Annotated in this window: 56 protein-coding genes and 1 pseudogene; 26 read left to right on the plus strand and 31 right to left on the minus strand. The window is 68.2% G+C overall.

Going from position 1 to position 56,528, the window contains the following annotated elements; all coding sequences use genetic code 11:
- Positions 1-76: 76 nt before the first annotated feature.
- The 4 genes and pseudogenes from ACFWPH_RS04050 to rimP form a co-directional block, all read right to left on the minus strand.
- A pseudogene (locus ACFWPH_RS04050) lies at positions 77-424 on the minus strand (translation initiation factor IF-2 N-terminal domain-containing protein); the annotation flags it as partial.
- Between the two features lie 108 nt (positions 425-532).
- A complete protein-coding gene (locus tag ACFWPH_RS04055) occupies positions 533-754 on the minus strand; it encodes a YlxR family protein (protein ID WP_378747978.1) in 222 nt (73 codons plus the stop codon).
- Between the two features lie 266 nt (positions 755-1,020).
- Positions 1,021-2,049, minus strand: coding sequence for a transcription termination factor NusA (nusA, locus tag ACFWPH_RS04060; protein WP_280413712.1), 1,029 nt, complete (start codon positions 2,047-2,049; stop codon positions 1,021-1,023).
- Positions 2,046-2,669, minus strand: a complete 624-nt coding sequence (rimP, locus tag ACFWPH_RS04065) for a ribosome maturation factor RimP (RefSeq protein WP_378747980.1) — start codon at positions 2,667-2,669, stop codon at positions 2,046-2,048. Before rimP ends, nusA begins: the two co-directional genes overlap by 4 nt.
- A gap of 453 nt (positions 2,670-3,122) precedes the next feature.
- On the opposite strand from rimP, the gene ACFWPH_RS04070 reads away from it, so the two are divergent.
- Both ACFWPH_RS04070 and ACFWPH_RS04075 read left to right on the plus strand, forming a co-directional pair.
- A complete protein-coding gene (locus tag ACFWPH_RS04070; protein ID WP_378747981.1) occupies positions 3,123-3,689 on the plus strand; it encodes a hypothetical protein in 567 nt (188 codons plus the stop codon).
- Positions 3,686-4,120: a ferritin-like domain-containing protein gene (locus ACFWPH_RS04075; RefSeq protein WP_378747983.1), complete on the plus strand. Its 435-nt coding sequence runs from the start codon at positions 3,686-3,688 to the stop codon at positions 4,118-4,120. Before ACFWPH_RS04070 ends, ACFWPH_RS04075 begins: the two co-directional genes overlap by 4 nt.
- A 40-nt stretch (positions 4,121-4,160) precedes the next feature.
- Here the strand turns inward: ACFWPH_RS04075 and ACFWPH_RS04080 are convergent, their stop codons facing one another.
- The 4 genes from ACFWPH_RS04080 to ACFWPH_RS04095 all read right to left on the minus strand — a co-directional run bounded on the left by ACFWPH_RS04080 (position 4,161) and on the right by ACFWPH_RS04095 (position 8,559).
- Positions 4,161-5,039 carry a hypothetical protein gene (locus ACFWPH_RS04080; RefSeq protein WP_378747984.1) on the minus strand — a complete coding sequence of 293 codons (879 nt, stop codon included), beginning with the start codon at positions 5,037-5,039 and terminating at the stop codon, positions 4,161-4,163.
- A gap of 193 nt (positions 5,040-5,232) precedes the next feature.
- Positions 5,233-7,119 carry a hypothetical protein gene (locus ACFWPH_RS04085; RefSeq protein ID WP_378747985.1) on the minus strand — a complete coding sequence of 629 codons (1,887 nt, stop codon included), beginning with the start codon at positions 7,117-7,119 and terminating at the stop codon, positions 5,233-5,235.
- A 51-nt stretch (positions 7,120-7,170) separates the two neighbouring features.
- Positions 7,171-7,374 (minus strand): hypothetical protein, encoded by a 204-nt coding sequence (locus tag ACFWPH_RS04090; protein ID WP_378747986.1) that lies wholly within the window; start codon positions 7,372-7,374, stop codon positions 7,171-7,173.
- Between the two features lie 108 nt (positions 7,375-7,482).
- Positions 7,483-8,559 (minus strand): diacylglycerol kinase, encoded by a 1,077-nt coding sequence (locus ACFWPH_RS04095; RefSeq protein WP_378747988.1) that lies wholly within the window; start codon positions 8,557-8,559, stop codon positions 7,483-7,485.
- A 123-nt stretch (positions 8,560-8,682) separates the two neighbouring features.
- Between ACFWPH_RS04095 and ACFWPH_RS04100 the strand changes: the two genes are divergently transcribed.
- Complete coding sequence (locus tag ACFWPH_RS04100; protein ID WP_378747989.1) at positions 8,683-9,417, plus strand: glucose 1-dehydrogenase; 735 nt, start codon at positions 8,683-8,685, stop codon at positions 9,415-9,417.
- A gap of 173 nt (positions 9,418-9,590) precedes the next feature.
- Here ACFWPH_RS04100 and ACFWPH_RS04105 read toward each other — a convergent pair whose 3' ends face one another.
- The gene (locus ACFWPH_RS04105) at positions 9,591-10,223 is read right to left on the minus strand and encodes a TetR/AcrR family transcriptional regulator (protein WP_378747991.1); all 633 of its coding nucleotides are present in this window, start codon (positions 10,221-10,223) and stop codon (positions 9,591-9,593) included.
- A 130-nt stretch (positions 10,224-10,353) separates the two neighbouring features.
- Between ACFWPH_RS04105 and ACFWPH_RS04110 the strand changes: the two genes are divergently transcribed.
- Positions 10,354-11,196: an SDR family NAD(P)-dependent oxidoreductase gene (locus ACFWPH_RS04110; protein ID WP_378747992.1), complete on the plus strand. Its 843-nt coding sequence runs from the start codon at positions 10,354-10,356 to the stop codon at positions 11,194-11,196.
- On the opposite strand, the gene ACFWPH_RS04115 is transcribed toward ACFWPH_RS04110, so the two are convergent.
- Entirely contained in the window at positions 11,151-11,378 is a 228-nt protein-coding gene (locus ACFWPH_RS04115; protein WP_378747993.1) for a hypothetical protein, read from the minus strand. The two genes, ACFWPH_RS04110 and ACFWPH_RS04115, sit on opposite strands and share 46 nt — an antisense overlap.
- 83 nt (positions 11,379-11,461) lie before the next feature.
- On the opposite strand from ACFWPH_RS04115, the gene ACFWPH_RS04120 reads away from it, so the two are divergent.
- The gene (locus ACFWPH_RS04120; protein ID WP_378747994.1) at positions 11,462-12,052 is read left to right on the plus strand and encodes a TetR/AcrR family transcriptional regulator; all 591 of its coding nucleotides are present in this window, start codon (positions 11,462-11,464) and stop codon (positions 12,050-12,052) included.
- Positions 12,053-12,247: 195 nt separating this feature from the next.
- Here the strand turns inward: ACFWPH_RS04120 and ACFWPH_RS04125 are convergent, their stop codons facing one another.
- Positions 12,248-14,005, minus strand: a complete 1,758-nt coding sequence (locus ACFWPH_RS04125) for a proline--tRNA ligase (RefSeq protein ID WP_378747995.1) — start codon at positions 14,003-14,005, stop codon at positions 12,248-12,250.
- Between the two features lie 353 nt (positions 14,006-14,358).
- Here ACFWPH_RS04125 and ehuB point away from each other — a divergent pair, with 353 nt between their 5' ends.
- The 7 genes from ehuB to ACFWPH_RS04160 all read left to right on the plus strand — a co-directional run bounded on the left by ehuB (position 14,359) and on the right by ACFWPH_RS04160 (position 21,695).
- Complete coding sequence (gene ehuB / locus ACFWPH_RS04130; RefSeq protein ID WP_378747996.1) at positions 14,359-15,243, plus strand: ectoine/hydroxyectoine ABC transporter substrate-binding protein EhuB; 885 nt, start codon at positions 14,359-14,361, stop codon at positions 15,241-15,243.
- Positions 15,244-15,316: 73 nt separating this feature from the next.
- On the plus strand, positions 15,317-16,069 hold the full coding sequence (gene ehuC / locus ACFWPH_RS04135) for an ectoine/hydroxyectoine ABC transporter permease subunit EhuC (protein ID WP_378747997.1): 753 nt from the start codon (positions 15,317-15,319) through the stop codon (positions 16,067-16,069).
- Positions 16,070-16,133: 64 nt separating this feature from the next.
- Positions 16,134-16,781 carry an ectoine/hydroxyectoine ABC transporter permease subunit EhuD gene (ehuD, locus tag ACFWPH_RS04140; protein WP_280463805.1) on the plus strand — a complete coding sequence of 216 codons (648 nt, stop codon included), beginning with the start codon at positions 16,134-16,136 and terminating at the stop codon, positions 16,779-16,781.
- Positions 16,782-16,815: 34 nt separating this feature from the next.
- On the plus strand, positions 16,816-17,571 hold the full coding sequence (gene ehuA, locus ACFWPH_RS04145) for an ectoine/hydroxyectoine ABC transporter ATP-binding protein EhuA (protein ID WP_378747998.1): 756 nt from the start codon (positions 16,816-16,818) through the stop codon (positions 17,569-17,571).
- Between the two features lie 67 nt (positions 17,572-17,638).
- A complete protein-coding gene (yaaA, locus tag ACFWPH_RS04150; RefSeq protein ID WP_378747999.1) occupies positions 17,639-18,382 on the plus strand; it encodes a peroxide stress protein YaaA in 744 nt (247 codons plus the stop codon).
- 553 nt (positions 18,383-18,935) lie between these two features.
- Positions 18,936-20,207, plus strand: a complete 1,272-nt coding sequence (gene cobA, locus ACFWPH_RS04155; protein WP_378748000.1) for a uroporphyrinogen-III C-methyltransferase — start codon at positions 18,936-18,938, stop codon at positions 20,205-20,207.
- 6 nt (positions 20,208-20,213) lie between these two features.
- Positions 20,214-21,695: an MFS transporter gene (locus ACFWPH_RS04160; RefSeq protein ID WP_378748001.1), complete on the plus strand. Its 1,482-nt coding sequence runs from the start codon at positions 20,214-20,216 to the stop codon at positions 21,693-21,695.
- Positions 21,696-21,797: 102 nt separating this feature from the next.
- Here the strand turns inward: ACFWPH_RS04160 and ACFWPH_RS04165 are convergent, their stop codons facing one another.
- Together ACFWPH_RS04165 and ACFWPH_RS04170 are read right to left on the minus strand one after the other, a co-directional pair.
- Positions 21,798-22,208, minus strand: coding sequence for a PPOX class F420-dependent oxidoreductase (locus ACFWPH_RS04165; protein ID WP_378748002.1), 411 nt, complete (start codon positions 22,206-22,208; stop codon positions 21,798-21,800).
- A 39-nt stretch (positions 22,209-22,247) separates the two neighbouring features.
- Positions 22,248-22,922, minus strand: coding sequence for a DUF305 domain-containing protein (locus ACFWPH_RS04170; protein ID WP_378748003.1), 675 nt, complete (start codon positions 22,920-22,922; stop codon positions 22,248-22,250).
- A 331-nt stretch (positions 22,923-23,253) separates the two neighbouring features.
- Here ACFWPH_RS04170 and ACFWPH_RS04175 point away from each other — a divergent pair, with 331 nt between their 5' ends.
- From ACFWPH_RS04175 to ACFWPH_RS04190, 4 genes are all read left to right on the plus strand, one after another.
- On the plus strand, positions 23,254-24,384 hold the full coding sequence (locus tag ACFWPH_RS04175; RefSeq protein WP_378748004.1) for a phosphotransferase family protein: 1,131 nt from the start codon (positions 23,254-23,256) through the stop codon (positions 24,382-24,384).
- Between the two features lies 1 nt (position 24,385).
- Positions 24,386-25,516 carry a hypothetical protein gene (locus ACFWPH_RS04180; protein ID WP_378748006.1) on the plus strand — a complete coding sequence of 377 codons (1,131 nt, stop codon included), beginning with the start codon at positions 24,386-24,388 and terminating at the stop codon, positions 25,514-25,516.
- A gap of 83 nt (positions 25,517-25,599) precedes the next feature.
- The gene (locus ACFWPH_RS04185; RefSeq protein WP_378748007.1) at positions 25,600-25,842 is read left to right on the plus strand and encodes a CopG family transcriptional regulator; all 243 of its coding nucleotides are present in this window, start codon (positions 25,600-25,602) and stop codon (positions 25,840-25,842) included.
- Positions 25,839-26,267: a TA system VapC family ribonuclease toxin gene (locus tag ACFWPH_RS04190; RefSeq protein ID WP_378748008.1), complete on the plus strand. Its 429-nt coding sequence runs from the start codon at positions 25,839-25,841 to the stop codon at positions 26,265-26,267. Before ACFWPH_RS04185 ends, ACFWPH_RS04190 begins: the two co-directional genes overlap by 4 nt.
- Here ACFWPH_RS04190 and ACFWPH_RS04195 read toward each other — a convergent pair.
- The 6 genes from ACFWPH_RS04195 to mqo all read right to left on the minus strand — a co-directional run bounded on the left by ACFWPH_RS04195 (position 26,248) and on the right by mqo (position 33,387).
- Positions 26,248-26,661 carry a cobalamin biosynthesis protein gene (locus ACFWPH_RS04195; RefSeq protein WP_378748010.1) on the minus strand — a complete coding sequence of 138 codons (414 nt, stop codon included), beginning with the start codon at positions 26,659-26,661 and terminating at the stop codon, positions 26,248-26,250. The genes ACFWPH_RS04190 and ACFWPH_RS04195 overlap by 20 nt on opposite strands.
- Positions 26,658-28,319 (minus strand): cobyrinate a,c-diamide synthase, encoded by a 1,662-nt coding sequence (locus ACFWPH_RS04200; RefSeq protein WP_378748011.1) that lies wholly within the window; start codon positions 28,317-28,319, stop codon positions 26,658-26,660. The genes ACFWPH_RS04195 and ACFWPH_RS04200 overlap by 4 nt, the downstream gene beginning before the upstream one ends.
- Before the next feature lie 46 nt (positions 28,320-28,365).
- Positions 28,366-28,980 (minus strand): cob(I)yrinic acid a,c-diamide adenosyltransferase, encoded by a 615-nt coding sequence (cobO, locus tag ACFWPH_RS04205; RefSeq protein ID WP_378748012.1) that lies wholly within the window; start codon positions 28,978-28,980, stop codon positions 28,366-28,368.
- 49 nt (positions 28,981-29,029) lie between these two features.
- A complete protein-coding gene (locus ACFWPH_RS04210) occupies positions 29,030-31,069 on the minus strand; it encodes a VWA domain-containing protein (RefSeq protein WP_378748241.1) in 2,040 nt (679 codons plus the stop codon).
- A 216-nt stretch (positions 31,070-31,285) separates the two neighbouring features.
- Positions 31,286-31,735 (minus strand): GNAT family N-acetyltransferase, encoded by a 450-nt coding sequence (locus ACFWPH_RS04215; RefSeq protein WP_033241405.1) that lies wholly within the window; start codon positions 31,733-31,735, stop codon positions 31,286-31,288.
- Between the two features lie 134 nt (positions 31,736-31,869).
- A complete protein-coding gene (mqo, locus tag ACFWPH_RS04220; protein WP_378748013.1) occupies positions 31,870-33,387 on the minus strand; it encodes a malate dehydrogenase (quinone) in 1,518 nt (505 codons plus the stop codon).
- A gap of 422 nt (positions 33,388-33,809) precedes the next feature.
- Between mqo and ACFWPH_RS04225 the strand changes: the two genes are divergently transcribed.
- Positions 33,810-34,877 carry an alpha/beta hydrolase gene (locus tag ACFWPH_RS04225; RefSeq protein WP_378748015.1) on the plus strand — a complete coding sequence of 356 codons (1,068 nt, stop codon included), beginning with the start codon at positions 33,810-33,812 and terminating at the stop codon, positions 34,875-34,877.
- A 25-nt stretch (positions 34,878-34,902) separates the two neighbouring features.
- On the opposite strand, the gene ACFWPH_RS04230 is transcribed toward ACFWPH_RS04225, so the two are convergent.
- The 5 genes from ACFWPH_RS04230 to ACFWPH_RS04250 all read right to left on the minus strand — a co-directional run bounded on the left by ACFWPH_RS04230 (position 34,903) and on the right by ACFWPH_RS04250 (position 39,443).
- Entirely contained in the window at positions 34,903-35,466 is a 564-nt protein-coding gene (locus ACFWPH_RS04230; RefSeq protein ID WP_378748016.1) for an alpha/beta hydrolase, read from the minus strand.
- A gap of 110 nt (positions 35,467-35,576) precedes the next feature.
- A complete protein-coding gene (locus tag ACFWPH_RS04235; protein ID WP_378748018.1) occupies positions 35,577-37,211 on the minus strand; it encodes a cobyric acid synthase in 1,635 nt (544 codons plus the stop codon).
- Positions 37,208-38,071 carry a type I methionyl aminopeptidase gene (gene map / locus ACFWPH_RS04240; RefSeq protein WP_378748019.1) on the minus strand — a complete coding sequence of 288 codons (864 nt, stop codon included), beginning with the start codon at positions 38,069-38,071 and terminating at the stop codon, positions 37,208-37,210. Before map ends, ACFWPH_RS04235 begins: the two co-directional genes overlap by 4 nt.
- A gap of 79 nt (positions 38,072-38,150) precedes the next feature.
- Positions 38,151-38,918: a GntR family transcriptional regulator gene (locus ACFWPH_RS04245; RefSeq protein WP_378748020.1), complete on the minus strand. Its 768-nt coding sequence runs from the start codon at positions 38,916-38,918 to the stop codon at positions 38,151-38,153.
- Positions 38,919-39,083: 165 nt separating this feature from the next.
- The gene (locus ACFWPH_RS04250) at positions 39,084-39,443 is read right to left on the minus strand and encodes a DUF4254 domain-containing protein (RefSeq protein WP_280419092.1); all 360 of its coding nucleotides are present in this window, start codon (positions 39,441-39,443) and stop codon (positions 39,084-39,086) included.
- Between the two features lie 801 nt (positions 39,444-40,244).
- Here ACFWPH_RS04250 and ACFWPH_RS04255 point away from each other — a divergent pair.
- The 5 genes from ACFWPH_RS04255 to ACFWPH_RS04275 all read left to right on the plus strand — a co-directional run bounded on the left by ACFWPH_RS04255 (position 40,245) and on the right by ACFWPH_RS04275 (position 44,228).
- Positions 40,245-41,105 (plus strand): helix-turn-helix transcriptional regulator, encoded by an 861-nt coding sequence (locus ACFWPH_RS04255; RefSeq protein WP_280419074.1) that lies wholly within the window; start codon positions 40,245-40,247, stop codon positions 41,103-41,105.
- 117 nt (positions 41,106-41,222) lie between these two features.
- Positions 41,223-42,611, plus strand: a complete 1,389-nt coding sequence (locus tag ACFWPH_RS04260) for an APC family permease (RefSeq protein WP_378748021.1) — start codon at positions 41,223-41,225, stop codon at positions 42,609-42,611.
- Between the two features lie 80 nt (positions 42,612-42,691).
- Complete coding sequence (locus tag ACFWPH_RS04265; RefSeq protein ID WP_280424096.1) at positions 42,692-43,219, plus strand: hypothetical protein; 528 nt, start codon at positions 42,692-42,694, stop codon at positions 43,217-43,219.
- Between the two features lie 84 nt (positions 43,220-43,303).
- Complete coding sequence (locus ACFWPH_RS04270) at positions 43,304-43,801, plus strand: peroxynitrite isomerase (RefSeq protein WP_033241398.1); 498 nt, start codon at positions 43,304-43,306, stop codon at positions 43,799-43,801.
- A gap of 214 nt (positions 43,802-44,015) precedes the next feature.
- Positions 44,016-44,228: a hypothetical protein gene (locus tag ACFWPH_RS04275; protein WP_280419078.1), complete on the plus strand. Its 213-nt coding sequence runs from the start codon at positions 44,016-44,018 to the stop codon at positions 44,226-44,228.
- Between the two features lie 19 nt (positions 44,229-44,247).
- Here ACFWPH_RS04275 and ACFWPH_RS04280 read toward each other — a convergent pair whose 3' ends face one another.
- From ACFWPH_RS04280 to ACFWPH_RS04295, 4 genes are all read right to left on the minus strand, one after another.
- Positions 44,248-46,035, minus strand: a complete 1,788-nt coding sequence (locus ACFWPH_RS04280) for a penicillin-binding transpeptidase domain-containing protein (protein WP_378748022.1) — start codon at positions 46,033-46,035, stop codon at positions 44,248-44,250.
- A gap of 86 nt (positions 46,036-46,121) precedes the next feature.
- Positions 46,122-46,985 (minus strand): GNAT family N-acetyltransferase, encoded by an 864-nt coding sequence (locus tag ACFWPH_RS04285; protein ID WP_378748023.1) that lies wholly within the window; start codon positions 46,983-46,985, stop codon positions 46,122-46,124.
- 124 nt (positions 46,986-47,109) lie between these two features.
- Positions 47,110-48,267, minus strand: coding sequence for a flavodoxin-dependent (E)-4-hydroxy-3-methylbut-2-enyl-diphosphate synthase (ispG, locus tag ACFWPH_RS04290; protein WP_062974525.1), 1,158 nt, complete (start codon positions 48,265-48,267; stop codon positions 47,110-47,112).
- 169 nt (positions 48,268-48,436) lie between these two features.
- Positions 48,437-48,700: a DUF2631 domain-containing protein gene (locus ACFWPH_RS04295; RefSeq protein WP_378748025.1), complete on the minus strand. Its 264-nt coding sequence runs from the start codon at positions 48,698-48,700 to the stop codon at positions 48,437-48,439.
- Positions 48,701-48,795: 95 nt separating this feature from the next.
- Between ACFWPH_RS04295 and dxr the strand changes: the two genes are divergently transcribed.
- The 3 genes from dxr to ACFWPH_RS04310 all read left to right on the plus strand — a co-directional run bounded on the left by dxr (position 48,796) and on the right by ACFWPH_RS04310 (position 52,051).
- Positions 48,796-49,935: a 1-deoxy-D-xylulose-5-phosphate reductoisomerase gene (dxr, locus tag ACFWPH_RS04300; protein ID WP_378748026.1), complete on the plus strand. Its 1,140-nt coding sequence runs from the start codon at positions 48,796-48,798 to the stop codon at positions 49,933-49,935.
- Between the two features lie 125 nt (positions 49,936-50,060).
- Positions 50,061-51,263 carry a M50 family metallopeptidase gene (locus ACFWPH_RS04305; RefSeq protein WP_378748028.1) on the plus strand — a complete coding sequence of 401 codons (1,203 nt, stop codon included), beginning with the start codon at positions 50,061-50,063 and terminating at the stop codon, positions 51,261-51,263.
- A 38-nt stretch (positions 51,264-51,301) separates the two neighbouring features.
- Entirely contained in the window at positions 51,302-52,051 is a 750-nt protein-coding gene (locus ACFWPH_RS04310; protein ID WP_378748029.1) for an AAA family ATPase, read from the plus strand.
- Positions 52,052-52,184: 133 nt separating this feature from the next.
- Here the strand turns inward: ACFWPH_RS04310 and lhgO are convergent, their stop codons facing one another.
- Both lhgO and rlmN read right to left on the minus strand, forming a co-directional pair.
- Entirely contained in the window at positions 52,185-53,399 is a 1,215-nt protein-coding gene (lhgO, locus tag ACFWPH_RS04315; protein ID WP_378748030.1) for an L-2-hydroxyglutarate oxidase, read from the minus strand.
- A gap of 211 nt (positions 53,400-53,610) precedes the next feature.
- A complete protein-coding gene (rlmN, locus tag ACFWPH_RS04320) occupies positions 53,611-54,720 on the minus strand; it encodes a 23S rRNA (adenine(2503)-C(2))-methyltransferase RlmN (RefSeq protein ID WP_378748031.1) in 1,110 nt (369 codons plus the stop codon).
- Between the two features lie 181 nt (positions 54,721-54,901).
- On the opposite strand from rlmN, the gene ACFWPH_RS04325 reads away from it, so the two are divergent.
- Positions 54,902-55,294, plus strand: coding sequence for a lipopolysaccharide assembly LapA domain-containing protein (locus ACFWPH_RS04325; protein ID WP_378748033.1), 393 nt, complete (start codon positions 54,902-54,904; stop codon positions 55,292-55,294).
- Between the two features lie 15 nt (positions 55,295-55,309).
- On the opposite strand, the gene ACFWPH_RS04330 is transcribed toward ACFWPH_RS04325, so the two are convergent.
- The gene (locus ACFWPH_RS04330) at positions 55,310-56,296 is read right to left on the minus strand and encodes a phosphatidate cytidylyltransferase (RefSeq protein ID WP_378748034.1); all 987 of its coding nucleotides are present in this window, start codon (positions 56,294-56,296) and stop codon (positions 55,310-55,312) included.
- Between the last annotated feature and the right edge of the window lie 232 nt (positions 56,297-56,528).

Raw genomic sequence — 56,528 nt, forward strand, 5'->3', positions numbered from 1 at the left:
GACCGGCTGCCGACACCGTACCCTACCTCAACCCCGCGATGGGCCGCTACATCGACAACCGCTGAGGCCCGCCGCCGGCGGCCCGGGTTGGTGCGCGAGCGGCCGCCGGCGCGGATTCGGCGGGACCCGGCTGCCCGGTGGGGGCCGGGGTGCGCGGACCGGGCCGCGGCCCGGGAGCCGCGGGTTTGGCGCCGGTCGCAGGACCGGGACGGGCCGACGACGGTTTGGTCCCGTTCGGCCTATCGGATTTCGCCGGCGCGGATTTCGCCGCGAACGATTCGCGCAGCCGGCGCGCGACGGGTGCCTCCACCGTCGACGATGCCGACTTCACGAACTCGCCTTGCTCCTTGAGCTTCGCGAGTAGTTCTTTACTCGTGACACCGAGTTCTTTTGCCAACTCGTGCACGCGGGCCTTGCCTGCCACTGCTCTCCTCACTGAGAGGTCGAGCAGCGCCGCCCGCCTGCTGGCGGGGCCCCGCACGACCTCGGGTTAACTCCGATGGACGTTCATCGTTGGTACTTCACGGTGTGCTCATGAGTGCTCGTGCCTGTTCTCGAGGTGTTGCTCCAGGGCTGAGATATCCAGATTTCCGGACACTCGTAGTGCTCTGCCGATCGCTCGGCGCCGGACCGCGGTGCACAGACAAGACGAAAAGGGGTGCAGCCAGGCACCCCGTCCGGGAAGTCTGCGCTGCGGGTCGGGAACGATCACGACGGCCTCTGCACCGTTGCCGGTGCCGAGCCCACGCGCCACGATCCGCAGCAGTTCGGCAGCCGGTTCGCGTTTCCGGCATCCGACGCACGTACGTACCGGATATTCCGGGCGCCGGGGCGCCGCAGATTCTCCACGTTCGTGGGCGGGAACCGAAGACTCGGACCGAACCTGACACCACTCTACCGCTGACCGGTCGGCAGTCTCCAACCCCGCCCCCGGCGACGGCGCCGCGGGCAGGTCGGCACGGCTTGCCCGCTGGTCCGGTGAACCGGTGGGTGCGGGGCGCGCCGGGCGCGGGGTACTGGTCAACGGCGCTGTGCCTCCGTCCGCACCGAACCACCGGAATCCGGTGCGGCATCACTGCGGATATCGATACGCCACCCGGTGAGCCGGGCGGCGAGCCGCGCGTTCTGGCCTTCCTTGCCGATGGCCAGTGACAGCTGGAAATCGGGCACGATCACCCGCGCCGCGCGGGCATCGGGGTCGACAACTGTGACCGAAACCACCTTCGACGGTGACAGTGCGTTACCCACGAAGGTCGCCGGATCGTCGGCGTAGTCGATGATGTCGATCTTCTCGCCGGCCAGTTCGCTCATCACATTGCGTACCCGCTGCCCCATCGGGCCGATACAGGCACCCTTGGCGTTCACTCCGGCCACCGTGGACCGGACCGCGATCTTGGACCGGTGCCCGGCCTCGCGGGCGACCGCCACGATCTCCACCGACCCGTCCGCGATCTCGGGCACCTCGAGCGCGAACAGGCGCCGCACCAGATTCGGGTGGGTCCGCGAAAGCGTGATCTGCGGACCGCGGGGGCCCCGGGACACGCCGACCACGTAGCACTTGATCCGGTCGCCGTGGTCGTAGGTCTCCCCCGGCACCTGCTCGGCCGACGGGATCAGCCCCTCGGTGCCGTGCAGTTCGCTGCCGATCCGCACCACCACGGTGCCGCGGGCGTTGGCGCGCGCATCACGCTGCACCACACCGCCGACGATATCGCCCTCGTGGGTGGAGAATTCGCCGAAGGATTTCTCGTTCTCCGCATCGCGTAACCGCTGCAGTACGACCTGCCGGGCGGTGGTGGCGGCGATACGGCCGAAACCCTCGGGGGTGTCGTCCCATTCGGAGATCACCTGCCCCTCGGCGTCGAGTTCGGTGGCCAGCACCCGGACCAGGCCGGTGCGCTGATCGATCTCGACCCGGGCGTTGGGCTGATGACCCTCGGTGTGCTTATAGGCGGTCAGCAACGCGGATTCGATCGCGGAGATCACGGCTTCGATCGAGATCCCCTTATCCGCGACGATGGCGCGCAGGGCTTCGATTTCGATATTCATTCCATGGTCCCTTCGGTCGAATCGGACGCGTCGACGGTGGTGGCGGTGTGCTCCGCGGCGTCCGCTCCCGCGGGTGGGCGACCGGAGGCGACACCTCCGGTCAGTTCCAGTTCACGTGCGTTGGGCGGGGCGAACTCGACCTCCACCACGGCACGTTCGATATCCCCCAGTCCGGCGGTGACCAGCCGCGGTGCGCGTTTACCCCCCAGCACCAGCGCGATGCGGTCCCCCTCGAGGGCACCGGCTCTGGCCTCGAACGTCGTCGGCAGGCCGGGCTCCGGTGGTGTCACACCCGGCCGCAGCCGGACCCGGACCTTGCGGCCCCGCGCCCGGCGCCAGTGCCGGTCGGCGGTGAGCGGGCGGTCCACGCCCGGAGTGGTCACCTCGAGCAGGTACCGGGCAGCACCGAATTCGTCGTCCGCTTCGTCCAGCCGCGCCGAGACCTCGGAGCTGAGTTCGGCAATGCTGTCCAGGTCCGCGGTTTCGTCGCTGTCCACGATCACCCGCACCCGGGTCTGTCCCGCCGCGGTGGAAACCTCGACTCCCTCGAGATCGAATCCTCGACCGGCGACGAGTCCGGCGACGAGCCGGCTCACCCCTTCCTCGGTCGGCATCGGCATATGGGCAGCTCCTGGTTCAGTTGTTACGCGGACGGAAAGTTCTGTGCCGGTGACCTAGCGTAACGCGCCGCGAGAAGGTAAAGGACCAGCGGTCGGCGGTAAGTCCGCCGCCGGACAGCTACCCGCAGCCGCGACACGTGTGCAGCGCAGGCGGGACCACGCCAGGCGAGGAACGCCTTGCCGCAGCCGCACGACCGGCACGAAGGCGAAGATCCGTATGCCCACACGCAGGCACTGATCGACCGGCACGACATCCCGCGCGACCCCGCGCGGCTACCCCGCGGCCGAGTCACGTCGGCGGCCGTCGCCGCCGGGCGGTCGCCACCACGGCGCACAACTCCTCGGTCCCGCACGGCCGGCCTCGCCGGGCAGCCGACGAGCACCTGCGCGCGACCGGAAGGCGGGCGGGTGAGCCCATTCGGAGGCCCGGCCCGAATCTGGCACGATGGTCCGGTGACCGAGCGTGTGACCGACCGGCCCGCGGCCGGGTTTCCTCGCGGACCTGCGAATACCGGGGGCTTCAGCGTATCCCGCCGTTTCAGTCGCCGGGCCGCGCTGCGGGTGGCCGGTGGCGGCACGGCCGGTCTGCTGATCGTGCCCGCGCTCGTTTCGTGCGCCGAGGACCCGATCACCGAGCCGGATGTGCTGGCGGCCCAGGAGTTCTCGGCCCGCACCGATGCGGCCGCCGCGACCGCCGCCATCGCGATCGACCCCGCGCGCTCGGCCGCGCTGACCACCATCGCGAGTGAACGCACCGCCCACGCCGATGCCCTGCGCACCGAGATCGACCGGGTCGTCGGCGTGTACGGCGATGGCAGCACACCGGCCGTGCAGACTCCGGCTCCGGTGACCACGCCGGCACCCACCACACCGCCGAGTATCGAGGCGTTGCGCGACCAGCTCGGCGCCTCCCAGCGCGCGGCCGCCGACCTGGCGGTCACCCAGTCCGGGTACCGCGCGGGACTGCTGGCCTCGATCAGCGCCGCGTGCGCTGTACAGGTGGGGGTTCTGCTGGGATGAGCGGTACCGAACAGCAGGCGCTGGCCGACGCGCTCGGCGCCGAGTACGCCGCGGTCTACGCCTACGGAATGATCGCGACCCACGCGGGCGCCGATCAGCAGCGGACGGTCGCGCAGTACACCGCCGCGCACCGCGCCCGCAGGGACGCAACGGTCGATATCCTGTCGGGCCGGCGGGGCACTGTTCCGCCCCCCGAGGCGGCCTACACGATGCCGCTCGCGGTAACCGATCCGGATTCCGCGGCGCAGCTGGCGATCGTCGTCGAAACCGATACCGCGGTGGCCTGGCGCGCGGTCGTGGAGCAGGCCGAAACCGATACCACCCGCCGGATCGGGATCGAGGCGCTCACCGAGAGCGCCGGCCGGGTCGCGGTCTGGCGATCCGTCCGCGGTGCGGATCCGGTCACCACTGCATTTCCGGGCCGACCCTGAGCGACCGGCGCGCCGGCCCGTACCAGGCGGCCCGGACCCGTCAGTCCACTCGGCCCGGCACGTGCCCCTCCGGCCGGGGCCGCGGGAAGACGGTCCCGCCACCACGTCCCCGGGACCAGGGCGGATTTCCCCGCGGCGGCCTTTCCTGCGGTGTCGGCAGACTCGGCAGACCACCGGGAATGCCTGGCATATGAGGCATCGCGGGGTGAGTCCCGGGGTTCCATGGGGTGGTTCCGGCTGCCTCGTTGCGACCCGTTTCGGGGCTGCTGCCGGAATGGCCGGGTGTCCACGGTGTCTGGCTCGGCGCGGCGGAGGGCGGGCCTTCGCCGCGGTCCGCCGGCGGGACGCCGGGCTGCCGCGCCGGGTCCGCCGCCGCAGCAGCCTCCACGGGTGTCTCAGGTTCCGGGGCGGACTCGGCGCCCACCGTCCCGGCGGCCGTCGTGCCTGCCCGCTCGGAGCCCGGAACAACAGCCGGACCCGGCCCGAGCGTCGCGGCCTCCCTCTCATGTGCACCGGCGTCTCCCGCCGGCGGCCGAGCGTCCGGGGTTCCGACCTGCGACGTGCCGGAAGAAACGTCCGGCCCGGCCGGTCTCGGCGGCACGGACATATCGTCTCCGGCCGGAAGCCGGTCCGATGGATTGCGTTGCGGCCCTGCGGAAGCCTCCGGCGCCGGGCCGATATCGGCGTCACCTGAGGCACGCCCCAGTAACTCGGGAAGCTGCGCCGCGAGCCGATCGGCACCGTCGGTATCGGCCTGTACCAAGAGCGCGATCGACTCCGCACCACCGGCGGCGGTACGGACATCGCGGCGCATCACCTCGCCGGCGGATTCCCCCACCGCACCGAGCCGGCTGGCCAGCTGGCCGGCGACCGAATCGACGGTCGCGCCGTCGGCACCGAGACCGCCGTCCTCGGTCATCGGTTCCCCTTCAGCGTTCGTCCCGGTTCAGCGTTCGTCCCGGCGGGCCGCCGGGAACCGGTCCGAGTGCGTCGACGATCGCACCCCGGCCGGTGGCGCCGTCCGGCCCGCCACGGGTGCCCGGACGCCACCCACCACCGTGACACGCCCTCCCTCGCAGGGCCCCGGCCGGGTATTGCCGCGGTTGGGAACATCACGTGTAGGACGCCACTCCCACCGGTCCGGTACCGAGGCACAGCGCCAGGCCCGGGGTCCGGCTCTGCACCAGCAGCGCCAACCCCTGTCCGACGATGCGTGCGTAGACGGTGTGCATACCCGCCCGAACCGGGACTTCGACCTTCTTCCCGGTTTCGAAACCCACTGTTATCGTCGCGTCCCGGTCGGCGAAGTAGTTGAGCTGGGCGGTCCATTCGTGGGGGAACATGGGGCCGTCCAGCGGGACCCGCACGGGCACGCGATCGTCGACGCGGTGACCGCAACCGGGGACCGGGCCGGGTACGACGGCGCGGTTCCACCAAACCCGTGCGTCGGCGAATTCGCCGGTGTCGGTGATCATGCGCAGATGTTCGGTGGCGTCTGCGAAGGCGCCGGGCGGGGCGATCGGCGACAGCACCCGGCTCGCCTCGTTCTGCGGATAGGCGGTCGGGTTCAGCACGTTCCACGGGACCTCCTGCTCCAGCAGTGGTATCCCGTCCCAGTGCGCGAATTCCGATTTCGCGGTCGTCACATAGCTGTCCGTCGGCCCCTCCGACCAGCTCCGGGTGAACGTGTACGTCGACCACAGACTGCTCACCGCGAATACGACGACCGCCGCCGTCGCGGGGATCGGCCCGCGCCACCGGGTGCTGCGCCGGTCCCCGTTCGCCGTGATGGTCCGGCGCGGCCGGCGGGCGAAGGCGCGCAGCAGCAGTGCGCCGGCGATCGTGAGCACTACCGCGGCGTCGGCCAGGTAGCGCAGCGACATCATGAGTTCGTCGACGGTATTGGGGCCGGCGCGCATGAGCACGACCGGTATCTGCATCGCGGGGAGGTACAACACCGCCGCCACCCAGACCGGCCAGACCACCGGCCGTGCCCGGATCGTCGCGATCACCGCCACCACGAGTAGACCCCCTGCCACCCAGATCGCCCAGTCGGGCGCCACCGCCCACGGCGCGGACGGTATCCAGCGTTCCCAGCCCCACGGCCCGCCGAGCAGGGCGGTCACCGCCCCCGTCCAGGCAGCCCGGGGCAGCATCTGGGCCATATCGGCGGATCCGGCGTCACCGGCCGGCAACCCTGCCACCGCGAAGTAGACCAGGCCCCAGGTCAGCAGGAGTGTCGCGGAACCGGCCCACAGGGCCCCGCCCCGGCGCAGGACCGTACGGAAGGCGAACCCCCGGCCGTCGACATATCGGCGCAGGACCACCACCGCGAAGGCGACGAACGGCACCACGACCGCTTTCTCGAAGAACAGCAGCGCCACAGCCGCCACCGCCACCCCGGATATCGCGTACCGGCGGCGCCCCGTTCGGTCCAGCAGGACCGCATCCGCGGCGACCCAGGCGAGCGCGAACTGCAACGGCAGCGCATTGAGCGCGGCCGACCACCAGGCGAACGCGGGCAGGGTGAGCGGGCCGAACAGATAGAAGGCCAGCGGGATCAGCAGCGCCGGGCGCCGGCCGAGCAGTACCAGCAGCAGTCGCAATACCGCGCCCGCAGCGGCCGCCTGTAGCAGCAGCGATACCGCGGCGGCGGCCGTCCAGTTCAGCGGGGCAAAGGCGGTCACCAGCCACGAAACGGCGAAGGCCAGCGGCATGAAATGGCCGTCGTGGTCGTGTAGCAGCAGTTCGGCCGACCACAGCGAATAGCTGCCGGCCCGGCCGGTGAGGATGAGATCGTCCCAGTAGAAGTAACTGTTCGCGAGGACCCCGCCACGGACGATGAGCTGGAGTGCGATCAGGAAGAATGCCGCACCGAGCACCATGTTTCCGGGCGACGATATCCACCGCCGCACATCGGCCCGTATCCGGCCGAATCGCACGGAAGAGATGTCCGGGACAGGGGATTGCTGCGGTACGACGGCCGGAGCGCTTCCCATGGGCCCCCACCCTACAAGCGGACCGGCCCGCGGTCGGGCCGGTCCACCGGGCTACCGGTCGGTGCCGGTGTCCTCGGCGGTATCCACCCCGAGGTCTTCCACATCGATATCGTATTCGCTCAGGTCGACGGCATCGGTGCGTTCATCCCCGATATCGAGCAACTGTGCGACGGCGTCGGAATCACCGTGCGCGGCGCGCTCCCGCAGTTCGGTCAGGTTCGGCTCACGCGGGCCGGACCTGTCGGGCTCATACATTCAGCGCAACCTTCCTGGTGTCGGCGACGAGCCACCGGCTCGCCCCAGATATCCGAGCTTAGGCGCGACGGTGGATCGCCGCCGAATCCGGCGGCCGGGCGTACCGCGTCAGGCGGGCGCGGTGAGCCCGGGGCCGGTGTACATCGGCAGGTCACCGGTGGTCCGGATACCCGGTTCGGCCGCCACGACGGCAGGTATGGCGTTGACCACCCGGCCCACTCCGGCCAGGATCGCGGCGTAGTTGTGATCGCCCCGGCGGCTCGACGGACTGATATCGACGGAGTAGGAGGGCTCCCCGGTGATCTCCACCCGGTACGAACCTCCTGCTTGTGCGGGTCGCGCCCAGTCGGGTCGCAGATCGTCGCGCAGGCGGGTGATGTGTTCGACGACGATGGCGGGGTGCCCGCCGACCCAGCCGGTGATCTCGAACCGCAGCGCCGCCTGACTTCCCGCGGGCACCTCCCCCACCGCGATCCGGAAGTTCTCGGGTGCGGGTTCGCGTTCATAGGTTTCGGTGATCTCGTCGATCCGCACGCCGAGCCCGGCAGCCAGCGCCCGCATCCCGGCGCCCCAGGCGATACCGAGGACGCCGGGTTGCAGCAGCATGGGGGTCTCGTCGAGGGGTTTGCCGAATCCCATCACATCGAACATGACGGTGGACCCGTCGTAGGTGGCGTAGTCCGCGATCTCGAGGCACCGCACCTGTTCCACCCGCTGACAGGTGGAGGCCAGCGCGAAGGGGATCAGGTCGTTGACGAAACCCGGGTCGACACCGTTGACGAAGACGCTGGCGCCCCCGGCAGTGGCCGCCGTCTCGACGGCCGCGAACAGTTTGCCGGGCAGTGTTCCCCACGGATACATGAGCAGGCCCGGTGCCGTCCCGACCACGTTCACGCCCGCCGACAGGATCCGCGCGATATCGCCCATCGCCTCCACCAGCCGCGTATCGCCCATCGCGGTGTACACCGCGCAGTCCGGGCGAGCGGCCAGCAGGTCGCCGATATCGGCGACGGCCGTGATCCCGGTGACGATGTCCAGACCGGCCAGTTCTCCGGCATCCCTGCCGACCTTTTCCGGAGTGGAAACACCCACACCGACGAGTTCGAACCGCGGGTCGGTGATGAGTTGGGTCAGGGCGATCCGGCCGGCATTACCGGTGCCGACAAGGACGACGCGAAGGGCCATGGATTCTCCTACCTATGAGCGGCGAAACGGCAAAAATACGGTTCTGCCGCAGCATTCCAGCCCTGGGCACTTTACCGGAATAGTGTCTGGAATGGGTTCCAGTTTCGTGGTAGCGTCACCGCCATGGGACGTGTAGACGGCAAAGTCGCCCTGATCAGCGGGGGCGCACGGGGTATGGGCGCCGCCCATGCCAAGCTGCTGGTAGCCGAGGGCGCGCAGGTTGTCATCGGTGATGTTCTGCATGAGGAGGGCAAGGCCCTGGCCGACGAAATCGGCCCCGCCGCCCGCTACGTCCCGCTCGACGTCACCGAACCCGGCCAGTGGGATACCGCCGTCACCACCGCCACCGCCGAATTCGGCAAGCTGGATGTACTGGTGAACAACGCGGGCATCGTCAACGGAGCGCCACTGCAGAAGCTGTCACTGGAGAAGTTCCGCGCCGTTCTCGACGTGAACCTGGTCGGCACCTTCCTCGGGATGCGGTCCGCGGTCGAACCGATGATCGCCGCCGGCGGCGGCTCGATCATCAACGTCTCCTCCGTCGAAGGCCTGCGCGGCGCCCCCTTCGCACATGGGTACGTGGCGTCGAAATGGGGCGTGCGCGGACTCGCCAAATCGGCGGCACTCGAACTGGCCCCGCACAATATCCGGGTCAACTCGGTACACCCCGGCCTGATCCGCACCCCGATGACCGAGGGCATCCCCGATGATCTGGTGACGATCCCACTCGGGCGCCCGGCGGATTCGGCCGAGGTCGCCACGTTCATCCTGTTCCTGGCCAGCGACGAATCGTCCTACGCCACCGGCAGTGAATTCGTGGTGGACGGTGGGCTCGTCACCGGGGTGCCGCACAAGTAGGCTCGGGCAGCGCCTTGCCTGCGGGGCCGGCACGAAAACCCACTCGGACCCGGCGCCCGCCGACACCGCCGCACGCTGAGCCCACCATCCAGCGCCGGGACCGTGGTGCACGCCGGATCTCCGTCGAGCAGCCGGACCGAGTGTTGCGGCCTACCGGCAGCCGACCGGGTCGCTCAGCCGCCGAAAGCCGCCAAGAATGTTGCCGCCGCCGCTGCTGCGACAGTGTCCACTTCGCTGTCGGGCAGCGCTTCGATGCCGAACTGGTACCGCGCCGGAAGCGCGCCGGTGAGCAACCCGGCCCACTGCGCAGCCGCCAGGTCCGGATCGTCGAGCTGTAGCACACCGGCCAGCGCGAGCCGGGCGAATCGGTCGGCCAGCGCGCGCAGAACCTGACCGGACACCTCGTCGACGATTTCGGTGAGTTCCGGGAATTGCCCGGCCTCGGCGCACATCAGGCGCCGCAGCGCGCGCGATTCGGGACTGCAATAGCACCGGACCAGGTCACCCCCGGTGGCGCGGAGAGTCGCCGCGATATCCGTACCGGGCTCGGCAATACGCTCGACGACGGCCAGATTCGCCTGCCGCGCTGCTTCCGACAGGGCCCGCACCGCATGCCGGAACACCTGTTCCTTGTCACCGAAGTGGCTGTACACGGTCGCTTTGGCGACTCCCGCCTCGGCGGCGATCTGATCCATCCGGGTTTGCGCGTATCCGGTGCGCGCGAAAACGGAGAATGCCGCGGCGAGGATCGCCTGCTGTTTGTCGACGCGGCCACGTGGGCGCGCGGGAATTCCGGCGGAAGTCACGCGCCAATACTAGTCCCGATCGGATTGCTTTCCAGACTCACTGGTGCAACTTGCCTCCTACCGATCTAGACTCATGAGTCTAGAAACCGAGTCAACTCGGTGTAGTCGGTATCACCGAATGGGAGCCTGTATGAAGACCGTGGTAATCACCGGCGGAACGGATGGCATAGGCCGATCCCTCGCCCTCGCCCACCTCGAACGCGGCGAACGGGTGGTGATCATCGGACGGAGCGCGGACAAGGCGCGCACGATCATGGACGCGGCCGCCCGGCTCGGCGCCGCCGACCGCATCGAATTCCTGCGCGCCGACCTCGGCCTCGTTGCCGAGAACCACCGCGTTCTCGAACGATTGCGAGCCGCCTACCCTGTCGTCGACACGCTCGTCCTCGGTGCCCGCTTCTACCGGTCGGCCCGGAGCGTGACACCGGAAGGCTTCGAAGCCTCCTTCGCGCTGTTCTATCTGAGCCGCCACCTGCTGACTTGCGGATTGGCCGAGAGTCTGGGCCGAGCGGAAACTCCGGTAATCCTGGACCTGTCCGGCCCGGGTGGCGACCTCTCCCGAATCCGCTGGGACGACCTGCAATTCGCGAAATCCTACGATCCCGACGCGGTAATGCAGCAGTGCGGCAAACTGAGCGACCTGCTCGCCGTCGCGTTCACCGACGACCATCAGCACAGCAATATCCGCTATCTACTGCTGCATCCCGGACTCACCGCCACCGGTTTCACCGGCGATTACTCCGCCGCCGACCGGGCCCTCGTCGACGATATGCACCGAAGGGGCCAACCGGCCGAAGCCGCGGCCACCCGCATCATGCGCCATCTGGACAACCCACCGGTGGTGCCACTGTCGGCGTATATGCAGGACAACGCCGTCGACACCGGCAGTGCGGCATTCGACCACGGGGCGGCCCGGCGACTGCGGGATCACACCCGCGCACTACTCACCGCGGCCGGACCGGTGAATGCCTGAGTGAACGCGGGCGTGATCGACTCACCCGGCGCAGGTCGGCCGCCGCCGGGCTGCCGCGTTTGCACGAGGCAGCCCGGCCGCTCGGTGCGCTGCGGTACGCCGTGCCGGATGCCGTTGGCGAGATGAATTCCGAGGGCGAAATCCCGCAAGGCACGGGCCGCCGTCTGTACTGCTCGTCTCATACCTACCTCCACTACACAGATCTGTGAAGTTGCTGCTGTGGATAGACTAGGTTCACAGACCTGTGAATGCAAGGGATACGGATATGTCCACACCCGCGCACAACGCGACTACGCCCCTGACACCGGCGGCGCAACGGATACTCGATACGGCCGCCGAACTCTTCTACACACGCGGTATCCACGCGGTCGGGGTCGATACCATCGCCGCCGAATCCGGCGTGACCAAACGAACCCTCTACGACCGCTTCGGCTCGAAGGACGGCCTGCTGGTCACCTACCTCGAACAGCGCGACCGCCGCTGGCGCACGCTGATCGAGGCCCGCCTGACCGACCGGACCGACCCGGTCGAGCGCGTCCTGACACCATTCCACGTCCTACCGGAGTGGCTCCCGGACAACACCCGGGGCTGCAGTTTCATCAATGCCTACGCCGAACTCCCCGAACCCGACCATCCGGGCAGGCAGGTGATCGTCGCCGAGAAGACATGGCTGTACGAGCTGTTCGATCAGCTACTCGCCGAAGCCGGAGCGGCCGACCACGAAACGGTCGCGGTGCAGCTACTGAGCCTGCACGAGGGCGCGATCATCAGCTACTCCATCACCGAGCGGCGCGATGCGGCAGCGGCCGTGCACGCTGCCGCGGAGCAGTTGACGCGCACCGCAATCCGCCCTTGAAGAGAGCCAGTCGATAGCGCTGGCCACCATGCCGGACCTCCCGGCAATACGAGGCCCGGAACGACAAGACCAGGACGAGTCGCACCGCCAACCGGAGTCAGCGGGCAGGGCTTCCACTCCCCCGCAACATGAGGAAGGGCCGTACAAGAGGGGTGCGCCCCCAGATCGGTTACGCACCCCTCGATGCGATCCGGATCAGCTCCGGATACGCTCCAGTACCGCCGATACCGCAGAATCTGCCGGGATATCGAGGGTTTCGCCGGTGAACCGGTCGCGCAGTTCCACCTTGCCCTCGGCCCAGCCGCGGCCGATCACCAGGACATAGGGCATTCCGAGCAGTTCGGCGTCCTTGAACTTCACACCGGGTGAGGCGGTGCGATCGTCGAAGAGAACGTCCACGCCCTGGGTGTCCAGTTCGGCCACAACCTGTTCGGCGCCCGCGCGGGCGGCATCGTCCTTGTTCGCGATCACCACGTGCACGTCGTAGGGCGCGACCTCACTCGGCCAGCGCAGACCCTTGTCGTCGTGCTGCTGTTCGGCGATAACCGCCACCAACCGCGACACCCCGACGCCGTAGGAGCCCATGACGAGCCGTACCGGTTTGCCGTTCTCGCCGAGGACGTCGACCTCGAAGGCGTCGGTGTATTTGTAGCCGAGCTGGAAGATATGGCCGATTTCGATACCGCGGGCGGAGACCAGGGTGCCGCGGCCGTCGGGTGAGGGGTCACCGTCGCGTACCTGCGCCGCTTCGATGGTGCCGTCGGGGGTGAAGTCACGACCGGCGACCAGGCCGACCACATGCTTGCCGGGGGCGTCGGCACCGGTGATCCAGGACGTTCCGGTGACCACCCGGGGATCGACCAGGTAGCGGATACCGTTGGCTTGCAGCCCCTTCGGGCCGATATACCCCTTGACCAGGAACGGGTTGGCGGCGAAATCGGCGTCGGTGAGCAGTTCGACCTCGGCGGGCTCCACCGAGGCACCGAGCCGTTTGTCGTCGACCTCGCGGTCGCCCGGGACCCCGATACCGACGATCTCGGTCTTGCCGTCCGGATGCCGGAGTTTCACCATCACATTCTTGAGCGTGTCGGCGGCCGTGACCGCTCGGCCGAGGCGCTCACCGATACCGGCCGCGTTGGCCCAGTCGACGAGGGTGGCGATGGTAGGGGTGTCCGGGGTGTCGTGGACGGCCGCCTCCGGCTGCCCCTCGAGCGACAGCGGCTCGGGCGCGGGGGTGACCACGGCCTCGACATTCGCGGCGTAACCGGATTCGCGGCAGACGACGTAGGTGTCCTCGCCGACGGGGCTGTCGGCGAGGAATTCCTCGGAGGCGCTCCCGCCCATCGCGCCCGCGGTCGCGGCGACGATCACGTACTTCACGCCGAGGCGTTCGAAGATCCGCTGGTAGGCCTCGCGGTGCGCGTTGTAGCTCGCCTTCAGGCCTGCCTCGTCGAGGTCGAAGGAGTAGGAGTCCTTCATGATGAATTCGCGACCGCGCAGGATGCCGGCGCGAGGACGTTCCTCGTCGCGGTATTTGGCCTGGATCTGGTACAGGGTGACGGGCAGATCCTTGTAGGAGTTGTACTCGCCCTTCACGGTGAGCGTGAAGAGCTCCTCGTGGGTGGGCCCGAGCAGGTAGTCGGCGCCCTTGCGGTCCTGCAGCCGGAACAGGGTGTCCCCGTATTCGGTCCAGCGATTGGTGGCTTCGTAGGGATCACGCGGCAGCAGCGCGGGTAGTGAGATCTCCTGCCCGCCGATGGCGTTCATCTCCTCGCGCACCACCTCCTCGACCTTGTGCAGTACCCGCAGGCCCAGCGGCAGCCACGAGTACACACCCGGCGCGACCCGGCGCACATAACCGGCGCGCACCAGCAGCTTGTGGCTGGGCACCTCGGCGTCGGCGGGGTCGTCGCGCAACGTACGAAGGAAGAGTCGGGAGAGGCGGGTGATCACGGTTGCTCAGCGTAGACCCTGCCCGATCCCGGCCGACACCCTATTCCCTGCCGCCCGGCCGGGGGCGCGCTCGGCCGGGTCCACGCCGGTCGCGGCGGGTTTCCGGACAACCCGAGACCTGAACACAAATAACATTTGAAACACGTTTGAATAACTTTGTGATATACATATTTTGAACTTTTCTTTGCAGCTTCATTGCGGCGCCGAGAGTCGGAACCGGACGCCGCTAGGGTTCGTTCCACCGGGATTTCGGTGGAACGTCCCGCACAAACTGAAAATGGTCGCTGACCTGTATGCCCCGCATATCGATACCGGAGAGCCTGCGTCAGCGCCCCGTGGAAAGGTCGGCCGTGATGGGAACCAAGAAATCAAGGGCGCGCGCAATCGCACTCGTCGCGGGTGCTGTGCTGACGGCGGCGACGCTGTCGGGGTGCACCAAGACCGATACAGCGGCCGGTGGTGACCTCCTGCAGTCCCTGAAGGACAAGGGCACCGTCACCGTCGGGTTCGCCGGCGAGGCACCGTATTCGTTCGAGCAGAACGGTCAGCTCACCGGGGCGACGGTGGCCCTGCACCGCGAGATCTTCCGGAATCTCGGAATCGAGACGGTCGAGGGCGTGCAAACCGATTTCGGCGCCTTGATCCCGGGTTTGCAGGCGCAGCGTTTCGATGCGGTGAGCGCGGGGATGTCGATCCTGCCCGAACGCTGCGAACAGGCCGCTTTCAGTGAGCCCGAGTTCATGTACACCACGGCGCTGATGGTGCAGAAGGGCAATCCGCTCGGGCTCACCGATATGCAGTCGATCAAGGACAAGGGCGCCGAGATGGCCGTGATGACGGGCGCCATCGAATCGGATTACGCCACGTCGCTGGGTATCGACGCCACCCAGGTCGGGAGCCCGCAGGACGGTATGGATGCGGTGACCTCGGGCCGCTCGGACGTTTTCGCGCTCACCGCGATCTCGCTGAACTGGCTGGCCGACCACAACCCGGACGCACCGGTCGAGGTCACCGAATCGTTCGTCGCCGAAATCGACGGGAAACCTCAGGTCGGTGCCGGCGGTACGGTCTTCCGGACCGATAACAAGGATCTGCTCGACGCCTACAACGCGGAGCTGCGCAAGATCACCTCGGACAAGGACAAGTACCTGTCGATCGTCGGCGAATTCGGTTTCACCGAAGCCGAACTGCCCGATCCCGAGCTGACCACCGCCAAGCTGTGCGCGGGCGATATCTGATCGTGCCGGTCGACAACTACACACCGGCACGTCTCTCCTGCGGCCCGCCGGGCCCGGAAGGGAGATGTGGCCGGTGAACAATCTCGACGCCCTCACCGATGCGCTGCCGCGTATCGGTGAAGGCTTACTGATCACCCTGCAACTGACGGTCGGCGGTGCGGCGCTGGCCTTCGTCCTGGCCCTTACGCTGGGAACGACAGCCCGGGCGCGCAGCATCCTGGTACGCGGCCCCGCCCGGATATCGATCGAGTTCTTCCGCGGCACCTCACTGCTCGTGCAGCTGTTCTGGTTCTACTATGTGCTGCCGCTGCTGGGATACCAGCTCGATCCCGTGTTCTGCGGAATCCTCGCGCTGGGACTGAATTACGGCGCCTACGGCGCGGAAGTCGTTCGGGGCGCCTTGAACTCGGTGCCGAAAGCGCAGGTAGAGGCCTCGGTAGCACTGGGATTCAGCCCCTGGCAGCGGCTACGCCGGGTACTGTTCCCACAGGCGTGGGCGCTGATGATCCCGCCGCTGGCCAACCTGCTGGTGCACCTGCTGAAAGGCACTGCGGTCGCCTCCTACATCACCCTGCAGGATCTGACCTTCGAGATCGAGAAACTGCGGGACAGTACCGGCGACACCCTGTTCGCCTACGGTATCGGCCTGCTGATCTACTTCGTGATCGCCTATCTGCTCAGTCTGGGAATGAACCTGCTGGAAGCGCGGGCCAAACACAAGCTCGGCCGCGGACCGTCCCTGCGTGACGTGTTGCGCCTCGCCCCCGACACTTCGCTGGAGTCGGTCTCCGGCACCGCGCCGGCAGGGAAGAAGGTGACGCCGTGATGCGCTACCCCCGCCGGCGCTCCGGCCTCCGCGGACTGCATGTATCCGCCGGGAAGGAGGCGCTATGACCGTCGACTGGAGCTGGGAACGCGCCGCCGACGCATTGCCCGTGCTGTGGGACGGGTTCAAGATCACCCTGCTGGCAACGGTGCTCGGGTTCGTGATCGCCGCGGCGCTCGGGCTGATGATCGCGATCATCCGGCGTTCACTGCCCCGCTGGATCGCGTGGCCGGTGCATGCGGTGAGCGAGTTCATCCGATTCACCCCGCTGGTGGTGCAGCTGCTGTTCGCCTACACGCTGTTACCGCAGTTCTCGGCCCTGCAGATCGGGGTCGTGGTGCTAGGTATCCACTACGCCGGGTATCTGGCGGAGGTGTACCGGGCGGGAATCGAATCGGTTCCGCCGGGCCAGTGGGAGGCGGCGCGGGCGCTGTCGCTGCCACCGGTGCGCACCTGGCGGGCCGTGATCCTGCCGCAGGCGATCCGGGCCAGTGTGCCCGCCCTCGGCACCAACGCGGTGTCGATGTTCAAGGACACCCCGTTCCTGTTCGCCATCACCGTCGTCGAACTGGTGACCGCCGCACAGCAGTTCGGGGCCCGTCACTACGCATACCTCGAGGCGATGACCCTGGCCGGCGTGTTCTTCCTGGTGGCCAGTTACCCGACCTCCGTGCTGATCAGACGACTGGAGAAGCGACTTGCCTACTACTGAACCGGTCTCCGGCACCCCGGCCGATACTCAGCCGATGATCGAATTCGACGGGGTGGTCAAACGTTTCGGCGATCTCACGGTGCTCGACCAACTCGATTTCACCGTCCAGCGCGGAGAGAAGGTCACCCTGATCGGGCCTTCGGGTTCCGGCAAGACCACCATCCTGCGGCTGCTCATGACACTGGAGGCGGTGAGCAGCGGCACCATCCGGGTCGACGGGGAGTTGCTGTCCCACGAGCAGCGCGGCGGCAAGCTCGTGCCCGCCCGGGAGAAACATCTCCGGGAGGTGCGCAAGAAGGTCGGGATGGTGTTCCAGCAGTTCAACCTGTTCCCGAACATGAATGTTCTGGAGAACATCACCGAGGCGCCGATCCATGTACTGGGCAAATCCCGGGACGAGGCACGCAAACGTGCCCTCGATCTGCTCGATCTGGTCGGGCTGTCGGACAAGGCGACCGCACACCCGTCCCAACTGTCCGGCGGACAGCAGCAGCGGGTGGCGATCGCACGCTGCTGCGCCATGGACCCGAAGGTCATGCTGCTGGACGAGGTGACCTCCGCACTCGACCCCGAACTGGTGGGCGGGGTCCTCGATGTCCTGCGCGAGCTCGCGGAGAGCACAGATATCACCATGCTCATCGTCACCCATGAGATGGGTTTCGCCCGCGATGTCTCCGACCGGGTGCTGATGTTCGACCACGGCCGGATCATCGAGGAAGGGACGCCCGACCAGATCTTCAACGCACCCGAGAACGAACGCACCCGCGAGTTCCTCAAAGCCGTGCGCTGAGCCGCCGGGCCGGGGACACCGACGGCACGTCCGGGGTACGTCCGCACGGCCGGTACCGTTACCGCTCGTGCTGGTGCTCCTACCCCCTTCCGAGACGAAATCCGACGGCGGTACCGGCGGACCGCTCGACCTGAGCGCGCTGGCCTTCGACACGCTGACCGGGGTCCGCGACGGATTGATCGACGACCTCGTGAAACTGGCCGGTGACCCGGCAGCCGCCCGGGTGGCGCTGGGGCTGGGTAAGAACGCCGGCTCGGAACTGGCCCGCAATGCCGCGCTGCGCAGCTCACCCACCCGGCCGGCGCTGGAGCGCTACACGGGTGTCCTGTACGACGCGCTGGACGCCGCAACATTCACCAAGGCCCAGCGCGCCAAGGCTTACACCCGGCTCGCCATCGGTTCGGCGCTGTTCGGCGCGGTCCGCGCGGGCGACCCGATCCCGGCCTACCGGCTGTCCGGTGGGTCCAAACTTCCCGGTCGCCCGACGCTGTCGGCGGTCTGGCGTGATCATCTCGGACCGGCGTTGCGCGACACGGCGGCCGACGAGCTGGTGGTCGACCTGCGGTCGGGCACCTACCAGCAGCTCGGCCGGGTCCCCGGAGCCGTCACGGCCACGGTGCTCACCGAACACGAGGACGGCTCACGCACGGTGGTCAGCCATTTCAACAAACACCACAAGGGTCTGCTGGCCCGCGCACTGGTCCTGACCCGCGCCGAGCCGACCGATGCCCAGGGACTGGGGCGAGTCGCCCGGAAAGCGGGCCTGCGTATCGAGGTGGCCTCGGATACCGAGTTGGTCGTCCTCACCTGACGCGGTGGATCGGCACCGCGCTCGGTCAGCACTGCGATCCTTCCGCAGCGCCCGTCCAGGGCTCCCGAGCCGCGCCGGTGCAGCCACCGCGACGCGCATCGCCCCGCCGTCGTCTGCGCCGGATCCGGAGCGCACACCGGCACCCGCGAGGTCATGACCAGGGCGTTCACTGTCGACTCCGCGGCGTCGACTCCACCCCCGGAGGCGTTCTGAGTTTCCCCGCGCAACTCCGGCGGCACGCACACCCCCGGGCCACCGGCACTGCCCGTGTCTCGTACGGGCAGGCCGATGCGACGCCTGCACAGCCGGCCGGTTCGGTGGCCGTGCGCATACAGCGGAAATCATGGACATCGCAGCGTTGCGGGCGGAATATGTCCCCCGGTTTCATCGTGACAGCCCAGACGGCACCCGGCCTGGGCCGCTGCATGACCGGGCTGTTGCCCACTGTCCCGCAGCATGATCAGGTGCGGTGCCCGGATCGGCCCCCAAGGCAGTTACGGGGTCCGCCGGGTGGCTGCGGCGGGCCGGGCGCCCGGAAGTAGGCTCGCACCTTGTGCCGAATACGTCAGCCGATACCGACCACCTTGCCTCCGGGGATTCGAACTACCTGGTGGGGCTCGATCTGAACGGACGGCGGGTTGTCGTCGTCGGCGGCGGCACCGTGGCACAGCGCCGGCTGGGGCTGCTCATCGCTTCGGGGGCCGTCGTGGAAGTGATCGCCCGCGAGGCCACACCCGCGGTGGAGGGTATGGCGACCGGGGGCCGGCTCACGCTTACGCTGCGCGATTACTCCGACGGTGACCTCGACGGTGCCTGGTACGCGATCGCCTGCACCGACGAACCCGAGACCAACGCCGCGGTCGTCGCGGAGGCGACACGGCGGCGGATCTTCTGTGTGCGCGCCGATCATGCCCAGTCCGGTACCGCGGTCACCCCCGCCTCTGCCCGCTACGACGGGATGACGCTGGGTGTTCTCGCCGGTGGCCGGCACCGGCGTTCGGCGGCGGTGCGGACCGCGCTGCTGGAGGCTTTGCAATCGGGTGTGGTGACCGACGATGCGACCCCGATGACGCCGGGGGTCGCGCTGGTCGGCGGCGGCCCCGGTGATCCGGACCTGATCACCGTCCGCGGCCGGCGCCTGCTGGCCCGCGCCGATCTGGTGGTCGCCGACCGGCTCGCGCCGCCCGAACTGCTCGCTGAACTCGGGCCGGACGTCGAGGTGGTGGACGCCGCGAAAATCCCCTACGGGCGGGCGATGGCGCAGGACGCGATCAATGCGGCACTCGTCGAGGGTGCGCGGGCGGGCAAGTTCGTGGTCCGGCTCAAGGGCGGCGACCCCTATGTCTTCGGGCGCGGCTACGAGGAACTCGAGGCGTGCGTCGACGCCGGGGTCCCGGTGACGGTGGTCCCGGGCGTGACCAGCCCCATCTCGGTCCCGGCGGCGGCCGGTATCCCGGTCACCCACCGGGGCGTCACCCACGAGTTCGTGGTGGTGAGCGGCCATATCCCGCCGGACCACCCCGATTCCCTGGTGGACTGGCCCGCGCTGGCCCGCCTGCGCGGCACGCTCGTGCTGATGATGGCGGTGGAGCGGATCGAGCAGTTCGCCACGGTCCTGCGCGACGGCGGCCGGCCGGCCGACACCCCCGCCACCGTGATCCAGGAGGGCACGCTGCGGGGCCAGCGGGTGCTGCGCGCGACGCTCGCGGATGTGGCCGAACGGGTCCGGTCGGAAGGGATCCGGCCGCCCGCGATCATTGTGATCGGGCCCACCGCCGGGTTCAGCGCCGCCCCGATCGCCGACGCTACCGGTCGGTTACAGTGACCCACTGTGCTCGATAACCCCCCAGCCGCGAAGTACCCGGTGACGAAGCGAGCCTTCGGTCTCGCCATCCTCGTCCTGAGCGGTTTGCAGCTGATGGTGGTGCTGGACGGCACGGTCGTGATTCTGGCCCTGCCGCGGCTCCAGGAGGAGATGGGCCTGTCCAGTTCGGGCAGCGCCTGGACCATCACCGCCTACGGTCTGCCGTTCGCGGGTTTGATGCTGCTCGGCGGCCGGATCGGTGATTCGTTCGGACGCCGGCGCATGTTCATCGCCGGCGTCGGCCTGTTCACGCTCGCCTCACTGCTGTGCGGGCTGGCGCAGAACGAACTGTGGCTGATCATCGCGCGCGCCATCCAGGGCACTGGCGCCGCACTGGCCGCGCCCACCGCGTTCGCCCTGGTCGCCAGCACTTTCGCACCGGGCAGGGTGCGCAACCAAGCCTTCGCGATATTCGGGTCGATGGTGGCGCTGGGCTCGGTCGGCGGGCTGGTGATCGGCGGTGCGCTCACCGAGGCCAGCTGGCGCTGGATCTTCCTGATCAATGTGCCGATCGGCGCGTTGATCGTCATCGGTGCACTGGCCGCCCTGCGTGATACCGACCATCAGCGGCTGACACTCGATGTGCGGGGCGCGTTCCTCGGCACACTGGCCTGCGCCCTGATCGTCTTCGGTGCCACCGAAGGACCGGAACTCGGCTGGGACAGCCCCTATGTCTACGGTGCGCTGATCGCCGGCGCGGTCCTGCTACCGGTGTTCGTCTTCGCCGAACGCTATGTCGACAACCCGCTGCTGCCGTGGTCGCTGTTCGACAGTCGCGACCGGGTCGCCACCTTCGTGGTGATCCTGCTGGCCAGCGGCGTACTCGGCGCCACCACCTACTTCGCCGGGTTGTTCGTGCAGAACGTGGTGGGGTACAGCCCGCTGGTGGCGGGCATCTCGTTCATCCCGTTCACCCTCGGTGTCGGTGCCGGCAGCGCGCTCGCCACCAAGCTGGCACTGCATATCTCGCCGCGGTGGCTATTGGTGGGCGCCGCCGTGGTGCTGGTGGCCGGGCTGGGCTACGGGTCGACACTGGACGGTGGTGTCGGCTACTGGACTACACTGCTGCCGCTGTTCCTGGTGATCGGTTTCGGGATCGGTATCGCGATGGTCCTCATTCCGCTGTGCGTCCTGGTGGGAGTGCCGCCGGACGAGATCGGTCCGCTCTCGGCGATCGGCCAGATGTTCCTGAACCTCGGCACCCCCATCGCCATCGGTGTCCTCACCCCGCTCGCCGCCTCCCGGACCCTCTCCGAGGGCGGAACCACCGGCAAACCCGCCCAGATGACGCCCGCGGAGATCACCGCCCTCGGCGATGGGTACACCCTGGCCATGTTCGTGGCGGCCTGCGGTGCGCTGCTCGTCGGCCTGATCGCGCTGACCTTGCGCTACACCGCCGCGGAGGTGGCCCGTGCCCAGCACGCCCAGGACGAAGCCCAGGCCGCCTGATCGAGCATGCATCTGCGCCCGGCGTGCTCCACACCGGTCAGATCATTGTCTGTTCCCTGCTGGACGAAACGGGGATCGGCACGGCCCTCCGGCTTTCCGCCTCTACAGGCGTCCGGTGATCTTGTCCGGCGTGATGCGCACGACCACTCGGGGACCGTCGTTCACGGCGTCGGGATTGAAATCGGCATAGTCCTTGCCGGTGTACTTTCGGGAGATCCGGTTGCCGACAAGCAGTTCGGGATCGGGCGTCAGGGATGCGGTGCCTTTGACCTCGGCGTACAGGTACGGGTTGTCCGGCGCGGTGATCAGCACCGAGATCCGCGGGTCGCGGGCGAGGTTCTTGCCCTGCACGCGATCGGTGGTGGTGGAGTAGACCAGATCGTCGCCGTCGCGGATCAGCCAGGTGACGGTGAGATGAGGGTGTCCGTCCCGGCCGACGGTGGCCACGGTGACGAACAACCGGTTTTCGTCGATATGCTTCTTCAAGGTATCCGGCAGCGAAAGTGTGCTCATAGCCACGAGTAACCGCTTTCGCCTCATGATCATTCCGGATCAGCCGGGTGGTGCGGCCTCGAGCCTGTTCAGCAGCAGGGCGATCAGACCGGACTCCTGGGTCTGACTGCTGATCATTTCCCGGGCGACCTGTTTCACCACGCCGCCGGCGAGCATTGCGTCGGCCACTCGTGCCATGGCGATACCACCGTCGTGGTGGGCCTGCATGAGCTGCAGGAACAAGACCGAGGCAGCGCGGCCGCGCGCGGCGGACAGCGCATCGAGCTGGTCTTGGGTGGCCATTCCGGGCATGGACGTCGCGTGCCCGCTGTTCCGGCCGTCGCTGCTGTGGCCGTCAGGCGCCCGGCTCCCGTCGTGCACGCCGTGGCTGTCGTGCGACTTGTCGGGCATCCAGCCCATCGGATCGGAGTTGGCCGCCGGTGCCCCGGCCATGCGCAACCAGCCGAGCAGCATGCCGATTTCGGCTCGCTGGGTATCGTCGATCTGCTGGGCCACCCCCAGGACAGCGGGGTCGGCGCCTGGATCGAGCCGCTGCACCATGATCAATGCCTGGTGGTGGTGCGTGGCCATATCCTGCACGAATCCCAGTTCGACAGCCGACAGTGTTTCAGGAGGCGCAGGATCGTCGGTGAACAGTGGCCGTATCGCTGCACCGAGTACCAGCAGCAGCACGGCCGCAACGGAATAGGCGGCGGCCTCGCGCAGGCGTCTCACGACCGGCGCTCACTCGGTCCACCGGCACCCGAGAGCCCCGGACCCGGCGTTGCCGGATATCTGCGACGGGTCGTCTCGGCCATTCACCACCTCCTGCAGACCGGCCTGCGTATTTGCGGGCCGTGCTGGGGATTATGGCCGGTGCGGCCCGCACGCGCGGCGATACCGGTGATCCGGTGACTCGGTGATCGGCACGATTCCTCTCCGCGCCGAACTGAAACGCGTTACAGTCTGCGGCACGCGGGCGGCCGGTATCCCCGATGCCACCAGCGCTCGAGCGCCGATCCGAGCAGGTCCGCGCACTGTGGCCGATGGCGTCAGGAGGACGATGATGCCCGATGAGATAGACCCCACCGAACATCTGCAGCTCACCACCAGCGAACGTGATCTGGACACCCTCGCCGCCCAGCTCACCGGCTGGTTGCAGGCGCGGGTGTCCGCCGACGACCCGCCGGTGATCGAATCGCTGCACCGGCCGCTGTCCGGTGGGCTGTCCAGCGCATCGGTGTTGTTCGATGCCCGGTGGACGTCCGCGGGCGCACCACAGGAGGGGTCCTACGTCGCGCGGATGGTGCCGGAAGCGGGGGCGTTCCCGGTGTTCCGCGACTACGACCTGCCGCTGCAGTACCGGATCATCGGCGAGGTCGCCGCCCACACCGATGTACCGGTACCGCCGCTGCGCTGGCTGGAAACCGACGACACCGTGTGCGGTGCCCCGTTCTTCGTCATGGACCGGGTCGACGGCCGCATCCCCGGCGACAACCCGCCGTATGTGTTCGCGGGCTGGTTGTACGACGCGGAACCCGCCGAACGGGCCGAGCTGACCCGCAACACCGTCGAGGTACTCGCCCGGATCCACGCGATCACCGAACCCGCCCGGCGTTTTCCGGAGCTGGACGGGCCCGGCCCGGCGCTGCGCCGCCACCTCGCCGCCCAACGGGATTGGTACCGGTGGGCGCTGGTGGACGACGGTTTCGAGATCCCGTTGATCGAGCGGGCCTTCGATTGGCTGGAACACAATTTCCCGGACGATCCGGGTCCGGATGTCCTGAGCTGGGGCGACGCCCGTCCCGGCAACATCATCTACGACGGTTGCACACCACTCGCGGTGCTGGACTGGGAAATGGCGGCACTGGGCCCGCGGGAGCTGGACCTGGCCTGGATGATCTTCCTGCACAGGTTCTTCCAGGATATCGCCACCGGCTTCGATATGCCCGGGCTCCCCGATTTCCTGCGCCGCGACGAGGTGGTCGCGCAGTACGAGAAGCTGACCGGCCACACCGTACGCGACCTGGATTTCCACCTCACCTACGCCGCGCTGCGGCACGCGATCGTGATGGCCCGCATCAAACGCCGGATGATCCATATGGGTGAGGACACCGCCCCCGCCGACCGCGACGACTACATCATGCATCGGGCCACCCTGGAGGCCATGCTCGACGGCACCTACGGATGGGATTGATATGAGCGAGAACATCGCCCGCACACCCGCTTCGACCCCGGGTCCACTGGACGAATACCCGATCCACCAGACCCCGCTGCCGATCGCGCGCGCCGCCACCAGCGACCGCAACTTCTACGACCGCAGCTATTTCAACGCACACAACCGGGACGGCGCCACCATGCTGGTCACCGGCTTCGGCGTCTATCCCAATCTGGGCGTCGTCGACGCCTACGCGGCGCTGCGCCGCGGCGACGACATCACCTCGGTGCGGTTCTCCGACGCCCGCAGCGACCGCAGCCTGGACCTGGCGGTGGGCGGGTACCGGATCGAAGTGGTCGAACCGCTGCACAAGATCCGGGTGCTCTGCGAGCACGACGAACTCGGACTCGACCTCACCTGGACGGGCTCGTTCCCCGCGGTCCAGGAACAACCCCATGTGATGCTCGCCGGGAACCGCCCGACGCTGGATGCCTCCCGGTTCGCGCAGGTCGGCTCGTGGGCAGGCACGATCTCGCTCGGCGGCGAAGATATTGCGGTCGACCCGGACGTGTGGATGGGCACCCGCGACCGGTCGTGGGGTATCCGTCCGGTCGGCGAGGCCGAACCCCCGGGTCGCGCCGCCACCGAAGGCACCGGCGGATTCTGGTGGCTCTACGTACCGCTGCGGTTCGACGATTTCGCGGTGGTGGTGATCCTGCAGGAGAATCCGGACGGCTACCGCACCCTCAACGACGCGGTCCGGGTGTTCCCGGACGGTTCGGTCGAACAACTCGGCTGGCCGCACATCACCATCGACTACCGATCCGGCACCCGCCACCCGGAGGCCGCGACCCTGGAACTGCGGACCTCGGACGGGAAACCGCTGACCATCGATATCCGCACGGTCACCGGGATTCCCCTGCACATCGGATGCGGCTACGGTGGCGATCCGGACTGGTTGCACGGCCAGTGGAAGGGCCGCGACTGGTCGTGGGCGAACCGCTACGACCTCACCGACCCGGCGATCGCCGGCCGGATCCCCTGGGGGGTCACCGACCATATCGCCCACGCCCGCTGCGGCGACGCCGAGGGCTGGGGCCTGTTCGAACACGCCAGCGTCGGCCGCCACGACCCGACCGGTTTCGCGGATCTGCTGTCGGTCGCGCCTTGAGACCGGCAGGCCGGCTCGACGCACCAGCAGTACCCCTGCATCACTGATTCACGCATTGTGACTCAGTGATGTAACCTTGCGCCATGCGCACTACCATTCGTCTCGACAGCGATGTACTCGCCGCCGCGGAGCGCCTCCGCCGCGAACGCGGTATCGGTCTCGGTGAGGCGGTCAACGAGCTGGTGCGAGCCGGGATCCATCACCGGCCGACAGTGCCCCCGCGCTCGTTCCGGCAGCGGACCCGTGCACTGGGAGCCCGGGTCGACCTGTCCCGGAACTCGGAAGTGCTCGATCTGCTCGACGAGCCCTACCCCGGGCAACCGTGATCATCGACGTCAACGTACTGCTGTATGCGGTCGATGAGAGCAGTCCCCACCACCAGGTTGCGCATACCTGGTTCGAGGACGCGATGAACGGTGACGTCCGAGTCGGATTCCCGTGGCACAGCCTCGTCGGCTTCGTCCGAATCGCCACCCACCCGAAGATATTCACCGCGCCGATGACCGGCCGGGAAGCATGGGGCTACGTGGACGAGTGGCTGGATCACGATATGGCCTGGATCCCGCTGCCGACCGACCGGCATCGCCGGGTCCTCGGCCGGCTCGTCGACGATCACTATGCGACGGGGAACCTGGTGCCCGATGCACACTTGGCGGCTCTGGCGATCGAACACGGTGTGGCTGTGTGTTCGTTCGACACCGATTTCGCGCGGTTCCCCGAGGTGGAGTGGATCAACCCACTGCACCGGTGATCTTCTCCGTGCCGCGCGTGGCGGCTGCAGCAATCACCACACCCGATACCACTCGCCGCGGTACCAGCAGGGGGCCGGAGCCGGCCAGCAATGCCGCGGCCTCGGCGACGCCGGGAATGCCGAATACTTCCATCGCTTTGCCGGACGGGTTGGGCACCTGGACGTTCGCGAGCTGAGCGGCGGTGAAACCGACCAGTGGCACCCCCAACCGCTCGGCAGCGCGGCGCACACCCGGTTCGCCGGCGCGCCGGTCGATGGTTGCGAGACAGGCGATCCGCGCACTGGGCATCACCTTGTCCAGCGCCGCCAGGATGTGATCGGCGCACCGGCCGGGACGCAGTCCCAGGCCGACGGCGAGGCGGGGTGCCGCCGCGGCGGGATCCTGGGAGGTCACCGGGTGGTCGCGGCGGCAACCGCACGCTGGTGAGCGCGGGCGGCGGAAACGAAGCGGTGCACGGCGTCCGGGTTCCCTGCCGGGTGCGTATGCAGATAGGAGGCGTGCACCTGGTGCACGAGGACCCCTTCCCTGATCTGCTCACGACCCGCGCGCCAGGCCCAGGCGGAGGTCGGGGCACCCGCAGCGACCAGGCGGGTCCGGTGGAATTCGTGGCCGAGCACTCGTTCGCCCGCCCGCCACAGCGGGGAATCGGCCAGGGCGACGGCCTCGCGGTACCCCAGGGTCAGGCGCGGACCGAATTCGGCGACTGCATCGAGAACACCCGCCATCGGGTGCCCGTCCAACGATGCGGCGAGATAGAGAAGACCGGCACATTCGGCATGGACCGGCAGCCCACGCCGCGCCTGATCGGCCACCGCGGCCCGGAGCACGGTATTGGCGGCGAGCGCTTCCGCATGTTCCTCCGGGAAACCCCCCGGGAGCACCAATGCGGCGGCGTCGGCGGGGAGCGGATCGTACAGCGGATCGAACACCGCGACCTGCGCTCCGGCGGCGGTGAGCAGCTCCCGATGCTCGGCGTAGCCGAACGTGAACGCCGGGCCACCCGCCATGGCGATCACCGGGCTGCGCTCTCCCGCAACGAAATTTGTTCCGTCCACCGTCCCGCTCGCATCCGGCGCTGCTGTTACCGCACCCGACTCGTCCGAGCCGCTTGCCGCATGGGCCCCGGCTCCCCCCGCCCGGGCCGATCCGGTCGCACCCGATATCGCAGCTCTTCGGGCGAGCGCACCGGCCTCGGCGTCCCGCTCGGCAGCCGGCCCGGGCCCAGGGATGGCGGCCGGATCTTCTGCCGCAATGACATGCGACGATTCACCACTGGCACCTGTCTCGACAGGGGTCGCTACGATGCTCGCTTGCACCGGGTCCCAGACTGTGCCCCGGCCCGGGGCAACAGCGAGGGCGGCGACAGCGGCCAGCTCGATATGGCGGGCGACCAGATCCGTCATCGCATCGACCGCGCGCAGGGCCGCGCTGCCGTGTTCGACCGCCGGGATCAGGCCCAGATGCCGGGACGGGACCTCGAGTTCGGCCAACCTCGGCAAAGCACCGAGTACCGGCAGCCCGACCCGATCGCAGGCGGCACGCAGCACCTGTTCGTGCCGTTCGCTGCCGACCCGATTCAGGATCACCCCGCCGAGCCGGATCCCGGAGTCGAAGGTCGCGAACCCGTGCAGCAGCGCGGCCAGGCTCTGGCTGTGCCCGCGCGCGTCCACGACGAGGATCACCGGCAGGCCGAGCAGGCTCGCGACCTGTGCGGTGGATCCTTCTGCGACCGGATCCGCGGACCGGTCGTCGATCCGGCCGTCGAACAGTCCCATCACCCCCTCGACGACCGCGAGGTCGCAGTCGCGGGAGCCGTGGCGGTACAGGGGCGCGATCCGGTCCCGGCCGACCAGCACCGGGTCGAGGTTGCGGCCGGGCCGGCCGGCGGCCAGTCCGTGGTAGCCGGGGTCGATATAGTCCGGCCCCACCTTGAACGGCGCGACCCGGTGCCCGGCCCGGCGCAGCGCGCCGATGAGGCCGGTCGCAACGGTGGTCTTACCGCTACCGGAAGCCGGTGCGGCGAGGACGATTCCGGCAGCGCCGGTGGTCATCGTGGTAAACCCGCGCGCAACGCCGCCGGCCGGCCGCCGGGACAGCTCACCATTCGATCCCTCGCTGCCCCTTACGCCCCGCGTCCATCGGGTGGCGTACCTTCGTCATCTCGGTGACCAGGTCCGCGGCCTCGACCAAAGCCGCGGGGGCGTCCCGCCCGGTCACCACCACATGCTGGTGGCCGGACCGCTGCCGCAGAGTGTCCACGACCTCGTCCACATCGACCCACCCCCATTTCAACGGGTAGGTGAATTCGTCCAGCACATAGAAGCGGTGTTCCTCGGCCTGCAACCGGCGCGCGATCTCGCGCCACCCGGCCAGCGCGGCGGCGGCGTGATCGGTTTCGGTCCCGGCCTTACGACTCCACGACCAGCCCTCGCCCATCTTGTGCCACTGCACCGGCGCACCGGCACCGGTTTCCTCGTGCAACCGGCCCAGCTCACGGAAGACCGCCTCTTCCCCGACCTTCCATTTGGCGCTTTTCACGAACTGGAAGACCGCGATATCGAAGCCCTGGTTCCAGGCCCGCAACGCCATCCCGAACGCCGCGGTGGATTTCCCCTTACCCGGGCCGGTGTGGACGGCGAGCACCGGCTGATTACGCCGCTGGCGTGTGGTCAGCCCGTCGTCGGGCACATTTTCCGGCACCCCTTTGGGCATGTGATCTCCTCGGTCTCATCAGGATTTCGCAGTGGGTGGGCGGTATCGGTCACGCCGCCCGGGCGCCGGTCCCGGCCGCAGCACCCGCACGGACGGTGTCGGCGACTGCCGAACCGGTCAGCTCGCTCAACCGGACAACGGTGCCGCGCAATACCGCCGCCAGTTCGGCCGCCAGGCCGAGCCGCACCATGCCACGTTCGCAGTCGATGACGATCGAGGCGATACCGTCGCGCGCCAGCCGGGCCGCGCTCGCCCGGGCCCGCGGTACCGGGTCGGTTCCGCCGGTGGCCCGGCCGTCGGTGAGCAGTACCAGCATCGGCCGGCGGCGCGGATCGCGTACGCGTTCCCGGCGCACCACCTCGTGGGCTTTCCGCAGTCCCGCAGCGAGCGGGGTTTTCCCACCGGTACGCAGGCCGGCGAGGCGGCGTACCGCGATATCGGTCGACGAGGTCGGGGGCAGAACGAGTTCGGCAACGCTACCCCGCACCGCGATCACCGCGACCTTGTCGCGCCGCTGGTAGGCGTCGCGCAGCAGAGTGACAACCGCACCGGTCACCGCCGACAGCCGATCCCGGGCGGCCATGGAACCGGAGGTGTCCACCACGAACACCACCAGATTGCCTTCCCGCCCTTCTCGATAGGCGCCGCGCAGGTCGGGCGCGGCCAGCCGCAACGGCCCGGTCCGGCGGCCGCGCGCCCACTGCTGCGGAGCCGCGGCCTGCAGTGTGCCGAGCAGATGCAGGCCGCCGGTGAGATCGGGGAGCGTATTGACGACGCGGCCCTGCCGGGTGCGGGCGCGGGAGCGACGTCCGGGGGCGCCCTCTCCCAGCCCGGGAACTTCCCAGCGCGGTGGCCGCACCGGCGCCGCGACCGGGGTGGAGGCCTGTCCGCTACCCGCCGGGCCACCCGGTTTCCCCGGGTCCTCGCCGGATTCGGCGGCCGGCTGTCCGCCGCCCGGGCCGTCGGGATCGTCCTCCGGCTGCCCCGCACCGCCGCCGGGGCCGTCCGGGTCGTCGTCGGGCCGCTCTCCGCCGCCGGAGCTGTCTTCCGGCGACCCGGCATCCGATTCGCCGCGCTGCTCCTCGGGGGGTTCGGGCCGGTCGGCCTGGTCCGCGGCGTCATTCATCGCCTCGTCGAGCTGTTCTGGGGTGATCCCCGGTTCGTCGAACGGATCCCGGCGGCGCCGGTGCGGTAGCGCCAATTCGGCCGCGATCCGCACATCGTCCGCGGTGACGGCATCGCGACCGCACCAGGCGGCGTGGGCGGTGGCAGTGCGGGCGACCACCAGGTCCCCGCGCATCCCGTCCACATCGAAGGAGGCACAGACTGCCGCGATCCGGCGCAGTTCCACATCGTCGAGGGCGGTGCCGGGCAGCCGGTCGCGGGCGGTGAGGATCCGGTCGGCGATCTCGGCGTCCGCGGGCGCGTAGGCGGCCGCGAAACCGGCCGGATCGGCCTCGTAGTCCAGGCGCCGCCGCACCACGGACATCCGGACGTCCACGTCACGGGAGGCGGTCACGTCCACTGTGAGACCGAAGCGGTCCAGCAGCTGCGGACGCAGCTCGCCCTCCTCCGGGTTCATGGTGCCGACCAGCACGAACCGGGCGGGATGCGAATGGGAGACCCCGTCGCGTTCGATATGCACCCGGCCCATCGCCGCCGCGTCGAGCAGTACGTCGACCAGATGATCATGCAGGAGGTTGACCTCGTCCACGTACAGCACACCGTGATGGGCGGCGGCCAGCAGACCGGGCCGGAATGCCTGTTCGCCGTCGCGCAGCACGCGTTCCAGATCGAGCGATCCCACCACCCGGTCCTCGGTGGCGCCCACCGGTAGTTCCACCAGCCGGGCCGGCCGTGCACCCGATTCGTCCACCACCGGTGGCAGCAACCGCGCCAGTGCGCGTACCACCGTCGATTTCGCGGTCCCCTTCTCGCCGCGCACCAGCACACCGCCGATTCCCGGATGCACCGCGCACAAGATCAGCGCGAGCTGCAGCTGTTCCTGGCCGATCACGGCGGAGAACGGGAATCCGGCCTCACTCTCCCCGCCGGCAGCGGTACGAGTGCGGTGTGCGGGCCGGGCGATTTCGGTAGAGGACACGGCCCCACTCTAAGTCGTGCCGGATCACACCTCCGGCCTCCCCTGCCCTGGCTCTGCCGGTGCCGACAGCCGACACCGCCCAGTCGCGGCTCGTCCCGCCCCACCTCTCTCCGGAAGACGCCTCCCCGGGGGTAGCGAGCCCACCGGACACGGGCACGTTCCCGACGCCCCACCGCTACGGCGGGCACGGCGCAGACCGGGTTACCCGCGGCGCATCGGTACGTGCGCTACACCGTCCTCGATGAACTCCTCACCCGCGACCTCGAAACCGTGTTTGGTGTACAGGTCGATCAGGTAGGTCTGCGCGTTCAACCGGACCGTATGCGAACCGGTCTCGGCGAGCGCGGCCTGCAGCAGCCGGGTGGTGTATCCGTGCCCGCGGGCCTCCACGGCGGTGCAGAGACGTCCGATCCGGAAGGATTTCACTCCGTCGTCGTGCTCCTCGAGCAGCCGCAGGGTCGCGATGACCTCGCCCTCGTCGTCCAGCCACAGGTGCCGGGTCTCCGGCAGCAGATCCTGGCCGTCCAGTTCGGGGTACGCGCATTTCTGCTCGACGACGAACACTTCGACACGCAGCTTCAGCAGCTCGTACAGGGTGGCGGTATCGAGATCCTGCGCCCATGACCGTCGGAGTGCAACCGTTGACATCATCGCGCCTTGCTATCACACCTCGGCGCGAGATGCACGCGAATGCCCCCGGCCGGACGAATCCGGCATACAGCCGAGCACGAAAAGCCCACGGGACCGTGTCCCGTGGGCCGTGCCGAACGCTGGTGCGGACCCGGTCAGGCTCCGGCGGGCACCACCGCGTGCGCCCCGGTTCCGGTGAGTTGCAGGGCTTTCCCGGTCCAGTCCCAGACCTCCCCGAACAGCGCCTGGTTCTCGGAAAGTTTGACGCCGAGCGAGGGAACCATTTCCTTCAGCTTGGGCGTCCAGGACGCGTACTCGGTCGGGAAACACCGCTCCAGCACGTCCAGCATCGCGGTTACGCACGTCGAGGCACCCGGCGAGGCGCCCAGCAGACCCGCGATGGTCCCGTCCTGGGCGGCGATCACGGCGGTGCCGAGTTCGAGCACACCACCGGCACCCTTCCGCCGGATCGTCTGCACCCGCTGCCCGGCGGTGATGAGCTCCCAATCGCGGCTCTCGGCGCGCGGAATGAACTCCTCCATCGTGTACACCCGGCCGGCCTGCGATTTCATCAGCTCGGTGACCAGGTACTTCACCAGGCCCAGCTCGGTGACACCGACGCCCAGCATCGGGGCCAGGTTGCCCGGTTTGATGGATTTGAACAGGTCGGCATTGCTGCCGTCCTTGAGGAACTTCGGGGTCCAACCGGCGTAGGGACCGAACAGCAGGCCGGGCTTGCCGTTGATGACGCGGGTGTCCAGGTGCGGAACCGACATCGGCGGTGCGCCGACGGCGGCCTTGCCGTACACCTTGGCCTCGTGTCGGCCGACCAGTTCGGGGTTGGTGCAGCGCAGGAACTGGCCCGACACCGGGAATCCGGCGAACCCGCTGATTTCCTTGATCCCCGACTTCTGCAGCAGGGGCAGCGCCCCGCCACCGGCACCGACGAAGACGAACTTGCTGATCAGGGTGCGGCGGCGGCCGGTGCGGGTATTGCGCACCGTCACCTTCCAGCTGCCGTCGCGCTGTTTGCTCAGGTTCCGGACCTCGTTACCGAATGCGATCTCCCCGCCGGTGGCGCCGATATGGGCCAGCAACTCCTTGGTCAGCGAACCGAAGTTGATATCGGTGCCGCCGTCGGTCCAGTTGAGGGCGATCGGATCGGAGAAATCGCGTCCCCGGGCCATCAGCGGCAGCCGGCGGGCGAACTCGTCGGGGCTGTCGATGTACTCCATCCCGGCGAACAGCGGATGCCGGGCCAGCGCCTCGTAGCGTTTGCGCAGGTATTCGACATCGGCGGCGCCGTGGACGAAGCTCACGTGTGGGATGGGGTTGATGAACCGGGACGGATCGCCGAGGATTCCGTTCTCGACCGCGTAGGCCCAGAACTGCCGCGATACCTGGAACCGCTCGTTGATATCGACGGCCTTGCCGATATCGACCGAGCCGTCCGGTTTCTGCGGGCTGTAGTTGAGCTCGCACAGCGCGGAATGGCCGGTGCCGGCGTTGTTCCACGGGTCGCTGCTCTCGGCCGCGGCGGCATCCAGTCGTTCGAACACCGTGATCGACCAGTCCGGCTGCAGCTGACGCAGCAGCGCGCCGAGGGTGGCGCTCATGATGCCGGCACCGATGAGGACTACATCGGTCTTTTCAGTCTGGGCAACGTTCGGCACGGGTGTTCGACTTCCTTGTCCTGGTGCGCGGGGCACACATTCCCGACCGGGATGTGGTCCGCTGGGGCACGGGCGCATATGCAGTTGTTCACGGACGGCGACGAGTCTCTTCGGGCGCGGCCGAATGTAGGTTACCCGCCGTTCACTACTGCTAATTGTGCACCTCGACACGCGCGGAATCCGCAGCCAGGGCGGCGATTGTGACCTAGATTCCTCTCGGCCGGCGCCCCGAGCGGCGCCGTCACCGGAAGCCAGTGGCGCAATTAACACCGTCGCGGACAACCATTCGCGGGCCCGCACGGCCGGGAACGAACGCCGAGGTACGCCGGTCCCTGACCGGGTGTCGCCGCGGACCCGACGCCACCGACCGGATTGCCACCGACCGAACGGAGCGGCGGCGGAGGTGCGCCTAGATTGGAGCCGTGACGAACGAATCCCCGGCCGCCGGCAGCACGCTGAGACCGGCCGATACCTGGCAGCCGGATGTACTCGGTGACGGGTACGAATACCGCACATTGGACCTGGGGACCGACCCCGACGGCGAAGGCGAGATCGTCGCCACCCTGGTCCGCCATCTGCCCGATTCCGGCGCAACCGGCACGGTCGATTCCAGCGCCACCGGCACGGCCGCAGCCGTCCTGTACCTGCACGGGTTCACCGACTACTTCTTCCAGCGGCATGTGGCCGAGCATCTGACCGCGCGTGGTCACCGGTTCTACGCGCTGGATCTGCGAAAATGCGGCCGCTCGCTGCGCGCGAACCAGACCCCGCACTTCATCGGCGATCTCGCGCTCTACGACCGCGAACTCAATGAATCGCTCCGTCTGATCGCCGCGGAAACACAGGGCGAGGTCCTGGTCATGGGACATTCGACCGGCGGCCTGGTGGCGTCGCTGTGGCTGGATCGGCTGCAGCGCGCGGGTGGCACGGCGGCGGCCGGGATCAGCGGGCTGGTCCTGAACAGTCCCTGGTTCGATCTGCAGGGACCGGCGTATGTACGCACCGTCGGCACGCAGCTGATCAATACCGTGGGCCGGTTCCGGGCGAAGTCGGCGCTGCCGCTGAGCAAATCCAGTGCCTACGGCGACAGCCTGCACCACAGCGTCGCCGGCGAATGGGACTACGACCTGGACTGGAAGCCGCGGCAAGGTTTTCCGGTGCGGGCCGGGTGGTTGCGCGCGATTCGGCTGGGACAGGCGCGGCTGCACCGGGGCCTGGATATCGGTGTGCCCGCCCTGCTGTTGCGTTCCAAGCTCACGCAGTTCGCCCGCGAATACGGACCCGCCGTCGATGTGGCCGACGCGGTCCTGGATGTGGCCCAGATTCAGCGCTGGGCCGGCTGCCTGGGTGATCGCACGACCATCGTCCCGATCGACGGAGCCCGTCACGATGTCTTTCTGTCTGCCGAAGAGCCGCGTACGGAGGCTTTCCGGGAACTCGACAGCTGGCTGGACTGGCTCGCAACCTACCGCCCGGGCACATCCGCGTAACTGCCGTACCGGCACCGGCCGGGCGTCACCACATACTGGTGCGCAACACGATCTCGGTGGCGAATTCCTGGTCCGCTTCGGCGGCCACATTGTCGACATCGAGATCCACCACCCGGAACTCGCCGTACACGTGACGTCCGGAGCTGTCGGCGACCGAACGCGGTAGCCCTTTGGTCACCAGGACGGTGGTCGGCAGTTCGACGGCCGGGCACCCGGCCTCCAGGACCGCGCCGGATTCGTCGGGGACGGCCGGATGCCCGCGATCGGCGACGATCAGGCTCACGAACCGCCCGAACCCCTTCGCGCAGACCTGCCACGCCACACTGGCGCCCGCCCCCCGTCCTGCGACATTCGCCCAGGGCACCCCGAGATCGTCCAGGACCGCGTAGACACCGGTGAGGTCCAGGCCGGTGACGGTTTCGAACACGATGGTCCGCAGATCGGAACTGTGCAGCCGGGCGCATACCCGGTCGTAGACCTCCGGCGGATCGCCGGAGTCGGGGAACAGCAGCACACTGTGCTGGGTCACCGGACCGTCCACCCGCACCGTCCAGTCCCGGTCACCGACCGCGATGCGCCGAGATTCCATGACGCTTGACGCTACACCGCCCACCGGCGCCGTTGGAGTACTCCCCGTAAAGAGCGCGAGGATCGTGACGCGTGATCTCACAGCGATCTCGGGCCGTACACCGCCCGCAATCAGCTGATTCGCGAAAGTGCACCCATTGCGGATTCGACGACCGGCAGGTCGGCCGGCACCCCCTCGGCCAGGAGTCGCTCCAGCCGGGAGACGTCCAGGTTTTCGGCGACGAGGTCGGCGAGGAGGTCGAGCTGCGCGGCCCGTACCGCGGCCACCCGTGTCCCGGGGGCGACGGTGAAACCGGTCCGTCCGGCCGCTCGCGCTACCTGGGTCAGCCAGGTCCGGCGGAATTCGTCGGATTCGAGGAGACCGTGCAGATGCGTACCCCATACGGCCCCGCGCACGGCGCCCTCGGCCGACGGCTCGGCGGCGGCCGTATCGGTGAGCTCACCACCCGTGCCGGGGGCGGTCCGGCCGGTGACGTGCAGCCACGGTGTCTCGGCGGTACGCCGGATCCGGCCGTGATGGATCTCATAACCGCCCGCCACGACCCCCGCCGTACCCGCCGGTTCCCCATCCCGCGGCGTCGGCGCCCCCACGGCGGCGGTCCGGCACAACACCTTCTCGGGTGCGAACTCGACTTCCATATCCAGCAGCCCCAGCCCGTCGACCGCACCGGCCGCGGATTCCACCGGATCGAGAATGCGGTGCGCGAGCATCTGATAGCCGCCGCAGATCCCGAGTACCGGACGGCCGGCGCCTGCACGCCGCCGCAGCTCCTCGGCGATCCCGGTACGGCGCAACCAGTCCAGATCATCGACCGTGGCTTTGCTCCCGGGTACTACCACCAGATCGGCGGCCACGAGCTGGGACACTTCGGTCACCCAGCGGACCGCGACCCCCGGTTCGCAGGCCAGTGCCTCCACATCCGTCGAGTTGGAGATCCGGGGCAGCCGGACTGCGGCCACGCTGAGCCATTCACCGCCGACAGCCGGCCCGGGACGACCGATCTGTGCCCCGGAGACGCTGCCCAGCGAATCCTCGGCATCGAGCCAGAGATCCTCCCGGTACGGCAGCACACCGAGCGTGGGCCGGCCGGTCAGGGCCGCCAACTGGTCCAGACCGGGCCGCAGCAGATCCACGTCGCCGCGGAACTTGTTGATCACGAATCCGGCGATCAGCCGCTGATCCTCGGGGTCGAGGACGGCCAGGGTGCCGAACAGATGCGCCAGCACCCCGCCGCGGTCGATATCGCCGATCACCAGCACCGGCAGTTCGGCCGCCCGCGCCAGCCCCATATTCGCCAGATCGGTGGCCCGCAGATTGATCTCGGCGGGTGATCCCGCTCCTTCGCAGATCACCACATCGAATTCCGCCCGCAGCGCCGCGAGCTCGGCGGCCACCACCGCCCGCAGGCGGGTGCGATGGGTGATGTAGTCCGCGGCGCTCACGGTATCGGTGACCCGTCCGCGCACCACCAGTTGCGACCGCCGGTCGCTGCCGGGTTTCAGCAGGACCGGGTTGAATCGCACACTCGGTTCGAGCCCGCAGGCCTGCGCCTGCAGCGCCTGGGCCCGGCCGATCTCGCCGCCGTCCAGGGTGACGACGGAATTGTTCGACATGTTCTGGGCTTTGAACGGCGCCACCCGCACCCCGCGGCGGCGCAGCATCCGGCAGATCCCGGCGACCAGCACGCTCTTGCCGGCGTCGGAGGTGGTCCCGGCGACCAGCAGCGCCGGGCCGGGGGCGCTCACGGCAGCGTCAGGATTTCGGTTCCGGTATCGGTGACGACCAGTGTGTGCTCGAACTGCGCCGTCCACTTACGGTCCCTGGTGACTACGGTCCAGCCGTCGTCCCAGATGTCGTAGTCGATACCGCCCAGGTTGATCATCGGTTCGATGGTGAAGGTCATCCCGGGTTCGATGACGGAGTCGACGGCGGGCTGGTCGTAGTGCAGGATCACCAGGCCGCTGTGGAAGGTGGGCCCGACCCCGTGCCCGGTGAAATCGCGGACCACGCCGTAGCCGAAGCGGTTGGCATAGGACTCGATCACCCGGCCGATCACATTGAGCGCCCGGCCGGGACGCACCGCCTTGATCGCCCGCAGGGTGGCCTCTTCGGTGCGCTCCACCAGGAGTTTCACCTCCTCGTCCACGTCGCCGGCGAGGAAGGTCGCATTGGTATCGCCGTGCACTCCATGGATGTAGGCGGTGACGTCGATATTGACGATATCGCCGTCCTCGACCACGGTGCTGTCGGGGATTCCGTGGCAGATCACCTCGTTGAGCGAGGTGCAGCACGATTTGGGGAACCCCTTGTAACCGAGGGTGGAGGGGTAGGCCCCGTGATCGCACATGTATTCGTGCGCGATCCGGTCCAGCTCGTCGGTGGTGACCCCCGGCGCGACCGCTTTGCCGGCCTCGGCCAGGGCCTGCGCGGCGATCTTGCCGGCGATCCGCATCTTCTCGATGGTCTCGGGTGTCTGCACCCACGGTTCGGAGCCTTCGCGGGCCGTTTCCTTCCACACGTACTCCGGGCGTTCGATGGCGCGGGGAACCTCGCGTATCGGGGTGGGGGTTCCGGGGAGCAACGGCTGACGGGTACGCACGGACATGGTTCAAGAGTAGTCGGCGCCGGCCGACGGGTCGCCGGGAACGTTCCCGGCCGCACGCCGCCACCGCAGGAGCCTCCGCTCAGCGGGCCCGGCCGCCCGTACGGACCTCGAAGGCCACCCGGTCACCGCGGTAGAGCGCGGCCACCCGTTCGATCGGCCGGCCCTGGGTATCGATGCCGCGCCGGACCACCCGGAACAACGGCACCGCGGGCCGGCACCGGAGCAGCCCGGCCTCCCGGGGCGCGGCGAGGACGGTTTCGATCCGTTCGGTGGCGCCCGCGTATTCCACGCCCGAATCGCCGATGGTCGTCGCGAGCGAACTCAGCGGGTCGAATGCCGCGCGCAGCCAGCCGAACCGGTCCAGCGACAGGTCGATACGTTCCAGCGCGATCGGGTCACCGTCGGCGAAGAGCAGCCGTTCGAGGGTCATGATGGGGGTACGCGGCGCCAGGTCGAGATCACGCGCGACCTCGGCGTCGGCGATACCGTCCTCCCAGGACAGCAACCGGCGCACCACTCCGGCGGCCTCTTCCCCGGCGGATTCGGGGGCCAGGGGCCGGACGACCTTCGGCCGGGCCAGTACCGTGCCGCGGCCCTGCCTGCGGATACGGCCTTCGACGGCGAGGTCGCGCAGGGCGTGGCGGACGGTTTCGCGCGCGACGCCGAACCGTCCCGCCAGTTCGCGTTCGGCGGGCACCCGGTCGCCGGGGCGTAGCTCGTCGAGCATCGTGTCGATTTCGGCGCGTACCCGATAGACCTTCGACAGTGCCACGCCGCCGGGCGCCCGCACCTGGGTACGGAGGTCTTCCGGCGCCGATACGGTTGCGACGCCCTCCGTGTGAATCATGGCAGAACCTACCTCCAATTGACCTACACCACCCGGGTAACCGAGTATTCGCCACCGACTCACCGTCGGGTCTAGGCCATTCGACATTTCGCGGCGGTTCCCGGACCCACCGCGAGGGGTTTCGCGTTCATCGGACTGGACAGCCGAGCGGTCCGCTGCGCCCTGCTACTGGACCGGTAACCGGCGGCGGCCACCGGCCACCTCGGCGATCAAATCCGTGTACCCGTCCACGAGTTCGGCCAGGTGGTACCAGTGCCGGTGGGTGCGGTCACTGCGCACACCGTCGGCTTCGATGGCCTGATTCGCCGCGACCCAGCTGTGCGCCATGCGATCGATCACCGCACCCAGACTTTCGGTGTGCAGCGAGGCGCCGTGGCGGTGCTGCGGCATCTTGCGGACAATCCAGTCGTTGATATCGTTCACGAGTTCGCTTCGGCGGCCGTCTATTTCGGCTATCTCCGCCAAATCCCGGACATGCGCCCGGCGCTTGTGCAGTTCGACGAGCGCAGTTGCGAAACGTAGCAGCACCCGGTCCTGGGCCCGCCGCCCTTGAAAGGCGCACAGCAACTGTGGCGCTGTCGGCAGGGTCCCCAGCGTGGGCGCACTCATCTGCACCCCTCGGACTCACCCGGCACCATCACACTCTGTACCAACATGATCGACTCTCGATTCGGTAATCCCGGACATCGGATCGTTGCTCACAACAAGGCTAGCTGGATCATGCTCTTACAGATGTAAGAACACAAGACTTCGGTATGCAATGTTGCGAACAGCGTTGTGCGCAAGCCTAACGATCCGCTTCCCGGAAGCTCATCGCGGTCCCACCGAAAATGCTTACCCGCCAACCTTGTTCCCGCCGGCGGCCCGAATCCGCGCCGCGCCGAACGATACCCGCCGACACCGCGTTACCAGTCGGGACAACGCGTTACGCGACCACATCGCAACCGTGCCGAGACCTATCCGCGCCACACTCCCGGCACCATACGCATCCCTATGGTGCCCGCATGCAGGCCCCCGGCCGTGGCGACCACCGGCAAGGCCTCCACGAACCCCGCGCTGTCCCAGACCGTTCCGCGCATACACAGTCCGGCGTTGCGGAGTCGCGCGGAGATACCGCCACACACACCTATGAAAGATTGCCACCCATTTGCCGACTCCGCCGGAAATTGTCTGCTCCCGAAGGCTTCCGCCGGCAGGTACCGCCTGCACGACACTGCCGATCACCTCGCTTCCGGCCGCTCGTTATGGTGGCAGCACCACAGGGCATGCGGCCGCCGCGAACCGGGGCCACCGCCCATCGGATATGGCACTGTCGAAAGGGATGACATGGCAGGCAAACGCACCGTCCTCACGGCGGGGTTGCGCCGGCTCTCGGTGCTGTTGCTGGAGATGCGCGAAGACGCCGAGCTCAGCAAAGAGGAGGTCAGCGCCCGCACCGGGATCAACGTGACCACCCTGTACCGGATCGAAACCGCCCAGGCCCGGCCGCAGCGCCGCACGCTGATGACGATGCTGGACCTCTACGGTATCGACGCGGAGCGGCGCCAGGACGCACTGGAACTACTCTCCGACGCACAGAAGCCGGGAATGTCGCGGCCGTACGAGGCCAGCCTCTCGGAGGTCTATGCCGCGTACATCAATTTCGAATCGGTGGCGCTGTCTGCCCGGCACTACCAGACCTCGTTCATTCCCGGACTGCTGCAAACCGAGCAGTACGCCACGGCGGTGATCGACACGTACATGCCGAAGCTGGAGGCCTCCGACCTGGAACGCCGGGCGCGGGCCCGGATGGACCGGGCAGCGGTGCTGGCGAAGGACGAACCACTCGAACTGTGGGTCGTGCTGGACGAGGCCGCCATCCGCCGCGTCGTCGGCGGCCCGGAGGTCATGAGCGGCCAGTTACGGCGACTGTGCGAGGCGACCAAACGCAAGAACGTGATCCTGCAGATCCTGCCGTTCGACGCGGGCGCGCACCCGGGTATGGCCGGATCCTTCACGATCCTCGACTTCCCGGATCCCAGCGACCCCGAATTGGTCTATGTCGAGCGCATTTCCGGTGACGAACTGATCGAAGGCCATTCCGAGATCCGCCGCTTCGGTGTCATGTTCGACCAACTGCGCGCGATGGCATTGAGCCCCCGGGATTCCGCGGTGATGATCGCCGAGGCCGCCGAATCCATGAGCTGAGGCGGACATTTCGCGCGATTCGGCGCGGTACGGGCATCGCGGGCCCGGTGAACGGGTATACAAGGCGCATCTGTCCGATCACCGGTGCCTACCGGTCACTGCGGGAGCGAGGCGACCTTGTCAGACGTCACCGCCCGGACCGATCCGGAGCAGCAGCCCGAACTGAAGCGTGTCATCGGCCCGTGGCTGCTGTTGCTGTTCATCGTGGGCGATATTCTCGGCACCGGTATCTACGCCCTGACCGGCCGTGTCGCCGGCGAGGTCGGCGGCGCGGTCTGGGTACCGTTCCTGGTCGCCTTCGGGGTCGCCATGATCACCGGATTCAGCTACCTGGAACTGGTCACCAAGTATCCGCAGGCCGCGGGCGCCGCGCTGTATACGCACAAGGCGTTCGGCATCCATTTCCTCACCTTCATGGTGACCTTCGCCGTGATGAGTTCGGGTATCACCTCGGCCGCCACCGCGGCCAAGGCATTCGCCGCGAATTTCGCCGAGGCCTTCGAGTTCGACGGCGCGAACGGTCTGGTCCTCACTCTCATCGCGCTCGCCTTCATGGCTCTGATCGCGGCGATCAACCTGCGCGGGGTCGGCGAGAGCGTGAAGGCGAACGTTCTACTCACCTGTGTGGAACTCTCGGGGCTACTGATCGTGATCTGTATCGGACTGTGGGCGCTGGGTTTCGGCAACGGCGACTTCGGGCGGATCGTCGAATTCGACACCGGTGACCGTTCCGCGTTCGGTGGGGTGATCGCCGCGACGACCCTGGCCTTCTACGCCATGGTCGGGTTCGAGGATTCGGTGAATATGGCCGAGGAGACCAAGGAGCCGAGCCGGATCTTTCCCAAGATCCTGCTCACCGGCCTGTTGATCACCGGAGCCATCTACGTCGTGGTGTCGATCACCGCGGTGGCCCTCGTACCGCCGGACAAACTCTCCGAAGGCGATACGCCGCTGCTGCAGGTGGTGGAGATCGGTGCCCCCGGATTCCCCACCCAGATCTTCGCGTTCATCACCATGTTCGCGGTCGCCAATTCGGCGCTCATCAACATGCTGATGGCCAGCCGCTTGCTCTACGGTATGGCCAGGCACAAGGTCGTACCCCGCTCGCTGGGCCGGGTGCATCCGACCCGCCGTACCCCGTATATCGCGATCATCTTCACCACCCTGGTGGCGCTCGGGCTGCTGTTGTTCGTCGGCGAGGTACCCGAACTCGGCGGCACCACCGCACTGCTGTTGCTCGTGGTCTTCACCATCGTCAATGTCGCGGTCCTGGTGCTGCGCCGCGACCTGGTCGGCCACGAGCATTTCCGCACCCCGACACCGCTACCGGTGCTCGGCGCGGTGTGCTGCGCCTATCTGGCCACCCCGTTCACCGATCGCAATCCTCAGCAGTACGTGATCGCCGGGATTCTGCTCGCGGTGGGTGTGGTGCTGTGGGCGCTGACGGCGTTGTGGAACAAACCGCACAACGTGAAACCCCTGGGGCCCGAGGTCGATATCCGGTAACCTCGGCCGACGGACGAGGCGGCGGAGGCCGGAAAACGCTGAAGTGACGAGCGCGCGTGCGATCGGTAACGTATTCGCCGATGACAAGCATGGACGCCAGATTCGGCGATGCGGCTGGGTCGGTGCCCCTCCCCAGCCCGTGGGATCTCAACACCTACCTCGCCGAAGTGGCCGCGTATCGCAAGCGGCCGATCTCATTGCAGCCGGCACATCGCTCGGCGCTGGCCGAACTGGGGTGCAACGGCAACGGGCTGTGGATCGCGCGTAAACACGACGACATCATCGTCTACGACGCTTCGGCATCCGGCCGCAACGCCGACCATATCGTGCTGCATGCCATCGGCCATATGCTGCTCGGTCACGGCGGTCCGGGCTCCGAGGACGCCGATATCACCCGGATCTCGATCGGCGCCCTCAACCCGGCTTTGCTGGACGCGCTGGCAACCATCGCACCGGGGTCGATCACCCAGATCCTGGGCCGCGACGATTTCGGCGACGACCGGGAACGGGAGGCCGGTGTTTTCGCCGAGATGACCATGGTCTACGCGGCCCTGCCGAGGCGCCGCACCCGCTCGTTCTGGCCCTTCGGCCGCCGCAAGAACAAGTAACTGCCACCGGAAACGTCCCGGCGGCACGCGGAGGAGCGGATCGGATGTATCCGATCGGCCGGTGAGGGTCTATTCTTGTGCGCCGTGGCCGAACCGCAGACACCCGCCGCCCCGCATCCCGCTATCGCGCCGCTGGCCGGCCTCCTCGGGACCTGGCGCGGCGCCGGGCAGGGTGACTATCCCACCATCGAGCCGTTCGGTTATCTGGAAGAGATCACCTTCGGTCATCTCGGCCGCCCCTTCCTGACCTACCGGCAGCGCACCCGGCATGCCGACGACAACCGCCCCTTGCATGTGGAGACCGGCTACCTGCGCTGCCCAGGCCCGGACCGGGTAGAACTCATCCTGTCCCACCCCACCGGGATCACCGAGATCTGCGAGGGCAAACTCACCCTCGCCGACGCGGAGATCCGCCTGGAGCTCGAGTCCACCGCGATCGGCCTGAGCAGTACCGCCAAAACGGTGACCGCACTCAGCCGGACCATTCATATGCACGGCGGGGTTATCGACTACACCTTGCAGATGGGCGCCGTGGGTCTCCCTCTACAGGATCATCTCGCCGCGAGTTTGCAGAAGATCTGAATCGGGCGTAACGAAAACGTCACGAATTTCCGGGCGCGGGTCACGATTTGCCCATCGCCGATTTTCCGCAGCTTTCCATCTTGTCTCGATGCGTGATCCCGGCTTAGGTTGACCTGAGCAGCAAACCTTCAGAAAACTCTCGCGCGGGGCTCGGTCGCACAGGTGCCATCCGAACTCGCCAGCAGTCGAACCTCTGAATCGGAGGGAGCCGGATATGAAGCGTTCCACCGTTGCTCTCATCACCGCCGGACTGATTCTCGGCGGCACCGGGGTGGTCGAAATCCTCGGCACCGATACCGCCGCGTCGGCCCCGGTCTCCGACCGGGCCGTATCGGTTGTCGCGCCCGCACGGGTCAGCGATCCCGTCGATACCGATACCGGTCACCGCTACGCAACCGGCACCGGCACCGTCGCCACCGGCCCGTGATCGGGCCACGGCCACATAGTCAGTAGCCGTCGGGGAGAGCCGTCAGCATATCGCGGGTCACCCCGACGGCGTTATCGGAACTACCACCCTTGACCAGCAGCGTCGCGAATGCGAGATCGCCCCGGTAGCCGACGAACCAGGAATGTGAACCGCCGGCCACCTCCGCTTCACCGGTTTTGCCGAACACCGCACCCTGGTCGGCGATCCGGTTGGCGGTTCCGGTCAGGACCACCTCCCGCATCATCGTCCGCAGGCCACGCACGACCGCCGGATCCGGTACCGGTCGCGGCCCGTCGACGACAGTCTCGCGACCGGCTATCAGATACGGGGTCGGCGCGCTGCCGTGGGCAATCGCCGCGGCCAGCATTGCCATACCGAAGGGACTGACAACAACCCGGCCCTGCCCGATTCCGTCCTCGGTGCGCTGTGTGCGGTCTTCGGAAACGGGTACCGAACCGGAATAGGTCGGCAAACCGGGAATCACGTAATCCGGGCCGATTCCGAAAGTGGCCGCCGCCTCCGAAAGCGCGGCGGGCGGCAATTGGCTGGCCAATTTCGCGAACGACGTATTACAGGAACGCGCATAGGCGGTCGACAACGCGACGTTCCCGACCGTGAAACCGTTGTAGTTCGGAATCAGGCGCTCGCCGATCGTGATTGCGCTCGGGCACGCGACGACGGTATCCGGCGTGGCCAGGCCGCCGGAAATAGCGGCGGCGGCGGTCACCGTTTTGAACACCGACCCGGGCGGATACTGGCCGATGGTCGCCACCGGGCCGTCCCGGTCGGCGGCAGCGTTCTGCGCGACGGCGAGGATGCCACCGGTGGACGGTTCGATCACCACCATCATGGTTTGTTCCCGGCGCCCGTCGACCGCCCGCTGCGCGGCGTTCTGTACCTGCCGGTCCACGCTCAGAGTGAAGGACGGCACCGGCTGCGCCGCCACCTCGTGCAGTACGCCGGTTTCCGCACCGCCCTCGTTCCGGGCGACCACGCGCCAGCCGGCCCGGCCGTGCACATCGTCAATCACGGCCTGCCGGACCTGCGCCATCAGATCGGGAGCGAACTTCCGGTCGGCCGGGGTCAGATCCCACTCCTGGGTGACCCGTACCCCGGGCAGACCGATGAGCTGCGGCCCGGCGCGGGCGAACTCGGTGTCGTTCAGCACGATCACCGTGTAGACGCCGTCTGCGGCGCGGGCGGAATCCAGGATGCGCTGCGGAGTCAGCCGCTCGTCGATATCGATCAGCGCCCGCGAGACCGCCGCCGCCACCTGCCGCGGTTCGGCGCTTTCGGCGGCATCGAAGGTCACCCGCGAAACCGTGCCCGGTATCAGCACATCACTACCGGACTGCTCGTTCACCCGGGCACCCGGCGCCTGGCGCACCGACAATGCCATGGTCTGGGTATCGCCCAGCCGGGGATGCAGGGCAGAACCACTCCACCGCACCGCCCAGCCGCCACCGCTGCGCACCAGCGGCAGCTGCCCGGTATAGGACCAGTTGCGCCCACCGGCCAGCCGCCATTCGTAGGTGTAGTCGACGGTGGCGGTATCACCGGAGATCCGGGCCGCGCCGGACCGGGCATGCAGCTCCTCGGCACCCAGTTCCTCCCAGACGGAGACGAGTGCGGGCCCGGCTTTCTCGGGGCGGGTCGTGCGCGCGGCGGCTTCGTCGAGGTCGTGGGCCGCGAAGGCCTCCAGGAAACCGTCGGCCGCGGTGATCGGTCCCGAGGACCCCCCGAGGCAGGCGGTCGTGGCGAAAGCGAGCACCGCGACCGCGAATACGAGTACCGGACGGATCGTCATCGCGCCCGATCGTAGCGACCCCGGCCCGCTGTTCACTTGCGGCGCACCGCATCCTGCCGGACTCGGTCGGGTCGGACCGGGCCGGCTCAGTCCAGCAGTACCGTGGCGAAGGTCGCGATCTGCCGGAACCCGACCGCCCGGTAGGCCCGCCGGGCGATCTCGTTGTAGTCGTTGACGTACAGGCTCGCCGTCCGCCCGGTGGCGACCACCGCATTCGCGACCGCCGCCGTTCCTGTGGTGCCCAGCCCTCGCCCGCGGTGTTCCGGGTGGACCCACACACCCTGGATCTGCCCGGTACGCCGGGACATCGCCCCCACCTCGGCCTTGTAGGCGACCTCGCCGTCGATGAACCGGGCCCAGGCCCGGCCGGCCTCGATCAGTCCGGCCACCCGGCGCCGGTAACCGCGGCCGCCGTCACCGGCCCGCGGATCCACCCCCACCTCTTCGATGAACATGGCGATGGCGGCCGCCAGATAACGGTTCAGCTCGTCGGGACGCACCTGCCGGACCTCCGGGTCGGTGGCCGCGAGCGCGGTGCCCGTGAGGGCCAGCAGCGGCTGGTCGGCACGCAGCTCCCGCTCCGGGCCCCAGTGATCGCCGAGCATCTCCCACAGGGGTAGCGCGAGTTCCCGGCGGCCTACCACCGAAGAACACATCCGGGGCCAGCGCAGCGCGCGGTCGGCGAAGGCGCGCAGGGCCGCGCGGTCACCCCGCAACGGGATCAGGTTGACGCCGGAGAAACACAGCGATTCGGCCGGCCCGCCGTGGCTCCACAATTCGCCCTGACCGTACCGGTTGTCCAGACCGTATTCCTGTAGCCGGGCGGCGACCATACAGGCCGCCACCGGGTCCTCGTCGAGCACCCTGAGCACCTGTCCCAGGTCCCGCTCGGCGAGCTGACGCGCGGGAACGTATTTCGCGCGCCGGGCCGGCTCCAGCAGACTCCGCACCTAGTACAGCCTGCCATGAAGTGCGGCCAGACGATACGGATATCCCGAAAGCGTGTACCGCGGGGGTGCCACCGAGGCAGCACCTCTCGGCTCGCGGGAGCCGCGAGCCGAGAACGCGGGCCGATCAGCCCACGCTGACGACCGGTTCACCGGTGCCGGCGTCCGCACCCATCTCCTCGGCGATCCGCATGGCTTCCTCGATGAGGGTTTCCACGATCTGCGCCTCGGGCACGGTCTTGATGACCTCACCCTTGACGAAGATCTGACCCTTACCGTTCCCCGAGGCCACGCCCAGGTCGGCTTCCCGGGCCTCGCCGGGACCGTTGACCACACAGCCCATGACCGCGACCCGCAGCGGTACCTCCAGCCCGTCGAGCCCGGCGGTGACCTCGTTGGCCAGGGTGTACACGTCGACCTGCGCACGCCCGCAGGACGGGCACGACACGATCTCCAGTTTGCGGGGGCGCAGGTTCAGCGATTGCAGGATCTGCCCGCCGACCTTGACCTCTTCGGCCGGCGGCGCGGACAGCGAGACCCGGATGGTATCGCCGATCCCTTCGCTCAGCAGCGCACCGAACGCGACAGCGGATTTCACGGTGCCCTGGAAGGCCGGGCCGGCCTCGGTGACGCCGAGATGCAGCGGATAGTCGCTCTGCGCGGCCAGCTGCCGGTAGGCCTCGACCATCACCACGGGATCGTTGTGTTTGACCGAGATCTTGATATCGCCGAACCCGTACTCCTCGAACAGGCCCGCTTCCCACAGCGCCGACTCCACCAGCGCCTCCGGAGTGGCCTTGCCGTATTTGTCCATCATCCGTTTGTCGAGGGATCCGGCGTTCACACCGATCCGGATCGGGATACCCGCGTCTCCGGCCGCCTTGGCGACCTCTTTCACGCGACCGTCGAATTCCTTGATGTTGCCCGGGTTCACCCGCACCGCCGCGCACCCGGCGTCGATGGCGGCGAAGATATAGCGCGGCTGGAAATGGATATCGGCGATCACCGGTATCTGGGATTTCTTCGCGATGATGGGCAGTGCGTCGGCGTCTTCCTGCCGCGGGCACGCCACCCGCACGATATCGCAGCCCGATGCCGTGAGTTCGGCGATCTGCTGCAGGGTCGCGTTCACATCGTGCGTTTTGGTCGTCGTCATCGACTGCACGGAGATCGGGTGGTCACTGCCCACACCGACACCACCCACCATGAGCTGACGGGTCTTGCGCCGCGGCGCGAGCACCGCCACCGGTGCGGTCGGCATCCCCAATCCGACTGTGCTGGTCACTTTCGGCTGCCTACTTTCGTCCTGGTCCGGCCGGTCGGTGCCGAGTGTAGTCCCGCCGCGGGGGCGCGCCGCCGAGACATGGACTACACCGGCAACCGGCACCGCGGCGTCACCGGGATGTCACCCGGGCGACACCCGGCACAGTCGGTGCCATAGGCGAAACCGCAGTTCAGCGCGGTTTGCGGCGATAGATCACGTCGTAGATGAGAATCCCGGCCATCGCGGCCGCGAATCCGATCAGGTACAGGTTCTCGACCTGGCCGGAGTGATTGCCGATCAGCATGCCGAGCAGCGCGATGATCACGACCACCGCGGCCACCCGGAAGGTTGTGCGCGATTCGCCGCTCCAACCGAATGCCGCCGACGGAACCTCAGCAGGGTCCACCTTGGTGACGTGCTGGTCAGTGGTGAGTTCGACGTCCGTGGCGGCCACGATCGCTCCTCCTCGAGAGAACGGATACTGCCCTTTATCGTGGCATACGACCGCCCGTCGTAGCCAGTAGGGGCGGGGTCGGTGACAATGGGCGGGTGTCAGATCTCCGCAGAGTTCTCCTGCTCGGCAGCACCGGTTCCATCGGCACCCAGGCGCTCGAGGTGATCGCCGCCAACCCCGGCAGATTCGAAATCGTCGGCCTGGCCGCGGGCGGCGGGAACACCGAACTGCTGGCCGCGCAGATGGCCGCCACCGGCACCACCAACGTGGCCGTTGCCGACCCGGCAGCCGCGGCCCGGCTGGGGGTGCCGTTCGCCGGCGCGACTGCGGCAACCGAACTCGTCCGCAACACCGAGGCCGATGTCGTACTCAACGCGCTCGTCGGTTCGCTCGGCCTGGAACCCACCCTCGCGGCGCTGGAATCGGGGGCCACCCTGGCGCTGGCGAACAAGGAATCGCTGGTGGCCGGCGGCTCACTGGTCACCCGGGCGGCCCGGCCCGGCCAGATCGTGCCGGTCGATTCGGAACATTCCGCGCTGGCCCAGTGCCTGCGCGGCGGGCGCGCCGAGGAAGTCGCCACACTGGTCCTCACCGCCTCCGGTGGCCCGTTCCGGGGCTGGACCACCGAAATGCTGGACGGCGTGAACCCCGCCGAGGCGAAAACCCACCCCACCTGGTCGATGGGCCCGATGAACACGTTGAACTCGGCCTCGCTGGTGAACAAGGGCCTGGAGTTGATCGAAACGCATCTACTGTTCGGGATCCCCTACGACCGCATCCAGGTCACCGTGCACCCGCAGTCGATCGTGCATTCCATGGTCACCTTCACCGACGGGTCCACGCTGGCCCAGGCCAGCCCGCCGGATATGAAGCTGCCCATCGCGCTGGCGCTGGGCTGGCCGGACCGGGTCCCCGGCGCGGCCACCCCGTGCGATTTCGGTACGGCCGCCACCTGGACGTTCGAACCCGTCGACGATGCGGTGTTCCCGGCGGTGGAACTCGCCCGGGAGGCCGGAACCGCCGGCGGGTGCGTCACCGCGGTGTACAACGCGGCCAACGAGGTCGCGGTACAGGCGTTTCTCGACGGGCGGATCCGGTTCCCGGATATCGTGCGCACCGTGGCCCGGGTGGTCCGCGACGCCGGACAGTGGCACGCCGAACCGGGCGAACTCGCCGAGGTGCTGGCGGCCGACGAATGGGCTCGTGACCGCGCCCGCACACTGGTACACCGGTAATCCATGTCCCAGATGGTCGAGGCCCGGCACGCGGGCGGTTACTGTGGACACGTGCTCGCGGCCGCTCCGGTCTCCGTGCGGGCCGAGAGATTTGATCTGCGCACCGCAGGAGGGCTGTAAACCACATGCTGTTCGTGTTGGGGTTCGTGCTGTTCGCCCTCGGCATCACGATTTCGATCGCATTGCACGAATGCGGGCATATGTGGACCGCGCAGGCCACCGGAATGAAGGTCCGCCGGTATTACATCGGTTTCGGCCCGAAAATGTTCTCCTTCCGGCGCGGGGAAACCGAATACGGGGTCAAATGGCTGCCGCTCGGCGGTTTCTGTGATATCGCCGGAATGACCGCGCTCGACGAACTCGAACCCGAGGAAGTCGAGCGCGCCATGTACCGGCAGGCCGCCTGGAAACGCCTCGTCGTGATGTCCGGCGGAATCGCGATGAACTTCCTGCTCGGATTCCTCCTCATCGTGGTGCTGGCGGTCGGCTGGGGACTCCCCAACCTGAACCAGCCACCCGAAACCGCCCTCGGTGATATGAGCTGCGTCGCGCCGCAGAACCCCGACGGAACCGTCGGCACCTGCACCGGCGAGGGCCCTGCCCAGCGCGCGGGCCTGCAACGCGGCGATGTGGTGACCGCGGTCGACGGCGAGCCCGTCGACACGTGGAAAGAATTCCAGACCCTCACCCAGCAACAGGAGGGACCGTTCACCTACACCCTCGAGCGCGGCGGGCAGACCATGGATATCGAGGTCGTGCCCGAGCAGACGATGCGCTACCCCAGCGAGGGTGGCCCGGGCCGGGAAGTCGGTGTGGTCGGGGTCGGCCAGGAATTCTACGAACCGGTCCAGTACGACATTCTCGGTGCGATTCCCGCGTCGGCGGCATTCACCGGGGATATGTTCATCCGCACCTTCCAATCGCTGGCCCAGATGCCGGCGAAGGTGGCCTCGCTGTGGGACGCGGTGACCGGCGGAGAACGCGATGCGGATACCCCGGTCAGTGTGTACGGCGCCAGCAAGATCGGCGGCGAAACCGCCGAACGCGGCTACTGGAATATGTTCATCCTCGTCCTGGCGAGCCTGAACTTCTTCCTGGGCGCGTTCAACATCCTGCCGCTGCTGCCGCTCGACGGCGGCCATATCGCGGTGGTGTTGTACGAGAAGATCCGCAACACCTTCCGCGGCTGGAAGGGTCTCGCCCCCGGCGCCCCCGTCGACTACCTGAAACTGCTGCCGCTCACCTACGTCGCCGTCGTGATCGGCGGGGCATACATGCTGCTCACCCTGGCCGCCGACATCATCAACCCGATCAACCTCTTCCCCTGACCGCCGCTTCGGCCTCGCGGCTCGGCTAGCATCGCCGCATGCGGCGTGCATCCGGGCCCGGGCACTACCTCCAGGCCGTCCGGCTCGATCCCACCGCCGAAGCGACCGGGTACCCGTTCGATCTGCCCGCGGTGCGCTACCTCGCACGATCCGGCGGACTGTCGCTACCACCGGGAGTGACGTTCCTGGTCGGTGAAAACGGTAGCGGTAAATCGACACTGCTCGAGGCGATCGCGGTGGCAGCGGGCCTCAACCCCGAGGGCGGTAGCCAGAACTACCGGTTCGCCACCCGCGCCAGTGAGTCGGAACTGGGTGAGCATCTGGTCCTGCGCTGGGGCATCCACAAACCCCGCAGCCGCTTCTTCCTGCGCGCCGAATCGTTCTACAACGTGGCCACCGAAAGCGAACGTCTCGGCCCGGAACAACTCACAGCAATCGGTGGCTCACCACACAGCCGTTCACACGGCGAATCGTTCGTCGACCTCATCCGGCACCGGTTCTTTCCCGGCGGCCTGTATCTCATGGACGAACCCGAAGCCGCGCTGTCCGCCCGCGGCTGTATGACCGTGCTGGCTCGGATCTCCGAACTGGTATCCGACGGCTGCCAGTTCGTGGTGGCAACCCACTCCCCAATTCTGCTGGCGGTCCCGAACGCGACGATTTACCAATTCGACGAGGACGGTTCCATCGATACCGTTGATTTCGATCAGGCCGTTCCGGTCGCCGTCACCCGGGAGTTCCTCGCCAGGCCGCAGCACTACCTGCGGTACCTGCTCGAAGAACAGTGAACGGGGCCACCGGTGAGGGTCTCCGATCCAGCCACCCGATCGTTCAGCACGCGACGAGCGTCCGCCCCGGCCGGATCCATGCCGTAACGCAATGCCACTTCCTTGCCGTGGCATACCAGCTCGGCCCCGCATATCAGCTCAGTGCGTGTTCGCCCTTCCCATCGATCACATCCACCACGTATTCGGCGATCGCCAGCGAGGAGGTCGCCGCCGGGGACGGCGCGTTGCGGACGGCGGTGACCGGGCCCAGGCGGTCGATCCGGAAATCGTCGACCAGAGTGCCGTCGGCGTCGAGGGCCTGGGCGCGAACACCTGCTCCCGCACGCACCACATCCGCGCTACCGATTGCGGGAATGTAACGCTGCGCCTTACGCATGTACGCGGCGATGGATACCGAGCCGTACATTTCCCCGAGCCCGGTGCGCCAATGCTGCCGAACCAGCCGCCGGAACCCCGGCCAGGCCAGGGTTTTCGCCATGTCGCGGGGTACGAAACGGGTACGCCGATACCCCTCCCGCGCAAAGGCCAGGACCGCGTTCGGACCGACCTCGACGGCTCCCGATACGCGCCGCGTGAAATGCACGCCCAGAAACGGGTACCGCGGATCCGGAACCGGATAGACGAGGCCGCGCACCAGCTCCCTCTTTTGCGGGACCACATCCATGTACTCGCCCCGGAAAGGGACGATGCGAGGGCCGGCGTCGCCACCGGCCAGAACGGCCACCGAATCCGCCTGTAATCCGGCGCAGAGAACAACCCGGTCCGCCGCCAGAACCTGCTCCCCCACAGCGATTTCGACACCCGAAGCGGTCCGGATGATCCGGTCCACCGCGCAGGAAGTCCTGACCTCGCCGCCGGCCGCCACTATGTCTGCCGCGAAAGCCTCGGCCACGCCGCGAAAATCGGTGATCGCGGTATGCGGTGAATACAGCGCCGCGATACCCTCCGCGAACGGTTCGATATCTCGAATACCGGCGGCATCGACACGGCGCAGCCCGGGCACCGCATTATGTCCCGCCCGCGCCTCGAGGGCATCCAGGCGAGCCATTTCTTCGTCGTCCACTGCGATGACGAGCTTGCCGCATTCCTCGTACGGCAACTCCCGCTCGGCACAGTAGTCGCGCAGCATCGCCCGGCCTCGCGCACACAGCACAGCCTTCAGACTCCCCGGCTGGTAGTAGATCCCGGCATGCACCACCCCCGAGTTGTGACCGGTCTGGTGCACAGCCACCCGGTCTTCCTTCTCCAGCACCACAACCCGGGCCCCAGGCCGCCGGCGACCGATTTCCCGGGCCACCGCCAGACCCACGATCCCGGCCCCCACCACGACAATCACCCGGTCGGCCAAACTCTCGCTCCTGTTACGCGTGAACTATCGGTTCGATGGGCTCAGCGCTGTTCCAGAGCCACGAAGGGAATCGTCGCCTCGAACGGGATCGTCCAGCAACTGCGCCGAGTCCGGGCGGCTCATCCGGGTACCCTTTCAGACATGGTCCGGGCCGACGGCGAAACAGAGTCCGCAGCCTATTCTGCCTCGCCGCCGGAGACGACAGAAATACTCAGCCCTCTGCGGCCAGCTGCCCGCAGGCGGCGGCGATTTCCTGGCCGCGGGTATCGCGCACCGTGCACGGAACGCCCTGCGCCTCGACCCGGCGCACGAACTCGCGTTCGACCGGTTTCGGGCTGGCATCCCATTTGCTGCCCGGTGTCGGGTTGAGCGGGATGACGTTCACATGCACGCGCGACCCGAGCGCCTTGTGCAGTTTCGCGCCGAGCATATCCGCCCGCCAGGGGTGATCGTTGATATCGCGGATCAGCGCGTATTCCACCGAGATGCGGCGGCCCGTCTTGTCGGCGTAGTAGCGGGCCGCGGCGAGGACCTCCGCCACCGGCCAGCGGTTGTTCACCGGGACGAGGGTGTCGCGGAGTTCGTCGTCGGGGGTGTGCAGGGAGACGGCCAGCGTCACCGAGAGGCCCTCGTCGGCGAGTTTGCGGATCGCCGGGGCCAGACCCACGGTGGAGACCACCACGTTGCGCTGCGAGATCCCGAGGCCGTCCGGCGCGGGCGAGGTGATCCGCCGGACGGCGTTCACCACCCGCTTGTAGTTCGCCAGCGGCTCCCCCATCCCCATGAACACGATATTGGACAGGCGCCCGGCCCCGCCTGATACTGCGCCGTCGCGCAGGTCGGCCGCGGCGGCGCGGACCTGGTCGACGATTTCGGCGGTGGACAGGTTGCGGTCCAGCCCGCCCTGCCCCGTAGCACAGAACGGACAGGCCATACCGCACCCGGCCTGGCTGGAAATACACAGGGTGGCGCGGTCCGGGTAGCGCATGAGCACGCTCTCCAGCAAGGTGCCGTCACCGGCGCGCCACAGCGTTTTCCGGGTCTCCCCGGAATCGCAGGCGATATGCCGGACCGGGGTCAGCAGCGGCGGGAAGAGCGCACCGGCGATCGTGTCCCGCACAGCGGCGGGTAGATCGGTCATCGCGGCGGGGTCGGCTTGGAGGCGGCCGTAGTACTGGCGGGCGATCTGGTCGGCCCGGAACTTCGGCAGACCCAGTTCCGCCATCGCGGCGCGGCGCCCCTCGGCGTCGAGGTCGGCGAGGTGGCGGGGCGGCATCCCGCGGCGGGGTGCATCGAAAACCAAGGGCAAGGGGGCGGTCATAGTCCTACCAGTGTCGCATCTCGCTCGATGTGACCAGCGACAAGCCGCCCCCGGAGGCCGATGGGCAACGGTCGGGATGTACCTGGTGTCGCCGCCGGACGCCGGCCGGCGCAATACGGCGCGGCAGACGGGCCGACCGGAAATCCATGCGCCGGCGATAGCTGTCGGCAATCATCGACATATGGCGACCTCTGATGACCGAATCCCCGAACCCGGTGCGGTGCCGGGCGCGCGACCTCCGGGCGGACCGGCCGGCGAACCCGTGCGCGGTAAACCCGCACCCACCTCCACCGGCCGGAAGGCAACCGACAAGGCCCGCCGACGCAAGAATGCGGGCAGTTCCCGTGTGGGCAACGCCTGGATCGCGTTGATCATCGCGGCGATCCTCGGCATCGTCCTGCTGATCTTCATCATCCAGAACTCGGAGAGTGCGGATGTCGAAATGCTCTTCTGGAACTTCTCGCTGCCCCTGGGCGTGACAATACTGCTGTCGGTGATCGCGGGCGCCCTGGTCATGGCGCTGGTGGGCGGTGTGCGCATCATGCAGTTACGCCGGGCGGTGCACAAGGAGTGACCGGCCGGCGAGGCCTCAGAGCAGGGTGCTGAGCACCAGCCAGGACACGAAGGCCGACGGCAACATGGAATCGAGCCGGTCCATGATGCCGCCGTGGCCGGGCAGCATCGTGCCCATATCCTTGATGCCCAATTCGCGTTTGATCTGCGATTCGATCAGATCGCCGAGGGTCGCGACGACCACCAGGCCCACCCCGAGCACCACCCCGATCATCGAGTTGGCTTCCAGCAGTAGTGTCACGGTGAGCAGACCGCCGATGATCGCGAACACCAGCGACCCGCAGAATCCCTCCCAGGATTTCTTGGGACTGATCGAGGGCACCATGGGGTGGCGGCCGAACAGCACGCCCGCCACATAACCGCCCACATCGGAGCACACCACCAGGATCATGAAGGTCAGCACCCGCAGGTTGCCGTCGGGATCCTCCAGAAGCAGCAGGACCGCGAACGAGGCCAGCAGCGGAATCCACGCCAGCGTGAACACCGTGATCGCGGTATCGCGCAGGAAATTGCGCGGCGCCGTGTTCAGGCCGTGGTCGAACAGCCGCCACACCATACAAACCAGGACAGTCGCCGCGAAGGCGCCGACCACGCCACCGGCCCCGAACGGCCAGCCCAGCCAGAAGACAGCTTGACCACCGGCGATCAGCGGCGTGCGCGGTACCAGCACATCCGCCTCGCGGAGTCGTTTGGCCACCTCCCAGGTGGCGATACCGACCGCGACGCCCGCGACGCCGATGAAGACCTTGGGGACGAAAAGCAGGACCGCGATACACGAGATCCCGAGCGTCAGGCCGACGGCGAGCGCCGCCGGAAGGTTGCGCCCCGCGCGGGAACGCCGCGGGGCCGCGTCCGCGGCGGTATTGCTTGCGGCCCCTGGTCCGGCAGGCGCAGCCTCGGCCGCCGCAGCGTCCGACGCTGAACCGCGCGCCCCGGAACTACCGGGCGCAGCCGGGGACGCGCCGCCGGTAGCCGTACCGGGGGGCACAGCACCCGTAGGCATATCAGTAGGCACGACACCTGAAGGCGTAGCGGCCGCCGAGGCGCCTGCGGACGCACCGGCGGGCGCCGGTGTCGATTCGGATATGCCCGCGGCCGGCGGCTGCGGTCGGGCCGCACCGGTCGCGGCGGCTTTCTCGGCCACGATTGTCCCGTCGCTCAACTCGTCGTCGTTCCGTTCGTTCCCACCCGAAGCGTGCGTCGCCGCTCCGCTCTTCTCATTGTGCGTCAATCCC

The sequence above is a fragment of the Nocardia sp. NPDC058499 genome, from assembly GCF_042719915.1.
GTDB lineage: Bacteria > Actinomycetota > Actinomycetes > Mycobacteriales > Mycobacteriaceae > Nocardia.

Bases quoted from the DNA above. Each gene is read 5' to 3' on its own strand.
- map (WP_378748019.1), bottom strand. From the start codon at position 38,071: ATGTCCGTGCGTACCCGTCAGCCGTTGCTCCCCGGAACCCCCACCCCG.
- ACFWPH_RS04090 (WP_378747986.1), bottom strand. From the start codon at position 7,374: ATGTATGAGCCCGACAGGTCCGGCCCGCGTGAGCCGAACCTGACCGAA.
- ACFWPH_RS04175 (WP_378748004.1), top strand. From the start codon at position 23,254: ATGCCCGATGAGATAGACCCCACCGAACATCTGCAGCTCACCACCAGC.
- ehuB (WP_378747996.1), top strand. From the start codon at position 14,359: ATGGGAACCAAGAAATCAAGGGCGCGCGCAATCGCACTCGTCGCGGGT.
- ACFWPH_RS04120 (WP_378747994.1), top strand. From the start codon at position 11,462: ATGTCCACACCCGCGCACAACGCGACTACGCCCCTGACACCGGCGGCG.
- ACFWPH_RS04165 (WP_378748002.1), bottom strand. From the start codon at position 22,208: ATGAGCACACTTTCGCTGCCGGATACCTTGAAGAAGCATATCGACGAA.
- ACFWPH_RS04115 (WP_378747993.1), bottom strand. From the start codon at position 11,378: ATGAGACGAGCAGTACAGACGGCGGCCCGTGCCTTGCGGGATTTCGCC.
- ACFWPH_RS04080 (WP_378747984.1), bottom strand. From the start codon at position 5,039: ATGACCGAGGACGGCGGTCTCGGTGCCGACGGCGCGACCGTCGATTCG.
- ACFWPH_RS04110 (WP_378747992.1), top strand. From the start codon at position 10,354: ATGAAGACCGTGGTAATCACCGGCGGAACGGATGGCATAGGCCGATCC.
- nusA (WP_280413712.1), bottom strand. From the start codon at position 2,049: ATGAATATCGAAATCGAAGCCCTGCGCGCCATCGTCGCGGATAAGGGG.
- ehuD (WP_280463805.1), top strand. From the start codon at position 16,134: ATGACCGTCGACTGGAGCTGGGAACGCGCCGCCGACGCATTGCCCGTG.
- ACFWPH_RS04280 (WP_378748022.1), bottom strand. From the start codon at position 46,035: ATGACGATCCGTCCGGTACTCGTATTCGCGGTCGCGGTGCTCGCTTTC.
- ACFWPH_RS04245 (WP_378748020.1), bottom strand. From the start codon at position 38,918: ATGATTCACACGGAGGGCGTCGCAACCGTATCGGCGCCGGAAGACCTC.
- rlmN (WP_378748031.1), bottom strand. From the start codon at position 54,720: ATGACCGCCCCCTTGCCCTTGGTTTTCGATGCACCCCGCCGCGGGATG.
- ehuA (WP_378747998.1), top strand. From the start codon at position 16,816: ATGATCGAATTCGACGGGGTGGTCAAACGTTTCGGCGATCTCACGGTG.
- cobO (WP_378748012.1), bottom strand. From the start codon at position 28,980: ATGCCCAAAGGGGTGCCGGAAAATGTGCCCGACGACGGGCTGACCACA.
- ACFWPH_RS04215 (WP_033241405.1), bottom strand. From the start codon at position 31,735: ATGATGTCAACGGTTGCACTCCGACGGTCATGGGCGCAGGATCTCGAT.
- ACFWPH_RS04265 (WP_280424096.1), top strand. From the start codon at position 42,692: ATGACAAGCATGGACGCCAGATTCGGCGATGCGGCTGGGTCGGTGCCC.
- ACFWPH_RS04180 (WP_378748006.1), top strand. From the start codon at position 24,386: ATGAGCGAGAACATCGCCCGCACACCCGCTTCGACCCCGGGTCCACTG.
- ACFWPH_RS04230 (WP_378748016.1), bottom strand. From the start codon at position 35,466: ATGGAATCTCGGCGCATCGCGGTCGGTGACCGGGACTGGACGGTGCGG.
- ACFWPH_RS04095 (WP_378747988.1), bottom strand. From the start codon at position 8,559: ATGGCCCTTCGCGTCGTCCTTGTCGGCACCGGTAATGCCGGCCGGATC.
- ACFWPH_RS04330 (WP_378748034.1), bottom strand. From the start codon at position 56,296: ATGCCTACGGGTGCTGTGCCCCCCGGTACGGCTACCGGCGGCGCGTCC.
- ACFWPH_RS04075 (WP_378747983.1), top strand. From the start codon at position 3,686: ATGAGCGGTACCGAACAGCAGGCGCTGGCCGACGCGCTCGGCGCCGAG.
- ACFWPH_RS04200 (WP_378748011.1), bottom strand. From the start codon at position 28,319: ATGACCACCGGCGCTGCCGGAATCGTCCTCGCCGCACCGGCTTCCGGT.
- ACFWPH_RS04310 (WP_378748029.1), top strand. From the start codon at position 51,302: ATGCGGCGTGCATCCGGGCCCGGGCACTACCTCCAGGCCGTCCGGCTC.
- ACFWPH_RS04305 (WP_378748028.1), top strand. From the start codon at position 50,061: ATGCTGTTCGTGTTGGGGTTCGTGCTGTTCGCCCTCGGCATCACGATT.
- ACFWPH_RS04100 (WP_378747989.1), top strand. From the start codon at position 8,683: ATGGGACGTGTAGACGGCAAAGTCGCCCTGATCAGCGGGGGCGCACGG.
- ACFWPH_RS04255 (WP_280419074.1), top strand. From the start codon at position 40,245: ATGGCAGGCAAACGCACCGTCCTCACGGCGGGGTTGCGCCGGCTCTCG.
- rimP (WP_378747980.1), bottom strand. From the start codon at position 2,669: ATGCCGATGCCGACCGAGGAAGGGGTGAGCCGGCTCGTCGCCGGACTC.
- ACFWPH_RS04085 (WP_378747985.1), bottom strand. From the start codon at position 7,119: ATGGGAAGCGCTCCGGCCGTCGTACCGCAGCAATCCCCTGTCCCGGAC.
- ACFWPH_RS04275 (WP_280419078.1), top strand. From the start codon at position 44,016: ATGAAGCGTTCCACCGTTGCTCTCATCACCGCCGGACTGATTCTCGGC.
- ACFWPH_RS04325 (WP_378748033.1), top strand. From the start codon at position 54,902: ATGGCGACCTCTGATGACCGAATCCCCGAACCCGGTGCGGTGCCGGGC.
- ACFWPH_RS04185 (WP_378748007.1), top strand. From the start codon at position 25,600: ATGCGCACTACCATTCGTCTCGACAGCGATGTACTCGCCGCCGCGGAG.